Source organism: Chloroflexus sp. (assembly GCF_056331925.1).
On sequence record NZ_JBWGQH010000002.1, the window covers coordinates 106,828 to 154,942 of the forward strand.

General features: G+C 55.3%; 36 protein-coding genes. 17 read left to right on the plus strand and 19 right to left on the minus strand.

All coding sequences use genetic code 11. The annotated features are described in order from the left end of the window. Positions 1-307: 307 nt before the first annotated feature. From AC01ZF_RS01855 to AC01ZF_RS01890, 8 genes are all read right to left on the minus strand, one after another. Positions 308-1,336, minus strand: a complete 1,029-nt coding sequence (locus AC01ZF_RS01855) for a thiamine pyrophosphate-dependent dehydrogenase E1 component subunit alpha (RefSeq protein ID WP_428112780.1) — start codon at positions 1,334-1,336, stop codon at positions 308-310. A 232-nt stretch (positions 1,337-1,568) separates the two neighbouring features. Then, positions 1,569-4,529, minus strand: coding sequence for a malto-oligosyltrehalose synthase (locus AC01ZF_RS01860; RefSeq protein ID WP_424674601.1), 2,961 nt, complete (start codon positions 4,527-4,529; stop codon positions 1,569-1,571). Continuing rightward, entirely contained in the window at positions 4,526-6,964 is a 2,439-nt protein-coding gene (locus AC01ZF_RS01865) for a DUF3536 domain-containing protein (protein ID WP_424674602.1), read from the minus strand. Before AC01ZF_RS01865 ends, AC01ZF_RS01860 begins: the two co-directional genes overlap by 4 nt. A 121-nt stretch (positions 6,965-7,085) precedes the next feature. Further along, complete coding sequence (treZ, locus tag AC01ZF_RS01870; RefSeq protein ID WP_424674606.1) at positions 7,086-8,864, minus strand: malto-oligosyltrehalose trehalohydrolase; 1,779 nt, start codon at positions 8,862-8,864, stop codon at positions 7,086-7,088. A 66-nt stretch (positions 8,865-8,930) separates the two neighbouring features. Then, the gene (gene glgB / locus AC01ZF_RS01875; protein WP_428131070.1) at positions 8,931-10,964 is read right to left on the minus strand and encodes a 1,4-alpha-glucan branching protein GlgB; all 2,034 of its coding nucleotides are present in this window, start codon (positions 10,962-10,964) and stop codon (positions 8,931-8,933) included. A gap of 69 nt (positions 10,965-11,033) precedes the next feature. After that, positions 11,034-14,393, minus strand: a complete 3,360-nt coding sequence (treS, locus tag AC01ZF_RS01880; RefSeq protein WP_424676005.1) for a maltose alpha-D-glucosyltransferase — start codon at positions 14,391-14,393, stop codon at positions 11,034-11,036. Positions 14,394-14,598: 205 nt separating this feature from the next. Next, positions 14,599-16,638 (minus strand): alpha-1,4-glucan--maltose-1-phosphate maltosyltransferase, encoded by a 2,040-nt coding sequence (locus AC01ZF_RS01885; RefSeq protein ID WP_424676006.1) that lies wholly within the window; start codon positions 16,636-16,638, stop codon positions 14,599-14,601. A 236-nt stretch (positions 16,639-16,874) separates the two neighbouring features. Then, positions 16,875-17,648, minus strand: a complete 774-nt coding sequence (locus AC01ZF_RS01890; RefSeq protein ID WP_424676007.1) for a hypothetical protein — start codon at positions 17,646-17,648, stop codon at positions 16,875-16,877. Positions 17,649-17,817: 169 nt separating this feature from the next. Between AC01ZF_RS01890 and AC01ZF_RS01895 the strand changes: the two genes are divergently transcribed. The 4 genes from AC01ZF_RS01895 to AC01ZF_RS01910 all read left to right on the plus strand — a co-directional run bounded on the left by AC01ZF_RS01895 (position 17,818) and on the right by AC01ZF_RS01910 (position 21,929). Then, positions 17,818-18,696 carry a DNA adenine methylase gene (locus AC01ZF_RS01895; protein ID WP_424676008.1) on the plus strand — a complete coding sequence of 293 codons (879 nt, stop codon included), beginning with the start codon at positions 17,818-17,820 and terminating at the stop codon, positions 18,694-18,696. Between the two features lie 247 nt (positions 18,697-18,943). Continuing rightward, positions 18,944-20,092, plus strand: coding sequence for an ADP-forming succinate--CoA ligase subunit beta (gene sucC / locus AC01ZF_RS01900; protein WP_424676009.1), 1,149 nt, complete (start codon positions 18,944-18,946; stop codon positions 20,090-20,092). A gap of 656 nt (positions 20,093-20,748) precedes the next feature. Beyond that, entirely contained in the window at positions 20,749-21,723 is a 975-nt protein-coding gene (gene gmd, locus AC01ZF_RS01905) for a GDP-mannose 4,6-dehydratase (protein ID WP_424676010.1), read from the plus strand. Further along, positions 21,720-21,929 (plus strand): hypothetical protein, encoded by a 210-nt coding sequence (locus AC01ZF_RS01910; RefSeq protein ID WP_424676011.1) that lies wholly within the window; start codon positions 21,720-21,722, stop codon positions 21,927-21,929. Before gmd ends, AC01ZF_RS01910 begins: the two co-directional genes overlap by 4 nt. A gap of 82 nt (positions 21,930-22,011) precedes the next feature. Here the strand turns inward: AC01ZF_RS01910 and AC01ZF_RS01915 are convergent, their stop codons facing one another. Then, entirely contained in the window at positions 22,012-23,994 is a 1,983-nt protein-coding gene (locus tag AC01ZF_RS01915) for an NHL repeat-containing protein (RefSeq protein ID WP_476575068.1), read from the minus strand. A gap of 285 nt (positions 23,995-24,279) precedes the next feature. Here AC01ZF_RS01915 and AC01ZF_RS01920 point away from each other — a divergent pair, with 285 nt between their 5' ends. Genes AC01ZF_RS01920 through AC01ZF_RS01930 form a run of 3 tightly spaced genes read left to right on the plus strand, consistent with a single transcriptional unit; the run spans position 24,280 to position 27,715 of the window. Beyond that, complete coding sequence (locus AC01ZF_RS01920) at positions 24,280-25,404, plus strand: glycosyltransferase family 4 protein (protein WP_424676013.1); 1,125 nt, start codon at positions 24,280-24,282, stop codon at positions 25,402-25,404. After that, on the plus strand, positions 25,401-26,513 hold the full coding sequence (locus AC01ZF_RS01925; protein WP_424676014.1) for a glycosyltransferase family 4 protein: 1,113 nt from the start codon (positions 25,401-25,403) through the stop codon (positions 26,511-26,513). Before AC01ZF_RS01920 ends, AC01ZF_RS01925 begins: the two co-directional genes overlap by 4 nt. After that, positions 26,510-27,715: a glycosyltransferase family 2 protein gene (locus AC01ZF_RS01930; protein ID WP_424676015.1), complete on the plus strand. Its 1,206-nt coding sequence runs from the start codon at positions 26,510-26,512 to the stop codon at positions 27,713-27,715. Before AC01ZF_RS01925 ends, AC01ZF_RS01930 begins: the two co-directional genes overlap by 4 nt. 7 nt (positions 27,716-27,722) lie before the next feature. On the opposite strand, the gene AC01ZF_RS01935 is transcribed toward AC01ZF_RS01930, so the two are convergent. The 5 genes from AC01ZF_RS01935 to AC01ZF_RS01955 form a co-directional block, all read right to left on the minus strand. Then, positions 27,723-28,532 (minus strand): hypothetical protein, encoded by an 810-nt coding sequence (locus AC01ZF_RS01935; RefSeq protein WP_476575069.1) that lies wholly within the window; start codon positions 28,530-28,532, stop codon positions 27,723-27,725. Between the two features lie 62 nt (positions 28,533-28,594). Next, entirely contained in the window at positions 28,595-30,127 is a 1,533-nt protein-coding gene (locus AC01ZF_RS01940; protein WP_424676017.1) for an O-antigen ligase family protein, read from the minus strand. A 28-nt stretch (positions 30,128-30,155) separates the two neighbouring features. Beyond that, entirely contained in the window at positions 30,156-30,299 is a 144-nt protein-coding gene (locus AC01ZF_RS01945; protein WP_015940822.1) for a hypothetical protein, read from the minus strand. 3 nt (positions 30,300-30,302) lie between these two features. Next, positions 30,303-31,085 carry a CpsD/CapB family tyrosine-protein kinase gene (locus AC01ZF_RS01950; RefSeq protein ID WP_476575070.1) on the minus strand — a complete coding sequence of 261 codons (783 nt, stop codon included), beginning with the start codon at positions 31,083-31,085 and terminating at the stop codon, positions 30,303-30,305. Positions 31,086-31,141: 56 nt separating this feature from the next. Continuing rightward, positions 31,142-32,191: a GumC domain-containing protein gene (locus AC01ZF_RS01955; protein WP_424676019.1), complete on the minus strand. Its 1,050-nt coding sequence runs from the start codon at positions 32,189-32,191 to the stop codon at positions 31,142-31,144. Between the two features lie 378 nt (positions 32,192-32,569). On the opposite strand from AC01ZF_RS01955, the gene AC01ZF_RS01960 reads away from it, so the two are divergent. Then, positions 32,570-33,133 carry an acyltransferase gene (locus AC01ZF_RS01960; protein WP_424676020.1) on the plus strand — a complete coding sequence of 188 codons (564 nt, stop codon included), beginning with the start codon at positions 32,570-32,572 and terminating at the stop codon, positions 33,131-33,133. Positions 33,134-33,151: 18 nt separating this feature from the next. Here the strand turns inward: AC01ZF_RS01960 and AC01ZF_RS01965 are convergent, their stop codons facing one another. Next, on the minus strand, positions 33,152-34,393 hold the full coding sequence (locus AC01ZF_RS01965; RefSeq protein WP_424676021.1) for a hypothetical protein: 1,242 nt from the start codon (positions 34,391-34,393) through the stop codon (positions 33,152-33,154). Positions 34,394-34,413: 20 nt separating this feature from the next. Continuing rightward, positions 34,414-36,021 carry an alpha-L-arabinofuranosidase gene (locus AC01ZF_RS01970; protein WP_428112789.1) on the minus strand — a complete coding sequence of 536 codons (1,608 nt, stop codon included), beginning with the start codon at positions 36,019-36,021 and terminating at the stop codon, positions 34,414-34,416. 352 nt (positions 36,022-36,373) lie between these two features. On the opposite strand from AC01ZF_RS01970, the gene AC01ZF_RS01975 reads away from it, so the two are divergent. From AC01ZF_RS01975 to AC01ZF_RS02015, 9 genes are all read left to right on the plus strand, one after another. After that, positions 36,374-37,117: an exopolysaccharide biosynthesis polyprenyl glycosylphosphotransferase gene (locus AC01ZF_RS01975; protein ID WP_424676023.1), complete on the plus strand. Its 744-nt coding sequence runs from the start codon at positions 36,374-36,376 to the stop codon at positions 37,115-37,117. Positions 37,118-37,130: 13 nt separating this feature from the next. Then, positions 37,131-38,648 (plus strand): WecB/TagA/CpsF family glycosyltransferase, encoded by a 1,518-nt coding sequence (locus tag AC01ZF_RS01980; protein WP_424676024.1) that lies wholly within the window; start codon positions 37,131-37,133, stop codon positions 38,646-38,648. 4 nt (positions 38,649-38,652) lie between these two features. Beyond that, a complete protein-coding gene (locus tag AC01ZF_RS01985; protein WP_424676025.1) occupies positions 38,653-40,353 on the plus strand; it encodes a sugar transferase in 1,701 nt (566 codons plus the stop codon). Between the two features lie 52 nt (positions 40,354-40,405). After that, entirely contained in the window at positions 40,406-40,744 is a 339-nt protein-coding gene (locus AC01ZF_RS01990) for an STAS domain-containing protein (protein WP_428112791.1), read from the plus strand. Positions 40,745-40,751: 7 nt separating this feature from the next. After that, entirely contained in the window at positions 40,752-42,275 is a 1,524-nt protein-coding gene (locus AC01ZF_RS01995; protein ID WP_424676027.1) for a PP2C family protein-serine/threonine phosphatase, read from the plus strand. Beyond that, entirely contained in the window at positions 42,272-42,703 is a 432-nt protein-coding gene (locus tag AC01ZF_RS02000; protein ID WP_424676028.1) for an ATP-binding protein, read from the plus strand. Before AC01ZF_RS01995 ends, AC01ZF_RS02000 begins: the two co-directional genes overlap by 4 nt. A gap of 13 nt (positions 42,704-42,716) precedes the next feature. Then, entirely contained in the window at positions 42,717-43,103 is a 387-nt protein-coding gene (locus AC01ZF_RS02005; protein ID WP_424676029.1) for a response regulator, read from the plus strand. Positions 43,104-43,213: 110 nt separating this feature from the next. Then, complete coding sequence (locus tag AC01ZF_RS02010; protein ID WP_424676030.1) at positions 43,214-44,179, plus strand: glycosyltransferase family 2 protein; 966 nt, start codon at positions 43,214-43,216, stop codon at positions 44,177-44,179. Then, positions 44,176-45,711, plus strand: coding sequence for a flippase (locus tag AC01ZF_RS02015; RefSeq protein ID WP_428131078.1), 1,536 nt, complete (start codon positions 44,176-44,178; stop codon positions 45,709-45,711). The genes AC01ZF_RS02010 and AC01ZF_RS02015 overlap by 4 nt, the downstream gene beginning before the upstream one ends. 69 nt (positions 45,712-45,780) lie before the next feature. Here AC01ZF_RS02015 and AC01ZF_RS02020 read toward each other — a convergent pair whose 3' ends face one another. The 3 genes from AC01ZF_RS02020 to AC01ZF_RS02030 form a co-directional block, all read right to left on the minus strand. Then, positions 45,781-46,644, minus strand: a complete 864-nt coding sequence (locus AC01ZF_RS02020) for a fumarylacetoacetate hydrolase family protein (protein ID WP_424676032.1) — start codon at positions 46,642-46,644, stop codon at positions 45,781-45,783. Positions 46,645-46,713: 69 nt separating this feature from the next. Then, the gene (locus AC01ZF_RS02025) at positions 46,714-47,808 is read right to left on the minus strand and encodes a site-2 protease family protein (RefSeq protein ID WP_424676033.1); all 1,095 of its coding nucleotides are present in this window, start codon (positions 47,806-47,808) and stop codon (positions 46,714-46,716) included. A gap of 22 nt (positions 47,809-47,830) precedes the next feature. Next, positions 47,831-48,115, minus strand: a 285-nt coding sequence (locus AC01ZF_RS02030; protein ID WP_476575071.1) for a hypothetical protein, incomplete at its 5' end; no start/stop codon positions are given.

Genomic DNA, 48,115 nt, shown 5'->3' on the forward strand with positions numbered 1-48,115 from the left:
TAAGATTTTTTGGATGGTCGCCCCAAGCGCATTTGCCCCATCCCCCACCATCCCTTTGCGTCTCTGCGCCTTTGTGTGTACCATCCTCTCCGCCGCCTCATCGAGGGCCTGCCGGATCGCTTCGAGCAGGTTCATCTCGGGCATACTATCCTCCGTGAATACGTTTAACGCAAAGCCGCTAAGCACGCAAAGGTCGCTAAGATTTTTTGGATGGTCGCCCCAAGCGCATTTGCCCCATCCCCCACCATCCCTTTGCGTCTCTGCGCCTTTGTGTGTACTCCGCCGTTGCCCCCTCTGCATCTCTGCGTTAACGGCGTGGACGCACCGGCGCATACACATGGTCACACAGCGTCTCCGGTTCGGGCATCGGTGCCTGTTCCGCCTCTGTCGTCGCTTTATCAACGATCTCGGCCACTTCGGTGCGCATCGCTTGCTCGTCGGCTTCACTCAAGATGCCGTGTTCGCGCAGTTGGGCGATAAAACGCACAATGGGATCTTGGTGTCGCACCAATGTTAGTTCGTGTGGCGGGCGATAGGTGCGGTCGTTATCGTCACTCGAGTGCGCGGTCATCCGTACCACCCGGGCCTCGATCAACGTTGGACCATCGCCACGCCGAGCTCGCTCAACGGCGCGGCGGGTAACTTCGTAGACGGCCAACACATCGGTACCATCGACACTAATACCGGGAATACTGTAGGCTGGGCCACGGTCGGCAACGCTAGCTACAGCCATTTGCTGCCGTTGGTGAACACTAATCGCGTATTCGTTGTTTTCGCATTGAAAAATGACCGGCAGCCGGTGTACGGCTGCCAAATTGAGCGCTTCGTGAAAATCGCCTTGGCTGGTGGTCCCTTCACCAAACGATACCCACGCTACCGCATCACCACCTTTGATCTTCTCGGCCAGACCAATCCCCGCAGCATGCGCAATCTGCGTGCCGACCGGCGACGATTGGGTCACGATTTTGAGACGACGACATCCGTAGTGAGCCGGCATTTGGCGACCACCTGAGCTTGGATCGGTGGCGCGTGCAAAGAGACCAAGCATCACTTCCGTCGGCGTCATTCCCATCACCAACACCGTAGCTAAGCCACGATAGTAAGGCAGGATAAAATCTTTGCCCCGCTGTAAGGCAAACGCCGCGCCGACCTGAGCAGCTTCATGCCCCTGACAACTAATCACGAACGGCGCTTTTCCGGCTCGGTTTAGCACCCACATACGCTCATCGAGTGCCCGGGCCAACATCATGTACCGGAGCATATCGCGAAGGGTATGCGGCGGTAGATCGTGTCCAAAGCTCGGACTGGCGCTGATTTCATTGATCGAGACGGTCATTAGAATCCCTCCCTCTAGCTATGCGCCAATAGTAAATACCCGCCACGGTTCGCCGTAGCGGGGCACGACAACGAAGACGCACACTCATACGCTTACGTTCCGTCCCCATCGACGGCGATCAGGCGATCAGGTAACCATAAATAGTATAGCCGAAAATGCTGATGAAGGTAAACAGAAGTTTTAGCCGATATGAGCCATTGTGCAGCGTTATCGCTTCTACCATGCCGTTCGTCTAATCTTCACGCACCAACAGGGCAATCGGCCAGCGCCGCAATATCTCGGCGAGGGCCAGCCCCGGCGTTGCCGAGTGCTCGGTCACGACGAGACGTTCGCCGGTGAAAAGGTTGTGATACCGGCTACCTGGCGTACTCTGCGGCAAGGGCAACCATGTCTCGTCCCACAACTCACCGATCGGCGGTAATTCATGCCCGTTACTCAGGCGTGCCGTAAGCCGCGGTGCAACCGTGATTGCTTCACCGGCACTCGGATGCCGACGCGCAAAGGCGATCACGTGTTCGGCAGCAGGTCCACTTGCCATCAGCGGTAGATACTCACCGGCACTGAAGAGTTCGGGTCGTTGGCGACGGAGATCAAGCGCCGTAGCAATCGTGTAGAGCTTGATCCGTCCATCTGCCGCCGACGCCAACAACTCATCGGCTAGTGCAGCCTTCTCGCAGGCCGCCTGTCGGGCACGCAGATCGGCCAAGAGTGCTACTCGACGCTGAAAATCGACCGGTCGCCGATTATCCGGATCAACCAGACTAAAATCCCACAATTCGCATCCTTGGTAAAGATCGGGCACACCCGGTGTGGTGAGACGGACAATCGTCTGGGTCAAACTATTCCACCGTCCAAAAACGGCGATCCGATGGGCGAAGGCATCGAGGCTATCGAGGAAACGACGCGAGCGACGTGGATCGAGAATACCTCGCACAAAGCGTTGGACGGCAACATCATAATCGGCGTTAGGGTTGATCCAGCTCGTATTCACCTTAGCTTCACGGGTTGCCTTCTCCATGTAGGCAGCGATCCGCTGGGTAAAGGTTTCAAGCTGATCCATCGATTCCCACGTACCGACCAGTGTTTGATAGAGCAAGTATTCATCATTACGACTCGGCGCCATCCCACCCTCGATGGTACTGCGCTTAGCCGCGTTTAGTCGGCTCCAGCGGATCACGTGTCGGTGCCACTCATCGGGCAACTCGCTAAGGACACTGATCCGTGCGCGCACATCTTCGCTACGCTTGGTATCGTGGGTAGAAGTGGTGACCATACTGTGCGGCCAGTGGCGCTGCCGTTCTTGAGCGGCGGCGTGTAGCTCACTCACTTCGCAGCCGAAGAGTTCGGGATGACCACCTACCTCATTCAATGCGACCAGGCGATCGTAGACATAAAATGCTGTATCTTCCACACCCTTCGCCATCACCGGCCCACTGAGTTGCTGGAACTTCATCACGAAGCGCACCACATCATCGCGTACCTCCGGCGCAAAGAGGTCAAGATTGCGCAAGAGCAATGTATCCTCGATAAAGTCGAAGATCTGCGCTGCTGTGCGTGGGTTACGTCGCTTTGCCTCGCGCACCGCCATGCGGATTGCCTGCTCATCACGTTGGCTCACAACACCATCAGAGCTGATGTAGGTACGGTACACCGGCATCCCTGCAATCACCTCGCGGATGGCAAACGTCAGGCTGTTCAGAGTGAAGTCACGGTAACGTCGTGTGCGTTCGGCCAGCCGGTCAAGTAGATGACTGAGCGTATTGACTTCACTGGCGAGCGAGACGAGCATGATCTCTTTCTTTTTGCTATTGACCAGATTGGCGAAAGTGGGCTGCGGCCCGGCAAATTGGCGATACAGTCGGTTGATTGCTCGCTGGCTACTGCGGTCGATCAAGACGCTCCCAATCTGGTTCAGAAAATCGTAGCCGGTTGTTCCGGCGACGGCCCAATCCGAGGGTAACGGTTCGCCATGGCTCAGAATTTTCTCGGCGACGACGTAGAGCGGCCATGGCCGTTCACCACGCTCAGCCTGCGCGAGTCGTCGCCGGATCTGCTCATCGAGATCGGCAGGGGCGCTCCCTCCAAAGCGGAATGCGGCGGCATACCGTAGGTAACTCTCTTGCAATTGACGAAAATAGGTGGCCGGTTGCCAGAGGCCATCGGGGTGGTCGATGCGGGCGCCGGTCGCAATCCCCTCGGCCAACAAGCGCATGATCAGATCATGAGTAGCTTGTAAGACATCGGGAAGTTCGACGCGGATGGCGGCTAGATCGTTGATGTCAAAGAAGCGACGGTAGTTAATCTCTTCGGTTGCTACCCGCCAGAACGCCAACCGGTACGATTGACGGGCAAGTAACGCATCAAGTAAGTCAAAACTTTTTGGATCGGACGGATCACCATTGTAGTCGGCCAGTGCTTGCGCGATCATCTGACGTACCGGTTCACTATTCGCGACCAGCGTCGCAATCCGACGTTTAATCACCTCTTTCTCGCGGTTGCGCTCAATTATCCGTTCAGGTGATACCTCGTGACGTGAAGGCAGGTAACCGATAGCAGTGATGATACTCTGCAACTCAATTGCATCAGGGTGATCGCTACCAAGGTTACTCAGGAGATCATCAAGCTTTTGCGTCAGAATGTCGGCGTAGCTCCGCGGATTCAACGGAAACCGGTGCTCCCAATAGCCCAGACTGAACCCGCCATCGTCGTCGTAGTACAAACGTAGTTCACCTCGTTCGAGGATAACCCCGTACTGATCACCGAGCACCGGTAACAGCACTTTGCCGTGCAATTCGGGCGCCACCGGATCCCAGTCAATGTCAAAGTACGGGGCAAAGATTGAGCTTGGCCCGTTTTCCAGGACATCGCGCCACCACACATTCCGCGGATCGCCAATCCCCATGTGGTTGGGTACGACATCAAGGATCAGACCGAGTTGATGAGCGCGTAAGGTCTCGGCAAGCTGGGTGAATCCGGCCTCGCCACCGAGTTCAGGGTTGAGTTGTGAATGATCGGTAATATCGTAGCCGTGACGACTGCCGGCTCGTGGGGTCAAGATTGGTGAAAAGTAGAGATCACTGATTCCAAGATCAACGAAGTAGGGCACCAGATGGGCGACATCGGTAAACGTGAGATCGGCGTTCAGTTGTAGGCGGTACGTGGCACGGGGAATACGCAATTCTGCATCAATCATGGCTCTCCTGCTGGCAGACGGAAGCGCAATTTAGTTCCCAATGACCGGAAGAGCCTAATCCATGCATAAGCATCGGCAAATCCGGCACGGGTATCGGCTTCCATCTGCGGATACACGGTTTGCAACAACTTGTAATACACGTTTTGCGTATGCCAGACATCAACCTCGAACGGGAGGTTGCGCGCCAGGCCGACCGCAGCATCGAGCTGAGTCAGCAATGCGCGATCTTCCGGATTCTGATAGAAGTTCTCGCTAATATTGCGAATGGTACGGGCCAGTGCATAACTAAGCCCTTCTGCATCGAGCGTCACCCCCGATCGCTGTGCTTCGCGCAAGAGGCTGTTAATGCGGTCAAAATCGAGAGGTTCCGTTTCAAAGAGGCGACGCAATTCGGTATTAATGGCAAATTCGGCTGCAATCTGAAATTCTCGCGGGACCGGCATTCCCATGCTGGCGAGAAAGCGCATCAGCGGCGCGTGATTTTCGTAGATTTGGCGATAGGCAGCTTCGGCTTCAGCAAGGCTCGATGTAAGAATGCGATTGAGGATCTGGCGCTGCTCGTCACCGAAGAGAAGTTTGAGAGAATATTGTTCTTGACCAAAATTGCGGTCGACCATGCGAATGACGCCAGGTATATCGGCGCGCAGAAAGAGTTCGCTCAACTCTTCAATCAGTTGCTGGTATATTTGCTCGTTCTGGTATTCACGGACACCACCGGATATGTTGTGATCGCCGAGATGTAAGACGCCGAAGCTGAGGCGAGTGGATTCCCCGGTGATGTTGGAGATGATGCGAATGCGGCCAAGTGCCAATCGCGACTTTCCTGCTAGCAAGAGATGGTAATCTTCACGCTCAACGGTGTAGGCATAGATCTGTTCGTGTTCACCTACTCCGTTGAAGAGGGCAGTCATTGCATAATGAGCACCGACTTTGCGCAGATCGACCATCGCCGGACGCACGTGCCGTTCGTAGAGATCGCGTCCGTTACCCCGTGACGGCAGGTTGCTGCGCGCTTGTGCCAGTCGATTGAGGAATTCACCCTCGATCTCTTCACCAAACAGTTCGTGAGCCAGTTGGATAGCCCGGCCGGCGTACATCATGACCTGTATCGTCTCGATCCCACTCAGATCATCGAAAAACCAGCCACACGAGGTATACATCAGCATCAGGTGGCGCTGCAGCTCCATCAACTTCAGGACTGCAATCCGCTGGTGATCATCCAGCCGGCCACGGCTATGCCGACCGATAAAAGCGGCGACGTTTTCCGGTGAACGGTCAAGAATAACGCTGATGTAATCATCACGCGCTGCCCATGGATCGTGCAACAGACGGCGGGCATAACCCTCGAATCGTGGCGCAATCGTATCGCGTAACCAGTCTAGGGCAGCACGTAGCGGCGCACGCCATGCCTGATTCCAACCGGGATTACTGCCGGTACTGCAACCGCAATCGGTTGACCAGCGCCCCACACCGTGCGCACAACTCCACGAGGTGCGTTCGATGATCTGTACTTCATACGTTGGCCGGTAGCGTTGTAGGTACGCCGCGTAGTTGGTAAGTTTCGCCAGACCGGTTTCTTCGATGTAGTGTAAGGCATACGCCAATGCCATATCGCCGTGGCGATGGTGATGGCCGTAGGTCTCACCATCGGTTGCAATATGAGCGAGTTGTGGCCATGAGCGTTGGTCGTTAAAAATACTGGCCAGCCGATTGGCAAATCCAACCCCACTGCTAAGAAGTCGCTCGAACGCTACCGCACGCGAGACCGGCCCATCGTAGAAGAAGACCGTGATAGCGCGGCCGCTCGCCAATTTCACCAGATACGGCTGCGTCGGATCGATCCGCCCGCCGCTTACATCATGCCAAATCATTTCGCCGATTTTACGCACATGACTAGCTTGCGTGGGTGCAAGGATCGTGAACTTGATGTCGTGTTCGGCCATGATGTCGAGCGTCTCCAGATCAACTGCCGTTTCGGGGAGCCACATACCTTCGGGTTCCCGTCCAAAGCGATGGACAAAGTCGCGAATACCCCAGATGACTTGCGTTACCTTATCGCGACGCGATGCGAGTGGCATAATGATGTGGTTATAACACTGTGCCATCGCCGAGCCAGCTCCCAAGTAATGGTGACTTTCCTGATCGGCTTGCAGGATCGCTTGATACACCTGCGGTGCATGAGCGGCTAACCATGTTAGCAGGGTGGGGCCAAAGTTAAAACTGATCCGACTATAGTTGTTGACAATGCGAACAATTTGGTTTTGGCTATCAAGAATGCGCGAGGCAGCATTTTGCTCGTAACACTCGGCGGTAATCCGCTCGTTCCAGTCGTGATAGGGGTATGCCGAGTCTTGCTGTTCGACTGCTTCGAGCCACGGATTTTCGCGTGGCGGCTGGTAGAAATGACCGTGAATACAAATCAGCCGCTCGGCCATGGTAGACGCTCCGTTAGGTTGTTTGACTACAGGTATGTGTTGCACGACAGACGGAGTTGCGGTAGTCAGCCAATACACGGTGAGATCGCTCGCTGACCGTATGGGATTGAGGTCGCGAGTGTTACTCATCGTGTGAGGTTAGCAGCACAGCGCTATGCCCGCTGCAAGTGATGCTCGTGCCGTCTAAGATTGCTGCGGGCGGGTCTGCACTATCGAGCCGGATCTGCCAGGATGCTGCCGGCAGTTCGATCCGCACTGAATCCGGGCCGAAATTGAGCAGCAGCCGGATGTGCGGCCATTCTACCACGATTGTCTGACCATGGACGTAGGTACGGGGCCGTTGACGCAACCCCGGTAGCTTACGCCGTAACCCCAACAGTTCGCGGTAAAAAGCCTGATGGGCCGTGTGCCTGCCGACCGTGCGTAGAGCGTGATTGAGTTTCGAGCGGGTAAATGTGGTCGGATCTTGTGGGTCAGGCACTTCTTGGCCGGGGCGCAAGAAGTCGGCAAACTCACGTTTACGGCCCTCGCGTACTCCGGTAATGAGCGCCGGGTCACTGTGGTCGGTAAAATATTGAAAAGGCGCCGGCTCGTTATACTCCTCCCCCATGAAAATCAACGGTGTATACGGGCTGAGCAGCACCGTCGCGGCAGCAACCCGTAATTGCGCTTCACTCAACGTTGCCCCTAGTCGGTCTCCGATAGCACGATTACCGACTTGGTCGTGGTTTTGCAAAAAGACCACAAATTGTTCGGGGGCAAGATCGGAAGGATCGCGACCAAAGCGACGGCGGGCGTGCGGTGAATATTCACCGGCAAAGACAAAGCTACGCTCGATGCCCGTCGCTATCTGTGCCAAACTACCGAAGCCTGCGTAGTACCCGTTTTGTTCACCGGTGAGAAAACTATGCAGGGCGTGATGAAAATCGTCCGACCAAATGCCGCTTAAACCGTAGCCACCGAGGACCTTAGGACGGGCAAAGCGCGGATCGTTGAGCGGGTGCTCGGCGAAGAGATACGCCGGACGACCAAGGCGGATCGCTTGTTCGCGTACCCGGTCGGCTAACTCCTCAAGCAGGTGGTACGGCGATACATCGAAGATCGCATGCGTTGCATCGAGCCGTAAGCCGTCAATATGATACTCGCGCAGCCATTCTAGGGCGTTCTCGATGATCAACCAGCGGACCAGATCACTGTCGGGACCATCGTAATTGATCGCCGATCCCCACGGTGTGCGGTAGCGATCGGTAAACGCCGGCGGTGCGATGTCCCACAAATAGTTGCCTTCAGGACCAAAGTGATTGTAGACCACATCGAGGATAACGGCTATACCGTGGGCATGGGCGGCATCGACCAATTGCTTCAGACCCTTGACGCCCCCATAGACCGTGTGTGGAGCGTAGAGATAGACGCCATCGTAGCCCCAATTACGTTGGCCGGGGAAGTGGGCTACCGGCATAAGTTCGATAGCCGTCACGCCGAGATCACGGAGCATCGGTAAATGGGGGATGATGGCCGTGAAGGTTCCTTCTGGGGTAAAGGTGCCGACGTGTAGCTCGTAGATCACGAGATCGGTGAGGGGTACGCCGCGCCACGCCGCATCACTCCAGTCGAAGTTATGATCGACAACTGCCGATGGGCCATGCACACCTTCGGGTTGACAGCGCGATGCCGGATCAGGTCGCTCCCGTTGACCATCGAGTCGGTAGCGGTAGCGTGTGTCGGGTGGCGCCTCCGTGACCCCATGCCAGCAGCCATATCCGATCGGTTTCATCGTCACTGTCCGGGGTTTCGGATCAAGAACGATCAGTTCAACGGTCGCAGCAGTTGGCGCCCATAAGGTAAAGGCAGTTGTACCATCGCTGCGGTAAACCGCACCGGGTTGTGGCAGATTGAACATAGACTTTGCACCTTTGCACCTTTGCGCCTTTGCGCCTTTGCGCCTTTGCGCCTTTGCGCCTTTGCGTTACGGACAGTGCTTAAAATACAACGCCCCCAACGGTGGCAAGCGCAAGCGCAACGAGAATGGCCGTCCATGCGATGGTAGTTCTTCAGCCATCACACCACCGGCATTTCCTTGCCCACTCCCCCAATAGTATTCCGAATCGCTGTTCAGTAACTCTCGCCACCAACCACCAAACGGTACGCCGACTCGGTAGTCTTCGCGGACTACCGGTGTTGCATTCAGCACCACCAAAATCGTCTCGCCGTGCCGATTCTTGCGCAAAAAGCTATACACACTGGCGTCGGCATCATTGGCGTCAATCCACTCGAACCCCTTCGGATCACAGTCAAGTTCGTGCAAAGCCGATTCACTGCGGTAAAGTCGGTTGAGGTCACTGATGAGCCGAAGCACTCCTTGATGGGAAGGGAACATCAGCAAATGCCAATCGAGGCTCGTATCGTGTGACCATTCCCGCCATTGCCCAAACTCACCGCCCATGAAGAGCAGCTTCTTGCCGGGTTGGGCAAACATGTAGCAATAGAGCAAGCGTAGGTTGGCAAACTTCTGCCAAACATCACCGGCCATTTTATCGAGCAGCGACCCCTTGCCGTGAACGACCTCATCGTGTGAGAGTGGAAGTACGTAGTTCTCGGTAAACATGTAAAGGCCACGGAAGGTCAGCTCGTTGTGGTGGAAGCGGCGGTAAATGGGATCGCGGCGGAAGTATTGCAACGTATCGTGCATCCACCCCATATCCCACTTGAAGCCAAAGCCCAACCCACCCACATAGACTGGACGCGAAACCATTGGCCATGCAGTACTCTCTTCGGCAATGGTTTGCACATCGGGATAATACTTGTAGATTTGGGTGTTCAGTTCACGCAAGAAGCTAATCGCTTCCAGATTTTCATTACCGCCGTATTCATTCGGAATCCACTCACCAGGTCGTCGCGAGTAGTCGAGGTAGAGCATACTGGCAACAGCATCGACGCGCAAACCGTCAATATGGAACTTGTCAAGCCAGCACAGAGCCGAACTGATCAGAAAGCTACGCACCTCGTTGCGACCGTAATTGTAGATATAGCTTCCCCAGTCGGGATGATAACCTTTGCGCGGATCGGCGTGTTCATAGAGATGTGTGCCGTCGAAATACGCCAGCCCGTAACCATCGGTCGGAAAGTGGCTCGGTACCCAATCGAGGATCACACCAATACCGTGCTGGTGCAGATAATCGACAAAGTACATAAAATCTTGCGGAGTGCCATACCGGCTGGTCGGCGCGAACATCCCGGTCGATTGGTAGCCCCACGAGCCGTAGAAGGGGTGTTCGGTTACCGGCAGCAGCTCTACGTGGGTAAAGCCGCATTCTTTCACGTGCTCGACCAGCTCGTGGGCCAGTTCCCGATAGGTGAGGGGGCGGTTATCCTCCTCCGGTTTACGTCGCCATGAACCGAGGTGAACCTCATAGATCGAGATCGGCGCACCGAGACGCTGGCGCTGACCGCGTTCACTCATCCACTGCTGATCCGACCACGTATACTCCCGATCCCAGATAATAGCCGCCGTTTGTGGTGCTACTTCAAAATAACTGCCAAAGGGATCGGTCTTGTCTTCGCGGTAGCCATAATAGCGTGAGGCAATATGGAATTTGTAGCGCATACCTTTGCCGATGTGGGGAATGAACCCTTCCCACACGCCGGAAAAGCCACGCTGGCGCAGCGGATGTGCGCCGGGGTCCCAGTTGTTCCAGTCGCCAATAACGGCGACGTATTCAGCATTCGGCGCCCACACTGCGAAATAGGTACCGGGTACGCCTTCAATCGTCACCGGCTGGGCGCCGAATTTGTTGTAAAGTCGGTAGTGGGTACCCTGATTGAAGAGATAAATATCATCCTCACTCAGAATACTTTTCATCATCGCCGTGGTAGCTGCCGACGGTTCAGATACTTCGGCAGTCGTATGTTCAACCTCTGCTGCGGTCATCGGTGCCGTCGCTTCGGTGACCGGTGTCGCTTGCTTACGTCGGGTACGGCGGGTTTGCTCACCTTCACTCATAGCTATTTCCTTCATATATGGTTGCAGTGGGGTACAACTGATTGTACCAAATCGTGTCCAACGGTCTAGTTACTCCAATTGGCGTAAGATGCCATTGAGCGGGATCGGCAGCCAATCGGGTCGGTTATTCATTTCGTAACTGAGTTCATAGATAGCCTTCTCAATCACGAAGGTTTCGAGCAGTGCTTCAAAGTCTGCACGGTCGGTGGGGATGAACGGCTCATTGCGGGCCGTAGATAGATAGCCCTCGAGGAAGGCAGCGCAGACCCAAAAGCTCCAGAAGTCGGCCCATTGTTGCAGCCGTTCGATCTCTTCGGGATGGTCTGTCGTGCCATTACGGCTGAAGAGCACGGCGTAAGCTGCATACTGATATGAGCGTAACATCCCGGCGACATCGCGGAGTGGTGAGCGCTTGATCCGCCGCTCGCTGATCGGGCGGAGTGGCTCGCCCTCAAAGTCGATGATCATGTAGTCTTTACCGGTAAAGAGCACCTGTTCAAGATGATAATCACCGTGGATGCGAATGCGTACCGTCTCGATCTTGTCGCCAGTGATGCGATGGAGGCGTGCGAGCAGCGCTTCTTCACGCTGTACCACTTGTTCGGCAGCCGGACGCACCGCTGGTGGTAACGATGGTAATAGTTTGCGCAGGTCTTGCAGGGTTCGTCCGATCAGGCTGCGGACACTCTGGTAGATCGAGCGCTGATAGAGGGTTGAGAAGGGTTCCGGCGCCATTGCCGGCCCGCTCCCTTTTGCCAGTGCCTGATGCATCTCGGCGGTACGTTGACCAAGCAACCGTGCCGATTCAAGGTAACCGCCGATAAGTTCTTCGGCGAGCGGGGAAGGTGGGTTGAACGCCGCAGCAACCAACTCGGCGACACTGGCTTTCACCGGCGGTGGTGTCAGATCGGCGCGGGTTAATACCGTATCGTAATACCGGCGCACCACATCGAGGGCGTAATCAAAGGCGTCTCCTTCATTTTGGACATAGCCCTGCACAATCGCAAGTGTCAATGGTTCGTCTTTACCACGCTGATATTCGATAAAGCCGGCTACCGGCGGTGTGTGTGGAAAACCGACTTCTTCGGTCAGGAAACGCCCAAGTTCGAGATCGGGATTACGACCCGGTTCGATCTTGCGGAAGAGCTTCATAATCAGGCGACTACCAAAGTTGATCGATGAATTGCTCTGCTCACCGCGCACTAAACTCGGTTCGAGACCATCACTGCCGGTGAGCAGTTTACGCAGCGCACGGGTTGTCCCGCCGACCAGCTCCCCACCCGCTTCGCCGCGCAGTCGTCGTCGCCCGATCGTCAACTCGAGAAGTGCCGAAGCAAACCGACGCTCACCAAGCGGATCGTACAGGATACCCGCTTCGGGTCGGCGGCCAACTCTCAGGCGGGCGATGACCATATGCCGCTGATCGGCAAGTATCTGATCGGCCCGCTCTCCCTCGGCGTAAGCCATCGGCAGCATGTACAGCTCGGGGGTGCCCTCGACATACTGCACGTTCAGTAAGGTCAGGTAGGCCGGGCCGCTGGCATAATCAAGGCGGGCAAACTCGATGATGTTTACTTGCTTGATCTTGCGCGTCTTGGCGCCAAACCAGCGTCGGTAGCGGAGGTAATCGGGTAAGATCTGCTCGAGACGGACTTGCCGACCATCGTAAAAGATCGCATCCCACTCGATAGCATCAACCGGTATCTCAGTTAGCTCGGTTTCAGGCTGTGGCATCGTGACCCGTACCCCTTCAACCCGCTGCGGGGCCAGGGTAAACCAGTAGAAACTGTGCGGGCCGAGGGTTAAAAAGTACGGCTGATCACCGATAGGCGGAAACTCTACTTGCCCAAACAGCTCAACCGGCATTAGTCCACGATAAGGTGAGAGATCGATCTCGACCCCTTGGACAAAGCGTGACAGATTGAAGACGGCGAGTAAAATCTGATCGGCAGTTTTGCGTAAGAAGCAGAGCACTTTGCGGTTTTCGGGGTAAAGAAACTCGAGCGTACCACGTCCGAATGCCGAATACCGCTTGCGCAGTGCAATTAGCCGTTTTGTCCACCAGAGGAGTGAATGCTGATTTGCACTCTGCGTCTCGACGTTCACCGTCTCGTAGTGATATTCCGGATCGGTAATGACCGGCAAATAGAGCTGCTGCGGATTCGCGCGTGAGAAACCGGCATTACGGTCGCCGCTCCATTGCATCGGTGTGCGTACCCCGTTGCGATCACCGAGGTAAATATTGTCACCCATCCCGATCTCATCACCGTAGTAGATCACCGGTGTGCCGGGTAAGGAGAAGAGAAGACCGTTCATCAATTCGATTTTACGGCGATGGTTGCCGAGCAGCGGCGCGAGTCGGCGGCGAATGCCGAGATTGATCCGGGCTTGTGGATCGCGGGCGTATACCCGGTACATATAGTCGCGTTCTTCGTCGGTAACCATCTCAAGCGTCAGCTCATCGTGGTTGCGCAAGAAGATCGCCCACTGGCAGTTCTCAGGAATGGGTGGTGTCTGCCGCATAATATCAATAATCGGGTAGCGATCCTCGAGATGAACCGACATGAAGAGGCGTGGCATGACCGGGAAGTGAAAGGCCATGTGACACTCATCGCCATCACCGAAATAGGCCACCGCATCTTCCGGCCATTGATTGGCTTCGGCCAGAAACATACGGCCGTGGTATTTTTCATCCATATGCCGGCGTAGGCGCTTGAGAAACGCATGGGTTTCGGGCAGATTCTCGCAATTGGTACCTTCGGCTTCGTAGAGATAGGGGATGGCATCGAGCCGCATACCGTCAACACCGAGATCGAGCCAAAACTCCATCGCTTTAAACACGGCGCGCTGTACCGCCGGGTTCTCAAAGTTCAGGTCGGGCTGATGGCTATAAAAACGGTGCCAATAGTAGGCTTGGGCCACCGGGTCCCACGTCCAGTTGCTTGTCTCGAAATCTTTAAAAATAATCCGTGCGTCTTTATAGCGGTCGGGCGTATCCGACCATACATAAAAATTACGTGCCGACGAACCGGGTTTCGCGCGGCGGGCACGTTGAAACCACGGATGTTGATCTGAGGTGTGGTTACAGACTAACTCGGTAATGACGCGCAAACCGCGCCGATGCGCTTCGCGTATGAAGACCTTGAAATCGGATAAGGAGCCGTAATTGGGGTGAATGTTGGTATAGTCGGCAATATCGTACCCGTCATCACGCAGCGGTGATGGATAAAAGGGGAGCAACCAGATTGCCGTGATGCCGAGATCCTGCAAATAATCGAGTTTGCTCGTCAGACCGGGAAAGTCGCCGATACCGTCACCGTTGCTATCGCAGAACGCGCGGACATGCACTTCATAGATGATGGCATCTTTGTACCAGAGTGGATCATCGGCGATAACCGTCGGTGTCTTGGCAGGCCGTGTGCGAGGCATACAGGTTTCCTCTTTCAAACAGGTCAAGTCCCGGTGGCGAGCGGGGGCTGATCCCCCGGATGCGTGTGCTAAGTATTGTTCTCGGCCGATGCGTAGCTTGCCGGTCGTCGAAAGCGCTCTTGGGTTGTACGACCTTCTAGCAGAGACGCCAGAAGCCGCACCGTGTGCGGCTCACCACTTCCCGTTCACCGAACTGAGAACGTTGTCAGGCAAAGTACTCAAACCCTCGCTCGTCGCGGCGGAGGCGGCGAATGCGGAAAATATGCACCGGAGCTGCTGGACTGAGTTCGACATAGTTAAATTCGCCCGACCACTGATAGCGAGCGTCGGTTAACAGGTCATGGGCCTGATAGATGTTGGTAAGGTTCCAATCGGCGACCGGTACCTGTACCCAACCTCGATGGGTGTGATCCGGGTCGAGATTGACTACTACCAGAATAATATCTTGCCCGTCGGGCGAGGTTTTACTGTAGGCCAGCAACCACTCGTGCTCGTGAAAATCAATATCAACGCGATGAAAGCGTAGGGTGTCGTTGCGGTGGAGGGCCGGGTGGTTGCGACGAATCCGATTGAGTTGCGCGATGAAGCCGCGCAGACTGTGCGGCGCATCAAGGTTCCAGTACCGAATTTCGTACTTCTCGTTGTCGATGTACTCTTCACGGCCAGGTACCGGCGTGTGTTCCATCAACTCATACGCTGGGCCGTACATACCCCAACTGGCCGTGAGCGTAGCTGCCATTGCAGCGCGGGTGATAAATACCGTGCGTTGGCCTCGGTAGAACTGAGGGGTAAGGATATCGGGTGTATTAGGCCAAAAGTTGGGAATGAACAGATCACTGACCGGTGGCGTCGTCAGTTCACGCATGTACTGCGTGATTTCGGCCTTGGTGGTACGCCATGTATAGTACGTATAACTCTGGGTAAAACCAATTTTCGCCAGATGATACATCACCTTCGGGCGGGTAAACGCTTCCGAGAGAAAGATGAGATCAGGATATTCAGCTTTCAGCGAGTTGAGGCACCACTCCCAAAATCGAAAGTTTTTGGTGTGCGGATTATCAACGCGAAAAATGCGTACTCCCTGCCCGATCCAGAAGACAAAAATTTGACGCAGTTCTTGCCACAACTCCCGCCACGCATCCGTCTCAAAATCGAACGGATAAATATCCTGGTATTTCTTGGGTGGATTCTCGGCATACTGAATGGTACCGTCGGGGCGTGCACGGAACCATTCAGGATGTTCACGCACGTATGGGTGGTCGGGTGAGCATTGAAACGCAATGTCGAGGGCGATCTCAATCCCATACTTACGGGCTTCATCCACCAACGCCCGAAAATCGTCGAGCGTACCCAACTGAGGGTGAACGCTCATATGTCCGCCATCGGCGTTGCCAATGGCCCACGGGCTGCCCGGATCGTCGGCGCCGGCGATGAGGCTGTTATTCTTGCCTTTGCGGAAGGTGTACCCAATCGGATGAATCGGTGGCAAATAGAGCACATCAAATCCGAGTTCGGCAACGTAGGGAAGCCGCTTGATCACATCACGGAAGGTACCGTGTCGTCCCGGCTCGGTCGCCGTCGAGCGGGGGAAGAGTTCGTACCACGCCGAAAACCGCGCGCGCTCCCGCTCGACCGTGATCGGGTAGATCTCCGATTCGGTGGCAAAACGGCGTGGGAGATGGATGGCCATCAGCGCATGGATCTCGCCGGCAAAGGCCGTATCGACATCACCGGCAATCAGTGCCGCCTCGGCAACGTGCAAGACGGCCGCGTCAGCTCCATCGGCATTCCGTGCCGCTTCGCCGACAAGTGCGGCCCCAATCTGCAAATCAACCCGCACATCTTGACCGGCTGCTAACCGCTTTTCGAGCTGATGTACCCATGTCGCAAAGCGGTCGATCCATGCCACAATCTGAAACTCGTGACGACCGATGCTCGTGAGCGGAAATTGTCCTTCCCAACGATCATTGACGAAGTGGCGTAGCGGTGCCTCATGCCATGCCTTGGCGCCAAGTGGACGGTAGCGCACGACGGCTGCTAGCTCATCATGACCGTCGGCAAACAGATCACAGCGCACAGTGATGGTGTCGCCGACGATCCGCTTCACCGGATAGCGTCCGCCATCAATGATCGGTTCAACCGCTTCGATGATCACCCGCCGCCGACCCTCGCCAACTGCGGCTAGGTCGGGTACAGACGGGGTCTCCGTGCGGCGCGAGCGAGCGCGTGGCGCCTTAACGGTCATGGCTCCTCCTTAACCATACGTACCATACGTGCGGGTTGCGTTCTTTATGATGTTATTAGATGTCAACAAGAGTCGTGCCTGCACTACGCACTGCGTGAGTCCGGGCTGTCGGTGATTGCTATGACAATGTTCGGTATGATTGCAATTTGATTGTACGGTGCTCGGCGGCATGTGTCAAACTGGTTGCATGCGGTACTGATTGGCCGATGGTGGCAGCTCACTGAGCGGTTTCAGGGCTAGCTGCTCAGCTTGACCAACACATACGCGCCGAAGGTCGTATCAATACGACCAAAATCGACCACCACGTACCCGGCGGCAAAAGCTGCTTCGGCGCAGGCACGGAAATGGTAACGCCAAGCTTGTGCTGCCCCAGGATCGTGTTGTTGTATCGCACTGAAATCAAGTGGAATGCGCAACCGAGCGGTCGGTTCGTGCCCAATAGCCGGTGGCGCATCGAGCGACGGATTGATCAGAGGTGCTGTCACAACGTGTTCGGTCGGTGGTCGGTCAACCGGCGATTGAACGATCCACCATTCGACCTGAAACCGATCACTTGGCAGGATACCATCGATCAATTCCGGCTCCGGCCCATACACATTCCGCATATAGGTGCGGCAAATAGCACCGAGCTTGTGGATGTTCAGATGGGCGTTGCGAGCCAGCAAGGGATCGAATGTCCACGTGATCAATTCGAGGTCTTGGGATCGGACAAACTCACGTTGCGCCTGCTTGAGTCGCTCACCGATCCGCAGATCACGGAGATCGGGCCGGACAGCAGCCATATGTGAGGCGTGTTTTAATCGGCCATCGGCAGTGCGGGCCAAAAAACCAAACACAAAGCCAACGAGTTCATTACCGACGAAGGCCCCCAAAACCAATCCGCCGTTGCGCTGTACGGTGACCAGCATGTTCAACGGCACGGTAAAATCACTGCCCCAAACGAGACGTTGGAGTTGTTCGCAGGCAAGGTATTCGGCATACGTGGCGATGGGCCGGATCGTGATCTGCATAACTTCCTCTAACGATGGGTACATACCAATAGGTAAAGCACAGGCTGTCGGCGGCTTCCATTATATAGCGATTCACGACGTTCCCTGGGTATAGCGATATGGTATAATGCGGCTCTGCGATCATGGCTGGGTGACGGGTGCGTTTGCCGTGCCGGTCAGGGAGTTTCGTGTGCCTGCGCGACCCTTTCTCAAGTGGGCTGGTGGCAAGAGCCAGCTTTTGCCAGAGCTTGCCCGGCGGATTCCAAACCATTTTGGCCGCTACCATGAACCATTCGTGGGTGGTGGTGCGTTCTTCTTCTACCTGTGGAACCATGGTCACTTGCGGCAAGGGGCGATCCTCAGCGATCTGAACGCAGAGCTGATCGATTGCTATATCGCCGTGCGTGATGAGGTGGAGACGCTGATCGAACTATTGCAGTGCTTACGCCCGTATGCTACCGACCGCGATTTCTTCTATGAGATCCGTGCTTGGGATCGCCAACCCAATTTCGCGCGTCGTCCCCGGGTCGAACGCGCAGCTCGTACCATCTTCCTCAACCGTACCTGTTACAACGGCCTGTACCGGCTCAACAACAAAGGCCAGTTCAACGCTCCCTTCGGCTACTACAAGAACCCGCAAATCGTCGATAGCGATAATCTACGTGAAGTGAGTCGTGCGCTGCGCACCGTCGAATTGCGTGTCGCTGATTTCGCGACGGTGCTCGATCATGCGCAGCCGGGAGATTTTATCTACTTCGATCCACCTTACGTCCCGGTTAGCCCGACGGCCTCCTTTACCGGCTATACCCGCCGTGGCTTTGATGAAGCCGAACAGCGTCGCTTGGCGAGGGTTTTTCATCAACTGGCCGCACGTAATTGTTACGTGATGCTGTCGAATTCGTCGACGGACTTGGCCCGCCAACTCTATGCCGATGCGGAAATGGTAGATGTCGTGTTGGCGAGTCGCAAAATCAATTGCGATGGGACGCGCCGTGGCTTCGTCGAAGAGTTGATCGCGTGTAGTTTTTCTCCGGCGGTGGCGGTTCATTATGCGCTGGCAAGTGATTGAACGCATCAACCCAGCTCCGTACACCGATATGCATGCTTGAGATGTCAAACGTTTTGCTGCACTAGTTGACCCTTCAAAGACGCATGTAGTCAAGGAAATATCTATCCTCTGCACAGGTTTTGTACGGGCAAAACGTTTGACATTTCACCTCCTCTCATGCTACTATTCCAGAAGTTATCACGCAAAGATCAGATTGGAACGATTGTTCCAACTCGATATACCTCCTGTTTGGTAGCGGAGAGCTGGCATGAAATTGCATGAATATCAAGCCCGCGATCTGTTGGCGCGCTACGGTATTCCGGTGACGGGTGGTGGCGTTGCCGTAACTCCGGCGGAAGCCCGTGCTCTTGCCGAGCAGATCGGTGGGCCGGTGGTGGTTAAAGCACAGGTACACGTAGGCGGTCGTGGCAAAGCTGGTGGTGTTAAATTAGCCCAAACGCCGGCAGAAGCCGAACAGGTGGCCGGTCAGATTTTGGGGATGAATATCAAGGGGCTAACGGTCGAGAAGGTGTTGGTTGCCGAGGCGATTAGCTACGAGCGTGAGTTGTACCTTTCAGCCATCCTTGACCGTGGAAGCAAGCGAATTACGATGATTGCTTCTGCCGAGGGTGGGGTTGAGATCGAAGAGGTCGCCAAGACGAACCCCGCTGCAATTGTTAAGATTGCTGCCCACCCGACAATGGGTTTACTCGATTTTCAGGCTCGCGAGTTGGCGTTTCGCATCGGTTTACGCGATGGTAAACAGGCACGTCAGTTTGCCCAGATCGCCGGCGCCCTGTACCGCGCCTTCGTTGAGTCGGATGCATCATTGGCCGAGATTAACCCTCTCGTTATTAAGAACGATGGCAACCTGCTTGCCCTCGACTCCAAGGTACTCCTCGATGAGAGTGGCTTGTTCCGCCATCCCGATCTCGCTGCCCTCCGCGATCCCTCTGCCGAACCTGAAGCCGAACGGCGTGCGCGTGAGGCCGATATTACCTTTATCAAGCTCGACGGTAACATCGGCTGCATGGTTAATGGCGCCGGGCTGGCGATGGCAACGATGGACGTAATTAAGTTGTCGGGTGGTGAGCCGGCCAATTTTCTTGACATCGGGGGTGGCGCCGGCAAAGAGAAGGTGAAGGCAGCCTTGCAGATTATTCTCTCCGACCCGAACGTCAAGGCTGTATTGTTCAATATCTTCGGCGGTATTACCCGAGTCGATGAAGTGGCCCGTGGTATCCTTGCTGCCCTCGCAGAAGTACCGACGGATGTGCCGATGGTGGCGCGGCTTGTCGGTACCAATGAAGAGGCCGGTCGCGCCCTGCTGGCCGGTTCAAAGCTGATCCCGGCGGCAACGCTGGCCGAAGGCGCTCAGAAGGCGGTAGCAGCCGCCCGTGGCGAATTGGTGAGCTAATAACCATCCCGCCACGCAGCGGCGCGCAATGCTTACGCCGGTAGCCCGGCTGTTTTCTGTGCGAGCTGTTCAAGCCGCCGACACCACTCTTCCCGCAGAACGGTGGCCCGCTCGGCGGCGAAAGCTAATGTAGCAATCCATTCTCGATCACGGTGGAGGCGCGCGAGTTGTCACTCGACTTCGGCGGAGCGGCAAGCCCCAAACGGGAGTCGCTCGACGCAACCGCAAGATGATCTGTTCCGCCGACGAGCTGCAACGGTTCACATGGAAATAAACCGGCAAGGAGATCGATCGTGTGCGCGCCGGTTATTATCATCCCAACTCGATGTATGAGATCGCTATTCGTGAGCTGGCAAGACGCTCGGCTGACACGTGCTGCGTCCGGCTATGGTCATTTTAAGGTCGCAGCGTTGTGCCGTCCTACGATAGAGGGATGCACACGAAGCGAACGGATGGGCACAACATCCGTGTACCGTCCTAAGACGGTGCGGCGTCAGCGGTCAATCCGTTGACCAAGCGGTTCTTTCATGGGTATAATAGTAACTCACTTAGCAGACGCAAACGCCGATTCGTTGTATAGTAGCACCGTTTATGGACGTTGCGGCAAGGTGGTCTTGCTGACGTTTTGCGTTGCATACGTGAGAGGAAGATAATCTATGGCTTCTAGACGTGCCCTGATCACCGGCATTACCGGGCAAGATGGTAGCTATCTCGCCGAATTTTTGCTCGCCAAAGGGTATGAGGTGATCGGCATGGTGCGACGCTCGAGCACCGTTAATTTCGAGCGGATCAAACATATTCAAGATAAATTGACCCTTGTGACCGGCGATCTGCTCGATGAGGTGTCGCTGATCCACGTCTTGCGCGAGCATCGCCCACACGAGGTCTACAATCTTGCTGCGCAATCCTTCGTGCAGACCTCGTGGCCCCAGCCGGTGTTTACCGGTGAAACGACAGCCTTGGGGGTGACCCGCCTGCTTGATGCAGTGCGGATTGTTGATCCCGAAATCCGGTTTTATCAGGCGTCGAGCAGTGAAATGTTCGGCAAAGTGGTGGAGGTGCCGCAGAAGGAGACAACACCGTTTTACCCGCGCAGCCCCTATGGGGTGGCAAAGGTGTATGGTCACTGGATTACCGTCAACTATCGTGAAAGTTATGGGATGCACGCAACCTCCGGCATCCTGTTTAACCACGAGAGCCCGCGACGTGGGCTTGAGTTTGTCACGCGCAAGATATCGCACGGTGTGGCGCGGATTAAACTTGGGCTTGATAAAGAACTGCGCTTGGGAAATCTGGAGGCCCGGCGTGATTGGGGTTTTGCCGGTGATTACGTTGAAGCGATGTGGCTGATGCTCCAACAAGATCAGCCCGAAGACTATGTGATCGCGACCGGCGAGACCCATTCGGTTCGTGAGTTTTGCGAGTTGGCGTTTGGGTGTGTCGGTCTTGACTATCGCGATTATGTCGTCATCGACCAGCGCTTTATGCGCCCAGCCGAGGTCGATCTGTTGATCGGTGACGCGAGTAAGGCGCGCCAAAAACTCGGTTGGAAACCGCGCACGTCGTTTCCTGAACTCGTGCAAATGATGGTCGAGGCTGACCTTCAATTAGTTAAGGAGCAGATACGATGAATCAAACCGAGACTCGGCTGATCGAGGAAGGATGGGCTGCGTTGGTTGAGCGTCTGGGCTTGGTTAATGCGAGTCGCTTTGTGATGCTGTTGGATCGGCGAACAGGCGACGCGCGCCAACATCTCCAGTCATTGTGGGGAACACGACCGTCGCTTGTACGTCGTTCTCAATCTCAATCATCGGTCGTCAACCAATCTGATTCCTAGCGCCTCGCATCCGGTCTCTGCCTCTTACCGCCCTGCCTTGTATCGGGCAGGGCGGCTTGTTTTGCCGAACAGAGCGTTTTGGTTAGGGTATGCCGATTAAGGCCACCGCATCGATCTCGCTCCAACTGCCATCCCGCTGATCAAGCGTGATTTGCGCCTTAACAATGCGTGTGAGTGTTTGCTCGAAGGTGATCGTGGTGGCAAATGGACACTCTGGCGCAGGGGTTGGATCGGCGCGGTAGACCGTTCGTGCAGTGCCCTGCTCATCGATAAGCTCGACATGCGCGATGTATCCGGGTTGATGGTTTTGATAGATAGTCAGAGCACTGGCAAACGTTGGCTCGGCAAAGGTGACGGTGAGGGTTTCACGGCTGCCGGGGGTGGCCGGCGCCCAAGCGTCGGGACTGTCTTGGCAGCCAGGTACGTCGGGTGGGCCGATGACGCCGTCAGGATCGTAGTCGGGGGCGTAGAAGCTGCTGGTGGCAGCCGCGACCACCCACTGCTGCGTCGTTTCGACCACTGCGAGGGCGGTAGGCGTGAGTGCCATTGCCGTGGCTAGGGCCGTAGCGTCGGTTTGAAGCCGAAATGCCGAGATTGCGCTGTACTCACCACTGTTGTCGCTCACCCACACCACACCACCGGGTGCGGCCACAATTCCGTTGGGTAGACTGATCTCGCCGGGGTTTGGTAGGCTGCCGGGAGTGGCCGGACCACCCCCGCGTGCGACAATCGTTCCGTCGGGCGCCAGCCGTAAGATGACGCCGGTATAGGTGGCAAGATAGAGATAACCGGCCCGATCAAGATCGAGTACCGGTCCGGCGAATTGCGTAGGATCGGCCGGATCACCCAAGCGGGCGATAACTGTACCGTCGGGGGCAAGCTTAACGATCACGCCGGCAAAATTCTCGGCCAGGTAGATGACACCACCGGGGGCGACGACTAAATCGGCCGGAGCTACATCGGGTGGTAGTTCGATCCGTTCAAGGAAGCGCCCTTCACCACTGAAACGCACGATACTACTTGCGGCTAGCCCATCCGCACCGGGACGAGTATCGAGCGCGTAGACGCTGCCGTCACTCCCCACTGCGATCCGTTGGGGTGCTGAAAGCCCAAATTGGTCAGGTGCGTCGCCATGGCCGCCCCATCGGCTGAGGAAGGTGCCATCGCTGCTAAAACGAACGATGGCGTTACGACCATAATCGGCGACGTAGATGTCGCCGCTAGGGCTGAGGGCTACGTCGTAGGCGTCGAGTAGCTCATCGGCGCCGAACATCTGGCGTAATGTCCCGTCGGGGGTAAAGACCCAGACCCCACGTCCGCTTTCGGCCAAGAAGATCGTCCCATCGGGTGCGGCAGCTAAGCCGCGGGCAGCAATGAAGCGGCTGTTGGCCGGGCCACTCCGCCCACCAAGTCGCATCACAAAGCCCGGTGGTCCAGAGCGCACAATTTGTGGTTGGGCGGCGAGATTGGTTGGGGTAGGTGTAGGGGATGGTACGGGGAGCAGCTCGATGGTTGCCAGTATGCCGTCGATCAGCGCTTGTGATCGTGCCCACTCGTCGTTTGCCGCCTGCACCAGAATGCGTACTGCGCGGGTCTCGTCAACGAGGACGAGTAATCGACCAGTACCGGTCGGTCCGGTAATATCGGCAACTAACCCGTGTGCGTTGCCAAGGCTTACCGGTTTGGTAGGCGCTATGGTGTAACCGGCCGATTGGATCGCACCACTCGCCAGCTCGAAAATGGTTTCCGGGTTCGCAGCCGATGAACCGTATTGCGTGGTTAGGGTAGCGAGTGATGTGGTATCGAGGAGGATCGTCGGCTCATTGATGACAGCGGCTTCAAGGGCTGTCCTGTTTGGAGCAAGTCGCAACATTCCACCCTCGATGCGACTCTGCCAGCCGGGAGGTAAGCGTAGCCGCACATTCAATTCGCTAAACGTGGTCGCTTCGTTCAATATCACTGCCGTTGGACTAGGCGTTACCGGCTCCGGTGTTGGGAGCGGTGACGTTCCACAAGCGTTGATCAGTGTCGTAAGGAGTAAGGCGATCAGCAAACGTAGACGCATGCCGGTTCCTTCTCTGTCAAGCCGAGCTTCGCACAGAATATTTTAGCAGCACCAGGTTATGACGGTTTGGTGCCAGTTGTCTGATGTGATCGATCTGACAGTACTGTTCATAATCGTATCATCATACTCTATTTCTTACCCACTGTGCTGTGAATTGGTACATAACAACATTGCAAGCCAAGCTATTTTTGCGTTAACAGAAAGGTTATACCGTTTTGTTATACTCAACGTAACGAACCGACAAGTTTGGGGAGCGGTGAGGATCGCGTAGCTGAGGCAATCGCTATGAATGGGACAGCATTGTACAACATCGGTTTTGTGCTTGAACAAGCGCTCGGTCATGTGACGCACGCCAAAAACTTACAGACAAACGTCATTCGTGATCCTGATGTGCGTGCCTATTGGGCGCTTATTCCGTTCGAGACGCATGGGCTTGCTGCACGTATCCCGCTCTACAAGAGTAATTGGACGGTACGGGCTGGATTGCGCGCACGGCGATCACTGAGCCGACTGACCAAGCATGCGACGATTGATGCCCTTTTCTTTCACACCCAGGTCCCTGCCGTCTTGGCTGCCGATTGGATGCGCCGCTACCCAAGTGTTGTTTCGCTCGACGCCACGCCGTTGCAGTACGATCAACTCGGCTCCTTCTACCAACACGACCCCGGCCCGCCGTGGCTGGAACGGATCAAGTGGCAGCTTAACCGGCGCTGTTTTTGCTTGGCTCGTCATCTGGTTACGTGGAGTCAGTGGGCGAAAGAGGGCTTGATCGAGGGGTATGGGGTGCCGGCAGATAAGATAACCGTCATTCCCCCCGGTGTGAATGTGCATGAGTGGCAACGGCCCACACCGCGTACTCCGCATGAGGGGCCGGTGAAGCTTCTCTTTGTCGGTGCCAATCTCGAACGCAAGGGTGGTTTGTTGCTGTTGGACGCGTTTCGCAGGCTGCGTCCGTTAGGGGTCGAGCTTCATCTTGTGACGAAAGATCAGGCGCCGGACGAGCCGGGGGTCTTTGTGTACCATGGTATGCAACCCAACAGTGCGCCACTTAAAGCACTCTACCATCAAGCTGATATCTTTGTTCTCCCAACTTTCGGTGATTGTTTACCAATGGTGCTGTCAGAAGCGGCGGCAGCCGGCTTACCGGCGATCAGCACGCGCGTTGCTGCCATCCCGGAGATCGTGCGTGATAATGAGACCGGCCTGCTTGTCCCACCCGGTGATGTGTCTGCACTCACCGAGGCGTTACGCCGATTAGTGTTGCGGCCCGATGAGCGGTTACGGTTCGGCGAACAAGCGCGCTCCCATGTAGCACGGATGTACGATGCGCGTCATAATGCCGGTCGGTTATTAGATGTGATCAAAGGCGAAATTGAGCTGTCTCGTAGCAAAGAGAGGATTCCGGCGTGAATCAAGTATTGCTCACCGTTTCAGGAGTTATCCCAGACAATATTGAACAACAGATTGCTGCCGGTCGTCGCCCACGCGCCGATTATCTTGAACTAGCCCATCATTTCGGCGCCGATCTCCTCGATTACCGAACGGCACGGGCAACGAGTGGTGTCGTCGGTCGGCTGTTCGAGCGGTTAGGTGGGCCAAATCTGCTGTTGGCGTGGGCGTGTTTTACCCGTCGCCATCGCTATCAAGCGATTTTCACCGACGGTGAGCAGGTGGGGTTGCCGCTCGCGGCATTGCTCAAGTTTTTCAGCCCCAATCGCCGTCCCCGTCACTTGATGATCGTGCATATTCTGTCGGTTCCCAAGAAAATGGTCTTTCTTGATCGATTTGGCGTACATAGTCATATCGACCGCTTCATCGTCTATTCGACGTGGCAGCAGCGTTTTATCACCGAGCGCTGGCAGGTGCCGCAGCAGCGGGTGCCGTTCACTCCGTTCATGGTTGATGATCAATTTTTTCATCCGCGTTATGCGCCGCCCCGTCCCACCAACCGTCCACAGATTTGTGCTGTTGGTCTCGAACGGCGCGACTACCCGACCCTGTTGCGCGCCGTGACCGGTCTCACCGCCGATGTGGTGGTGGCCGCCGCCAGCCCGTGGTCGAAGCAACGTGATAGTACGCAAGGCCAACCGATCCCGCCCAACGTGCAGGTGCAGAAGTTTAGCCAGTACGATCTACGTCAACTCTACAGTGATAGCCGGTTTTTGGTCATGCCGCTCGAACCGGTTGAGTTCCAAGCCGGCGTCACGGCTATTCTTGAGGCAATGGCAATGGAGCGGGCGGTCATCTGTACACGCACGCCCGGCCAAACCGATGTGGTGGTTGAGGGTGAAACCGGGTTGTACGTACCACCACGCGATCCAGAGGCATTGCGAGCTGCCATCGAACGACTCTTGGCCAATCCAGACACAGCAGCGCGGATGGGCCGAGCTGGGAGACGTCTGATAGAGACCACAATGAATCTTGATCATTACGCTGTGAGGTTGACCAACATCCTCTACGAGACGATAAGTGAGACCGGGGTTGATCTGCCACCGTTGCAGCCGAAGGAGCGATTATGATGGCGCTCGTCTGGTTGGTGCTGACAGTCGTGTACTGGGTTGCCGGCGTGGTGCTGGCGTTAATCGTGGGCTATCTGCTGTTACTGACGGGAGCTGCGTTGTTTGCCCGCCGCACAACACCGCTGCGCGCGCAACCGACTACGCGCTTCGTGATCATGATTCCGGCGCATAATGAAGAGCGCCTGTTGCCCGATCTGCTGACCAATCTCAACCAACTCAATTATCCACGTGATCTGTACAGCATTCACGTTGTTGCCGACAACTGCACCGATCGCACGGCTGCTGTGGCGACGGCCCACGGTGCGATTGCCTATGAGCGATTTGATCAGGTGCTGCGCGGGAAGGGGTATGCACTCGAATGGCTATTACATCAGATTTGGGCACGCAACGAACCGCACGACGCCGTTGTTATTCTTGACGCCGACTCGGTTGTCTCACCGAACTTTCTGCGCGTGATGGATGCTCGCCTTGCGCGGGGTGAGCGGGTGATACAGGCCTATTACGCGGTACGGCAGCCAGAAGGGGCGTGGAGTGCGGGGATACGGGCGGTGGCATTGATCGTCCTTCACTACCTGCGTCCGCTCGGGCGCATGGTTTTGGGAGGTTCGACCGGTTTGAAGGGCAATGGCATGGTCTTTGCCGCCGATATTTTGCGGCGCTACCGCTGGACGGCATCGCTCACCGAGGATATTGAATATCACATGACCCTGATTCTTGCCGGTGAGCGTGCAATGTTTGCGCCTGATGCAGTGGTATGGGCCGAGATGCCCGATAGTCTCCGGGCGGCCCAGAGCCAAAATGAGCGATGGGAAAGGGGCCGGCTGGAAATGGTGCGTCGGTATGTACCGCAATTGCTGCGCGAGGGGTTGCGCCGACACAGCTTTTTGCTGATCGATGCGGCGATTGAGCAACTGATCCCACCGTTTTCGGTGGTCACCGGTATGAGTGTCCTGGTGGCGTTGATCGCAATCGTACTGCGCGAACCGGCAGCGCTGGCACTGACCGGTTTTATCATTGGTGGGCAAGTGGTATATGTCCTCAGTGGATTGCTGCTAGTACGCGCGCCGTGGTCGATCTACCGGTCGTTGTTGTTTACCCCCTTCTTTTTAGGGTGGAAGCTCTGGCTCTACATTCGCTTGTTACTCGGCGTGAAGCCGCGCGATTGGATTCGAACGGCTCGTAATCGGGCGCAACGTCCGTAGTGATGCTCTATGGGTTCGAGGATGACTCTGCACGCACCAACCATTCTATCTGATCAACGTAATACTGCGGTACCAAATCGTTACTCGTCTTAAGATAAAAACCGGTAACGTAGGTATACTCTGGTTCATAGATCAAATCGTCAAGCCAGACGTAAATCTCGGCCCATTCTCCCGGTGCAATGGCACGATTAAGCCCTAGAAAATAGAGACGGGTTTCCGGGAAGAGGGGTTCGGTGCTGTTAGTAACACGACCGCTCAGCGTGACCGAATCGTCATTTGGCGTCCAGTATGAGAAACGATTACTTCCCACCACTGCAATCGTCATCGCATCGTTGGCGATTGGTAGATTACCGCCACTTAACCGGAGTCGCAACGCGGCCACGCGATCACGGCGGAGTTCAATCCCACTCTCAGGGGTAATGGTGAAGAACAAGATACCGGTGCTTTCGCTTGGTGTGACGGCGATGGCATAGCGGCCCAATGCGACGACCTGCGTCTCGGTAAGGGTCACGCTGGTCAGTAACGCACTATTGGCGATGCTCCAGCCAGTGCTCAGTGCATCACGATAGACCGGATCAACCTGCAACTGACTACGGTCGTCATCGCCGACGGTCGTTGCTGTGACCAGTGGGCGCGTTGGCAATAGAGTGCGGGTAGGTGGTGGTACAAACGGGCTTGCCGTCGGTCGTTCCTGAAACACCGGCGCAACCGTTGGGGTTGCAGTTACGATCGGCGGTAGATCGGCGCTTGAGCGGCGACTACAGCCGGTGAGGTTAATCACAACACAGAGGAAACACAACGCTAAACGTCGTAGCATACTCTCACCACATGGTACCTCGGTGCTGTCTAGAAGCTCACAGGCAGTATACCGCAACCATGCTACGTGCGTGGTTTGTTGGGTAGCGAGCTAAACACTCGCCATGGCCAGATCGGGACCGGTTTGCCGGCGGCAATTTGTGGTAAGGCATTAATCACACCCATCATCGTACCGACAAACACCATACTACCGTTTTCCCACGACATATCCACATAGGCGTAGACGAAGTGGGTAAAGATGTACAGCGTGGCAGTAAGGGCAAATGCCCGCATCTGACCGTGCGGCATCAGTCGTACCATCCGTGCGCCGTAGAGCATCGTGATCGCGAGTAACAGGATCAGCGCGTAAAATCCGATCATGCCGATCTTCATCCACACCCACATGATCGAGTTGTGTGTAATGTACTCCCACCATTCAAACACACTAATATCAGGCATTGGTACCACGATATAAAATTTGTTACCAAACCCGATACCGGTGAGAGGGGCTTGGCGGATGGTGAACATAATATTGATATTCTCCAAATCGCGATAGATGTTGGACGCGGCATCACGGGCACTCGGCTGGCCGATCACCGACCGGACAGCGCGGGCTAAAATGCCAAGCGGTCCCTGATTATTCCAGAAGACCACGAGATAAGCAGCCATTGCGATGGTACTGGTCGGGGCAATAATATAGAAGAGGCGACGATGTTCGATATAGAGCAAGAGAACGATCAAGCCAACCGCGATGCCGAGGGTGAGAAAACCGGCCCGACGAAAGTTGGCGACCAGGCTGAAGAGGACGAACGGCGCCATCAGCATCATCGAGAAACGACGTGCCGCACTATCGCGATAGAGCCAAGCAGCGATCAGCAAGACGAAGAAGAAGTTGAAATGGATCGACATTGCGTGCTCTGCGATCCGTTCAACACCTTCCAAATCCCACTTCAGCACATCGTGAACGTACCAAACCCCGGCTACACCTTTGGCAAACAGGGCAATCGTAGCAATCCAGAACAGGGTATTTAGTTGGGCGCGGTTCTCGATCAAGTTGCCGGCTAACAACAACATTAACGGGAGATAGAAGATGGAGCGCACTTCCCAAAGGGCAATAACCCGATTGCCGCCGTTAGCCAGCCCATACACAAGCCCAATCGCGTTGAAGACCAGAAAGATCGCCGCCGGCCAGAACAGTGGACCAAAATGAATCCGTAAGCGCCGCTCGGTCGCCGACCGTACCAGCCAGACCACTAACGTCCAAACAATCGTGATCTCTTGCGGGCTGAGCGAAAACGAGTCGGACACAAACATGATCGATTCGCGGCTCGATAAGTTTTTGGTAAACGGGTACCACGGATGCAATGAACGGTCGCCAAAAAGGGTAAGACCGAGAATAGCGTACACGCCAAACCGTGGTTGAACGGCAGTAGCGAACAGGACACCACCAAAGATCAAAAACGACAACACCGACTCGGGACTCATCCGTCGGCGCAGCAAGAATATCACCACGCCGACGAGCAGGCACACCGCAAGAAAGAGGAGCCACCAGCGCCGTTCGTTGCGCCGGGCGACCGTCATCACATCAGGATAACGCGGAACCAGGAGATCAAGCATAGGGTTATTCACCGACCATTAGTGCCGGTCAGATGACGTTCAAGAAGTAATAGGCTGCCACAACGAGCGCACTCAGCCCGATCATAATGACCACCAGATCGCGCAGCCGCCAGTGCGGTGTAAGCGCGCCGATAAGCAGGCATAGCACGAGAAAGCCGACGAAGAACTTCATAGTCTACTCCTGCGGAATCAGGCGGTGAATCCAGCGAGGAGTGGCAATTCGCGCCTGATTGAGGATCACGCCAAGCACCGGTACGTGCTCGATGTCGCTCAACGCTTGTCGGATTTCGGTGATCGGGGTAACCCCATGGCGAACTACCAGTGCATACGCATCGGCGAGTGCCGCCAACGCCAGTGTATCACTCGTCTGGAGAATCGCCGGCAGATCGAGCAAAATATGGTCAAACCGTTCACCGAGCCGATCGAGGAGAGTACGCAGTTCAGAACTACGGGCCAGCAATGGTCGCTGTTCGAGGGTAACGACACCGGCGGGTAAGAGCCATAGACCGGTATGGTTCGTCGCCAGGAGTGCCTCGTCAATGGTTGCCTGACCGCGCAGGATCTCGGCAATGCCGGGTAGGTTGGGTACCGGTGGTGGTGGTGGGGCCGGTTCGCGGCGACGCCTTTTGCCACTAACCGGTGGTGGTGGATTGAGGTTATGTAGCATGCCCGGTGCTAACCAGTTCAACTCAACGGCGCAAATGTGCTTACCGGTGTCGTGGGCCAGCGTCACTGCACTTGCTAACGTAATAAAACTGACCCCCTCACCGCGCAGTGCTGCCGTAAAGCCGATCCGCGTTGGTAAGCGTTGATCGACCAGCAAATCGGTTATCATGCGACGAAGTTGACCGATCTGTTCGCCACTAAACGAGCGACGCAGCGCGCCGTTGGCAGTCTCGATGGTGAGTGGGAGGTCGGTCGGCATAGTGGCCGTCGCTTTTTTCTGTTGCTTAAACATAGCATTCCTCTATGCAGACGAAGGAACAACGTCGTGGTAGCACTCTGACCCTTACGTCATTTCACCTGTACTTGGGCTTGAAGCATCGATTGGTCAGTCTCTGCGGTCGTTGCAATCGGTGTCGGTGTAATCGGTTCCTGGCTCAGCGGTACCACTGCGAGTAGCGGCAGATTCAGACTATTACGCACGTCAATCGGAAAACGCAGACTGCGATCGATGAGAGCACCGCCACCGATCAAACTCACTGAAAGGAATAGACCAATCACGACAAAAATGATCATATTCTTGACGAACGTCGTGATCGAGAATTCGGCTCTGAGCGGGATTTCGGGCTGGTCAACGATCTGGTATGTCTGCCGGATCAAGCTCTCGTTCTTGACCAACGCCAAGCGTGCGCTCTCTTCGTTCTCTTGGGCCGTGCTCAGACGTTCTTCGGCGCGGGCCAGTGCTGCCCGTAATTGGTCGAGTTGAAACTGCTCACCGGGCGGGCGATCGCCGCGTACCGGTTCGGGATTAGCACTGAGAAAGTCGATTAATGCCTGACGAGCCTGATCAACTTCGGCTTGATACGGAGCGATCAGATCTTCAAAAAACTTTTGGGCTGCGACACTCTCTTGAAAATCGGTGTTCAACTTCCATTTCAAGTAGGTATCCATCGTCGCTACGACCATCTGATATGATAGTTCAGGATCGTCGGTCGTGGCACGAATTTCAACCAGTTTATCGCCTAACGGGTTAATGCTAATTGTGTCACGGAAGAAGGTAAACGTTTCCCAGACGACATCTGGTCCACCGGACATGTACGGTTCGAGTTTGGTTTGCTGAATCGCTGCCCGTACAAAAGCGTTGGTAGCGAGTAACTCATACAGTTCGTTCGTCGTTGCTTGGGCCGGTGTCACCCACCATGAAGCGTCGCTTTTGGATGAGGTGAGCGAAGCAAGGAGACTATCTTTTTCAATATAAATCTTGCCGCTCGACAAAAATTCTGGTGGGGAGAGTAAGATGTAGCCGGCGCCTAAGAGCACCCCGATCACAAAAGGTGCAACACTCAGCAAAGGCCGGCGAAAGAAGCTTTCTAGTAAGCGCAGAATGATCAAGCGCACCATACTGCAAACCTCTCTATGCTCATGGATAGCACAACATTGCTCGATGGCACCAATAGCATCATACCAGTTTTAGCGATGATTTTGGGTGAATGGTAGTTTGTTAATTCGTCATTTATGTCGTCTCTAACTGTTCGGTGATGAGTTGAAAAACGGCGCATTGGAATGGCTTGGTATTGTAGCGGGGGCTATTCATTGCTTCCCTCTCGTGTGCGACAGTGCTTGACAGTTTCGTCAGACTATTCCCATCCTAATCGCATTAGGCGAACCGATCTGGCACAATAGAGCTATCAGGGGCAAAAGATAGGGCTAACGATGCCGGTCGCGCTCGCTGCGAACGTGCAGAGGCTAGCGTGCTCAGAATAGTCAACAGGAAGTACCATGCAAAACACTACTTCATCGAAAATCCACCGCATTATCACCGAAGAGCTGGGTGCGTTGCAACCGCGACTCTTGTTCATTGGCGGATTGTTACGGCTGTTACCCCGTTACACCGCTTCTCGGTTGCGCCCGCGTTTGTTGCGTTTAGCCGGTTGTCAGATCGGACATGGCACGGTGATAATGGGGCCGATGCGCCTGCATGGCTACGGCAAGGTGCAACATCGGTTACAGATTGGGGCAAATTGTGTCATAAACACCGATTGTTTCTTTGATTTGAACGATCATATCACTATTGCCGATCACGTTAGTCTTGGTCATGAAGTCATGATCCTCACGACCTCGCATCAGATTAGTGGGGCTGAGCACCGGGCCGGACCCTTGACCACGGCGCCGGTGCGGATCGAGGAAGGGGCGTGGATTGGGGCACGGGCTTTGCTCCTGCCCGGGATTGTGGTTGGTACCGGCAGCATTGTTGCTGCCGGTAGCGTAGTGACGCGATCGGTACCGACCAATACACTAGTCGGCGGTGTGCCGGCGAAATCGATCCGTTCTTTGGCCGGATAAAGCCACACCGCCTATCATCTAGCGGGTCACTATCGGTACCCACGTTTGGTACGGTGAGAAGATTGAGATGGTAGCTCCGATCTCGCCGTCTTCTTTGGGGTTACCATTACCGTTGGGATCGGGATTGAGACCGGGCATTGATAGATCAGTGACTACTACGTTCCCTGACAGCGCCGATAGTTGGACGCTGTTGGTAAATACGGTTGGGCCTTCCGGGGGGTTGACCCAAACAACCAACCGTATACGTGCGCTTTGACCAGGACCAAGACTCTGATTGGCAGCGAGAAGATTGCGATCACTACTCCCATCGAACGCGGGATTCACCGTCAACACGGTAAACGCACTCTCATTCATGGCACTGAGTTCAAGTACATCCCAATCGTCAGCAGCCGCAAAAACGGTAGCCAGATCATCGATAGCGACCAGATTGGTCACCGGATCAGCACCTAAGTTCCGGATGGTGATCCAATACTCAAGCCGAAACCCTTCTACACTATTGTGGGTAGCAGCTTCGGGCGGGAAGGCAAATTTGGCGACGCCCACCCCACTGACGCATTGTTTGAGGTTGATCTGTGTCATTGCAAAATCGTCACCAAATGTGTTATTGGTGAGGCTATCGATTGTCAAAGTGATACCCGTAACATTATCGCCGGTCGTAAAAGCGTACTGCACCGGTACCCAACGATCTGGCGTTTTGGGGATCACGGTCGTGCCAACTGAGGTATTGTTGACCCGCAATTCGATGATCGGATCGGCAGCACCGTTCGCACTCTTCACCGGGTCGAGGAGATTGTCGAAATAGGCAAAGAAGTTGTACGTCGTGTTGGGGGCAACTGCTACCGTTTGCGTCCACAGATTGACCCGACCATTACCTGCCTGATAATTGGCTGCACTTGGGTTTGAATAAAAATAGGTGTCGGTAGGCGGTACATCACGTTGTGGATCACCGGGAAATGACCGTCCGTAGATATAGGGGTTGGTTTCAAATGGCGGGTACACTATCGTGCCACTCTGAATCGAAAAACCGCCACCGTTGTTGTCATCAGGATAGACACCGTTACCGCGATTGATCAGTTGTGAGGTGAAGCCGACCGCACCCTGGGCAAAATCGCCGTTCTGGACCACATTATCGCCGCCCACGATAGTATTCACCGGGCAGCCACCGGCCCCGATATTGGTAATTGCTGCTTGTACAGGTTGTGTGATGGCTACACTATTGAGCAGACCAACGATAATTAGGATAACGATTTCCCATCGCATCGGACACCTCCTGGTTGAGGCTATGGTTTTGTGAATGTTAAGAGAGTGAGCGTATATGGTGCAAAGGTGTATTCATAGTTGGCACTTTCCTCGATTGTCATACCGTTATCACGGACATCGAGGGTGACAGATTCGGCCAGTAGATCAGAGGCTTGTACGACTGTGGTGGTAACGCGCCATTGACCTGCCGGTATGACGACAATTGCCGTCTGCGGTTGGGCAGTTTTGTTAATTGCCAGCAGCGTCAGTGTGCCATCGGTACGGCGACCCGCATAGACACTCAGGGTCTGCGCCGGATCGAACGGTGTTTGGGTCGTCAGCAATTCATCTCCAAACCGACTCCAGAGTTGGAGAGCGTAGTAAGCCGGGTTTGGTTCAAACGTATCGGCATCGAGCAACCCATAATCGGTACCGTTATACGCTCGGCCATTCGCCAGATCCCACTGATTAGCGATGGTAACACCGTTGGTTGCCATCTGGCCAATGGTATCGGCGATGAAGAGCATGTTTACCGCCCGACGCATCAATTGGCCGTTGTCGGCATCTTGAAAGGCCACAAGGTTATATTCGGTGACGGCCACCGGTATTTGCCGCCCGCTGTAGCGGTTAAACGCGGCCTGGAGGTCGGCCATGGTCGTTGACCAACTGCGCTGAGGTTGCTGCAATGCGCCGGCTGGGTTTTCTGGGGGTTGGAAGTAGGGGTAATAGTGAACAACATAAAAATCGATTTTCTCGCCGGCACCGGCAATTACCCGGTTCCCCCAATTCCTCCATTCATCGGGTTTTTCTACCCCCACGGCCCCGATCTGGATCGAAGGATCAACGGCTTTCATCGCATCGTAGAAAGCCAAATAGCCATCGTAGGTAATTCCATTGACAGTTGCCCCGTGGAGGTACTCATCCGGATCGCATGTCCAAACATCTTCCCAGCCCCATTCTGCACAATTAGACCCCACATCTCGTTTCGCACCGTACACCTCGTTGCCGATTTCCCAGTAACGTACCGGGAAAGGTGTGGGATTGCCGGTTTCGGCCCGCAGACGCGCCCAATGACCAACCGTCAGCCAATCGCGCCCGCGTGCGTCAACTCCGAGTGGTCGTTCATCATCGACGGAGCCGTTGAAGAAGGCGACCAGTGCTGCTGCCTCTTGGGCCGAACCGTTGATCGAGACCGTCCAGATCATCTCAGCATTCACCGCACGGGCGAAGCGCAGAAAATCTGAAGGTTTTGCGGCCCAAGGCCAGTAGCAACCTTCGCCTCCCGTTTCGCAATCGGCCCACGCATACGCATTGCTCCAGCTACCACCGGGCATGCGGAGGAGGCTCAGGCCCAGATCGGCAGTGCGGCTGATAAATGTTTCATCACCGAGTCGCATAGGGTTAAGCCACGCCGGAACATTTGTCCCGAGGAGTTGGCGTGGAAAAGGCCGGGCCTGTGTCGAATCGATCACAATCACCGGGCCGGAGGGAAGTACCGTTGAGGTAGACAGCGCTGATGGTTCAGCAGTAACCGATGTTGGCGTCGAAGCGGCGGGGATGGTCGCAGCAGTGGGTGTGGTGACCGGTGCGTTACAAGCGGTGAGCCACAAGACGAACCAGATTACAAGGAAGCGATGACGGAATATCATTGAATAACCTCGAAGGTAGCGATACTGCGGACAATGTTCCTGAGCTGATTGTCCTATAGTTTGTTGACAAATTGATTTGTAAGGGGCAGATGATTCATTGCATTCAGTACATCATCACAAGGCTCTGTAGATGAAAGTAAGTTTGTGAATGCTTCTACAAAACAATAATTTAATATTTAAGGTAGACTTTAGAGTAAACATCTGATACTGTTGGAGATGTTCGTAACGCACACTGCCTCAAACGATTCGGTAGCCAGTGACATATTCGTCACTGTTCGGTCAATCAATGTAAGATTTTTGTTCGCTTGTTGATGTATAGTACAGGTGAGCAAGGCATGAGGGGAACTTAGCTATGAGCGCGATTAAACCTTCGCAAGAACCGCTTGATCGGAAAAGTCAGCGTATGCTGATCATCTTTGCCGAACGGCGATTTCAGCGCACACGCGCTAACCAGCGCTTACGTTTCACATTATCGCTCTGGGTTATTCGTACTAAGCTATTGGCTCGGCTTAAGCGTGTGTTAGATATTTCGGTCGCTATAGTGGCACTCGTCCTTTCGGCGCCGATTATGGTGATAACCGCGATAGCCATCAAACTTGAATCACCGGGTCCGGTCATCTTCAAACAGGTGCGGGTCGGGAAAGACGGTGAACATTTCTATTGTTATAAGTTTCGTTCGATGTATGTCGATGCCGAACAACGCCTGAAAGAATTGCAAGCGAAGAACGAAGCCGATGGGCCGGTGTTCAAAATGAAGTGCGATCCACGGGTCACGCGGGTTGGGCGTGTGATCCGCAAGTTGAGTATCGATGAGCTACCCCAGCTCTTTAACGTCTTGAAAGGCGAAATGAGCCTCGTAGGACCGCGACCGGCACTGCCGAGCGAAGTCGCAAAATACACCTACGAGCAGATTGGCCGTCTCCACGCTATTCCCGGCATTACCGGCTTGCAGCAGGTATCGGGGCGCAGTGATCTTGACTTCAAGCGGTGGGTTGAACTTGATCTGCAATACATCGCCGAGCAAAGTATCTGGAAAGACATCGAGATCTTGCTCCGCACCATTCCGGCGGTTTTACTGGGCCGCGGTGCATACTGACGAGGGATACACCATGCGCAAACTTCTCGTCATTCTCGGTGTGCCAATCGATAACCTTACTATGGCCGAGGCGCTCGACCGCTGTGATGAATTTATCGCTGTCGGTCGCTCAACCGGTCGTCTTCACCAGATTGCAACGGTTAATGCCGATTTTGTCGTAAATGCCCTACACGATCCCGAATTACGGCGCATCCTGCAAGAGGCCGATATGGCCACAGCCGATGGGATGCCGTTGGTATGGGCCTCGCGGTTGCTCGGTGGGCCGTTGCCGGGGCGGGTAACCGGTGCCGATATGGTACCGGCATTGGCCGAGCGGGCGGCGCAGCGTGGGTATTCCATCTTCTTCCTGGGTGCTCGTGAGGGAGTGGCAGCCAAGGCCGCGGCAATTTTACAAGAACGTTATCCCGGTTTGCGCGTGGCCGGTGTGCTCTCACCACCGCCGAGTTCGGTATTGGAGATGGATCGTTCGGTGGTGGAAGCAGTCAAAGCGGCTCAGCCCGATATCCTGTTGGTCGCGTTTGGTAATCCCAAGCAAGAGAAATGGATCCGCATGTATGCACACGAGCTGCGGGTGCCGATTGCTATCGGGGTTGGCGGGACGTTTGACATGATCGTTGGCGTGACCAAACGGGCGCCGCTTTGGATGCAGCGTAGTGGTCTCGAATGGGTCTACCGGCTGATCCAAGAGCCGCGCCGACTGTGGAAACGGTACGTGCATGATTTTGTCTATTTCGGATACTTTTTTGCTCGTCAGTGGTGGGCGATGCAGCGTGGACGGGCGTTGAGCATGGTCCCGGTGGCGTTACCATCTGCACCAGAGCAGCCGCCCGCACCACCGACACCTACCGTACCGTGGCCGGTATTGGCCGTGGGTGTACGGCTTGAGGCCGGTAATCTTGAGCCGTTTAACCAAGCCGCATATCAGTTACTCGAGACCAGTCCATACCTGATCCTCGATCTCAGTGCCACGCAGTTTCTCGACAGCTCGGCGCTCGGTGCGTTGGTTGCGCTCGCCAAACGCGCGCGCACCCAAGGTGGAGATCTGTTTTTCCTCAATGTGCAGGAGCCAATTTTGCGCATTCTCGACCTACTCCACCTGAACCGTTTTTTCGAGCAATTTCCTGATTTACCGTCGGTCGCGGCGTGGATTATTCAACAACAACAGCCGGTACCCACCGTACTGGCTTCCGATCACGGTTGGACGATCATTCCGGCGCCACGATTGTTCGACGCCACAACCGCACCGACCGTGCTTGAACAGGTCAGTGCAGCTTTGAACAAAGCTGCACGGGTAGTGATCGATTGCAGCGGGACGACGTTTATGGCCAGCGCCGGTATGGCTACGCTCGTGAAGCTTGACCGTCTCGCCCGTGAGCAAGGGAGTGCCTTACGGATTGCCGGTTGTTCTCCAGATGTTCTTCGCACGCTGCAATTGGTGAAACTCGATCTGGTACTCGCCATTTTCCCTGATGTTCGCGCGGCTACCACTGCACCGGTAGTAACTTCGCATGTAGCTGCCGAAGGAGCTTAAAGCGATGACAATGGCCCTCTTGATAGCGACAGCAGAGGATCGGCGGTTAGCCCCACTGACCGATGTCTTGCCGAATGTGTTACTCCCGATTGTTGATCGTCCGGTGATGGCGACAACGGTTGAGATACTGGCGCGTGCCGGTGTCAGGCGCATCCTGATAGCCTTATACGAACAGAGCGCGCCGATCACGGCTGCGTTTGGCAGTGGTAAACGATGGGGGGTGGAGATTGAATACGTGACGCTCAACGAAGCGTGGGCCGATGGGGGTGCGTTACGTTGGGTAGGGTCGTTGATTAACGAGACGTGTCTTGTGCTACCGGGTCACGCAATTATCGATTTGCCCATTGAGGAGGCACTGACCTATCATCGACAGAGTGGGGCAATGATCACTGCCATTACCCATGCTCCGCATAAGCAATGGAAAACGCCGGGAGCGATTGTAACCGGCAATGGCTTGATTGAGGCCATCCTACCCGATACGTCTGCACCACATGCCGTAGCTTTGACCGAGGCGTATATTATTGAACCGCCCCTCTTGAGCCAGATTCCATTGCGTACTCGCTATCGGATTGCCACCGATCTCCTGCCACGTCTGCTTGAGCAAGACATTCCGATACAGAGTTTTCTGTTGCAGGGCTATTGGAATCCCTTGCATACCCTAACCGATTACCACGCAGCGCAACAGGTTTTTCTCTACAGTGCCTATCGTGCCCTTGATCCGACGATCACCGATGGACCGGTCGAGACGGTCCGATACCCTTCGATCGGTGGGCGTAAGATTGCACCTGGGATTTGGGTGGGGCGGAATGACTCGATCCATCCTAGTGTCCGCATCGCACCACCGCTTTACATTGGTGACAACTGTTGGGTCGGGCGTGAAGCAGAACTCGGTCCCGGTACGGTCATTGGTGCAGGGTGCATGATCGACGATGAAGCTACGGTCACCGCGAGCACGATTTGGGCCGATACTTATGTTGGTCAGTTGGTCAATATCAATCAGCGGATCGTCTATCCCGGTATGATTATTGATCCGGAGACCGGTGAGCAGACAGCCATCGTCGATCCATTCTTGATCGGGCGGGTATCGGCGGCTACCGCCGGGATAGGACGGCTGGCCGGCACGCTCAATCGGATCGGCGCTCTGATTGCCCTGATCGTGCTCAGCCCGTTATGGTTACTGACGGGGTTATTGGCGACTATTGGTAGTGGTGGCCGGCCACTGGTAGGCATACCGCGGGTTGGTGAACGGGTAATGTTGCCAAACGGCCAAACGACCTTGCGTTCCTTCACTCTCTGGCGATGGCGCACTCGTCACCCCGATGGACGGTATCTCTGGTTTGGGGCTTGGTTAGAAGCCTATGAGTTCCACCGCTTGCCTGAATTGTTGAACGTGGTACGGGGTGATTTACAACTGGTTGGGGTCAAACCACTGACCCTGCAAGAAGCTGAACGGTTGCGCGAAGAGTGGCAGCAGCGGCGGCACGAGATTGTTCCCGGGGTGACCGGTTTGTGGTATCTCCAAGCTGCCGATGATGATCTGGATGCAGTGATTATAGCCGATGTATACTACAGCGCAACGCATACCTGGCAAGGTGATTTGAATCTGTTGATCCGCACTCCAATTGCATGGTACCGTCGGGTAAAGGCGAAGCGAACAAGCGGTCGGATTTTCACCGCCGATCTCGCGCCACCACAAAGCCGGTGATAAACTGTTGGTGAGCGTTTTTTTAGTTTGCGCTAAAGGAGGATTGGCAACCATGGAAATGAAGCCGCGAACCGTCGGCAATGTATCGGTACTGGCGATTGAAGGTCGGTTTGACGCCAATACTGCGCCGCCGGTGCAACATTGGCTCGAACAGGCGACTACTGCCCCCCGAGCACGGGTACTGGTCGATCTTTCGGAAACGACCTTCGTTGACTCAACCGCGCTGGCGACCTTAGTCTCGGCGATGAAGCGGTGTCAACAGGCGCAAGGTGAGTTTGCTCTGTGTGGTTTGCGTCGTCCGGTGCTCATGATTTTTGAACTGACACGGCTCGATAAAGCGTTTAACATCTTTGTTGATGCAGAACACGCGCTCAACGTTTTGAATGCATGAGGCGCCCATGTTGATCCCTCTACTCAGCCTGCAATACGACCGCATTCAAGCACTTGCCGAGGCGTGGTTAGCACATGGTGCGCAGGCGTTTGGCGTTTATGCGAATGGCAGGGCATTAGCGTATTGGCCGGCAGGGCAACGGCTCTTGGCACCCGACATCACGGCCCCCATTTACCAATACGGCGAGGTCGCCGGTGAGTTGCGGTTGACCGGTTTGCGCGATGAAGCTGCGCGTCGCCGGTTGCAAGCTGAAGCGAATCTGATCGGCTATATCTTGCAGCTTGAGTACGAATTGCAATGTATGACAGCCGATCTCGTTGCCACTCAAGATCAACAGTTGGCGCTCTACCGGCTCACCCAAGCCATGCGTGATTTGGTGACAATCCGGGAGACACTCGATACGGTCATTGTTGAAGCGAAGCGGATGGTAAAAGCACAGGCCGGGTTTGCAACGTATGTTCCGACCAATGGCGGTGAACCGTTGCTCGTGCAATCATCGCCACAACGCTTGAGTCCGGAGAGTATTTGGCGGTTACATTGGCAACTGCAAACCGAAGATCGCCCCATCGTATTGAATGAAAGTGATGGCGATCTGCGACGGCCACCCGGTGTGCGCAATCTCTTACTCCTTCCGATCCGGGTACGCGGTATGATCATGGCGAGCATCGGCCTGATCGATCGGAGTGGTGATTTTGGCGCACCAGAATTGAAGTTGGGACGGGCGATTGCCGAGCAAGCTAGTGCTCAAATTGAGCGGATCTTGCTCTATCAGGAAATGATCGAGCAAGCGCGGCTGCGGAGCGAGATGGATCTGGCCCGTCGGGTGCAGACCGATCTCTTGCCACGGACGTTGCCCGAAGTACCCGGTCTTGACCTGTACGCCTATTCACGACCGGCGCTTCAGGTCGGTGGTGATTTCTTCGACTTCATAACCGTTCCCAATCACCCGTTCATTTTCACGATTGGTGATGTGAGTGGGAAAGGGGTATCGGCGGCGCTGTTGATGTCAATGACGCGCACTGCATTACATAGTAAAGCGCAGTTTATGCCTTCGCCGACACCGGCGTCGGTGATGCGACAATCGAACGAGGACCTCTACAACGATTTTACCCGGATTGGGGTTTTTGCTACCGTTTTTGTTGGACAATACGAAGCCGAACACCGAGAGATTGCATACGCTAATGCTGGTCACGCTCCGGTTATTTACCGTCCGCGCAGTGGCAACGCCGAACTATTGTTGGCCGACAACACTGCGATAGGCATTTTGCCGGTAAATCATTTTCAAAATCGTTATCTGCCGCTCAGGCCGGGTGATCTGCTTGTGGTTGCGACCGACGGCTTTAGTGATGCACGCAATGCAGACGATGAAATGTTCGGGATTGAGCGTTTATTAATTGCAATTGATGAATTGGCCGAACGATCGGCGCGTGAGATTGCCGACGGCCTGTTCAGCGCTATCGATCGGTTTAGTGCCGGTCATCCGCAAGATGACGATCAGACCCTTATTGTGCTTAAAGGAGCGGAGCCGTGAGCCTGCAACACAGTGAAGTAATCCGGCTCGACTTGCCGGCTCGCTATGCCTACCTGCGCTTGCTGAGCGAAACAATTGCCGAAATGCTCCGGCAGATCGGTGTGCACAACGAGACGCTAGTCTATAATGTGCAATTAGCAGCTCACGAAGTTTGTACCAATATTGTCAGTCATGCCTATCGGCATTGGCGTGACGGTGAGGGGCGGATCCGCATCACGCTCACCCTCCATTCCCAGCCGCCGCGACTAGAAATTGATTTGTACGATACCGGCGAAACGTTTGAACCCGAATCGGTGCCACAGCCTGATCTGAACGAGGCACAAATTCACGGTTATGGCCTGTTTCTTATTCGTCATTTGATGGATCGGGTGAGTTATACATCACGCACTGATGGAAATCACTGGCATCTGATGAAACATCTTGCATAAGGAGCAAACTCTCATGACGACGATTATGATCGTGGATGACTACATGCCAAGCCATCGGCTTATGAGTTTTGTCCTTGAACAGCATGGCTATACGGTGGTCACTGCTGCTGATGGTGAACAAGCGCTGCGCCGGCTTGAGCAGTTTGCAGTCGATCTCGTTGTAACCGATTTGACGATGCCGCGCATGGACGGGATCGAACTGGTACGTGCGATCCGTGCCGATGAGCGCTACGCTACATTGCCGATTATTATGATTACCGCAAGCCCGAAAGAGCAGGATGAAGTGAAGGCAGCCGGTGTTGGGGTCAACGCTTTCTTAACCAAACCGTTCGATTCTGACGACTTGATCGGCGAGATTGAGCGACTGATGTGTCAACCTTCGATCAAACGATCCGCTTAGGAACGTGACGATCCCGTTAACTATGAGTAATACCCATTTCAGCGAAGTTTAAGCTTTTGGGCGTACACTGCTGTCGTCAACGACCATGGCAGTAGGCAGGTAGCAAGGCTATGAGTACGCCGTCAGTGGATGTCGTCATTTCGACCTATGGGCGAGGCGCCGCAATCGACGCTACTATCGCCAGCATTCGCCAGAGTACGTATCCCCTATTTACCCTGTGGGTTCTTGACCAGAGCGAAGACAACCGCACGGAAGAGTGTGTTCGCCGCCACGCCGATCTCGACCCGCGCATCCGCTATCTACGACGGCCAGTATGTGGTATTTCGGCGACGCGCAATGCCGGAGCGGCAATGGGTAGCGCACCGTATATCCTGTTCACCAACGACGATTGTGTGCTCGATCCGGATTGGATCGGTGGTCTGGTAGCCGAGTTACGTGATGAACAGGTTTGGCTAGCATTTGGTGCAGTGCTGCCGGGGCCACACCTGACCGATACTGATGAGTTAGTACTTGGTACGTGCAACGGGATGCGCCGCGTGTTTCGGAACAATCGGTTTAATTTGGGCTTCGGTCACGGCCACAACATGGGGATGCGGCGCGATGCATTTGAGCGGCTCGGCGGTTTTGATGAGCTGATTGGGGCAGGTGCGCCGCTGGGGGCGTGGGAAGAGCGTGATCTAGGCTACCGCGCTCTCAAGGCTGGTGGCTGGATTGTCTTTACACCGCAAGCGGTTGCATATCATCACCATTGGCAAAGTTGGCATGGGGTGCGGCGGAGTTTTCGTTCCTACGGGATTGGTGCCGGCGCTATTGCCGGCAAATATGTGCGCTGTGGTGATCTTGGTGGGCTGGTGTTGTTGGGTGAGTGGCTTTTGAGCCAAGGGTTACGTCAGATTGTGTCGGGCATTATCAAATGGCATTGTCGCGATAAAGTACTACTCGGTCTTGACCAACTCTATTACCCCTTCGTCGGCCTCAGTAAGAGCTGGCACTATCCGGTGAATCGGACTACGTGCTGTTATGTACCACTCGATCAGTTATCCAGTGATCGGTCACAGAGAGGAGTTTTGCCGTGAGTACTGAGGCCTCGACTAACTCGGTTCCACCACCGATCAGTGGAATGCGCCTGGCCCGCAATGCGAGTGCAATGATGGCTGCCCAGTTACTGACATGGGCGATGGCGTTCCTGGTGGCTATTTTTCAGCCCCGTATTCTGGGACCACTTGCGATTGGACAGCTTTCGATTGCGCTCTCGATCTGGATGATTGCCGGTGTGCTAATCACGTTTGGGATGGATACGTTCCTGATGAAAGCCGTCGCCCGTGAGCCGCAGCGTACCGGTGTTTTGATCGGGACGAGTATGCTGGTGCGGGTTGGGTTGTGGACTGTTAGTTGTTTGGTGGTCTTTGGGTATGATCTAACCGTGATTTCGGCAGATCCCACCCAAACGGCGCTGATCTGGATTATCGGTTTGATGACCCTCTTTTCCGTGCTCAGCGGCGGCTTGATCGCAGCACTCAATGGTCTCGAGCAAACCCATTATGCTTCTTTAGTGACGGTGATTAGTAAGGTGGTGTTGACTGCCGTTAGCCTCGCGCTGCTCTTTGCCGGGTTTGACGTGATCTGGATCGGCTGGGCCAACGTGTTAGCAGCCTTTGTTGCGTTTCTCGGCGATGCCTTCTTTCTCTTTCGCCAGCACCAACCACGCTGGAGTATTGATCTGGTAGCTGCTCGTCAGATGCTCCTTGAATCGAAACAATATCTGGTGACGGCCTTGACCTTGATGGTTTACCAACAGGTTGACCGGCTATTTATTGCCCTTTTTGCCTCAACAGAGGCGGTAGGATGGTATGGTACGGCGGTCAATCTCTTCGGTACGCTGATGTTTTTTCCGGTTGCTATCGGTACCGTGATCTTCCCTACACTGACCCGACGTTTTGCCGCCGGTCAAGACTATTTGCGCCAAGCGGTTCGCCCGATCTTCAACATTATGCTGGCGCTGAGTATGCCGATCGGCTTGGGATTGTTGGCACTGGCCGAACCGATTGCGCTGCTCCTCTACGGCGAAGCGTTCCGGCCTACCGGCGCGGTGCTGGCCGTGATGGGTCTGGTGCTGATCTGTACGTATCTCAATACGGTGTTGAGCCAGTTACTGATCGCTGCCGAGCGCACGGCTGTACTGAACATCATCATGATTGCCGCAACGGTGGCTACCCTTCCGCTCGATTTTGTGTTGGTGCCGTGGACAGATCAAGCATTTGATAATGGTGCGTTAGGAGGGGCGTTGGCTTACACCATCACCGAGCTGGGTATTCTGGTTGCTGCCATCATGACCTTGCCGAAAGGAACGCTCGGCGCGCAGAATTGGCGGGTAGCAGTATTGACCGGTGTAGCCGGGATTGGGATGGTTGCGGCGATTTGGTGGCTGCGTGCAACTACATTTTTCTTGCTCGGTGTGCCGCTTGGTGCAGTTGTTTATATTGGGTTGGTACTGGCCTTCCGTGCGCTACCGAACGAAGAGATGACGCTGATCAAAGATGCGCTGGTCAAAGTTCTCGAACGGCTTCCGTTTGTGCGTCGTCGGTTAGGGCGTGTTGGTGTAGGGTAGTTGGCTCATTAGGGGCGAGAGACCAAAACCGCCCCTAATGCTGTGCGACAACATGGGGTATGACGAAGTCTATTCCACAACGACGTTCCGCAATACGCCGATGCCATCGATTTCGGCCTCCATCACATCGCCAGCCTTCAGCCAACGCTGCGGCGTCATCCCCATACCGACACCGGCGGGAGTACCGGTAGCGATAATATCACCGGGTTCGAGCGTAATACCGTGGCTAAAGGTGGCAATACAGGTCGGAATATCGAAGATCATATCGCGGGTCACTGAGTTCTGCACCAACGCTCCGTTGAGGCGGAGGCGAATGCCAAGGACGTGTGGATCGGGAATCTCATCGGTAGTAACGATCCACGGGCCCATTGGAGCGCTGCCGTCGAGGCTCTTACTGTAGAAGAACTGTTGGTGCCGTGACTGCAAATCACGTGCGCTCACGTCATTGAGAATGGTATAGCCGAACACATACTCGTAAGCCTCGCTCGCCGGAATATCGCGTCCCTGTCGTCCGATGACCACTGCCAGTTCTACCTCCCAGTCGCGCTGCGTTGACACGTGCGCCAACAGCGGTACCGGCGCATTCGGATGATTCACAGCCGTGGGCATCTTGCTGAAAAAAACCGGATGTTGCGGCAATTTTTCGGGCAATCCCTTCGCGCGCAAAGATTCGATTGCGTGGGCAGCGTAGTTCATCCCCAGACAGATGATGTTCTTACGTGGTCGAGGGATCGGTGCGCGCAGCTCAACGGCGGCCAATGCCGGACCACCGGCGGCTTCCTCTACTACCTTACGCGCTTCGGCCAACAGCAACGGTCCACCCTCAATGAGCGCCAACATTGATGCTGCCACCGACGATAGATCGATCACCTCATCACCGCGCAGCGCGCCTACACGTTCAACTCCGTCGTATCGGTACGTCAACAATTTCATACAGCCTCCCCAACAAACTCTCATACTGCGGTCTTCCGGTGTAGTTTCACAGAGATACGATCCTATGCGTTACGGCATTGTGACAGTAATCGGAATGGGTGTAAAGACCAGAAGAAACGTCAAGAGGCCAAGATACGCCAACCAGCGCCATGGTCCCTCTAGTGGTGAAATCTCGTTGCGCAGCGGGCTGCGTTGTTGTCCGATCAGGGCAATCATCACTGCCCAAATAAACCATCCCGACCACAAAAAGCCCAAACCGAGCAAGGCAACGGCAACGATCATACTCATGATCCGGGCCGCACGCGGGCCAAACAACGCAAAAAAGATATGACCACCGTCGAGTTGGCCGGCCGGTAGCAGATTCAGACCGGTCACCAGTAACCCGGCCCAGCCGGCCAGTGCCACCGGATGCAGATAGACATCTTCACCACCGCTCGGCAAAAAGCGGCCAAAGATCAGAATTTTCATAGCTGCGTAGAGCAATGAGTTGCCTTCGGAAAAGCTGCCCGGTAACGGAACAACTTGCTTCACTTCGGAGATGCTCAGGCCGATGGCAAGCACAGGAATGGCTACGATCAAGCCGGCTAATGGCCCGGCGATCCCGATTGCCAACAGTGAGCGTCGATTGGGAACGAGATCTTTGATGGCGATAAAGGCCCCCATCGTACCGAGAAGGAATAGCGGCATCGGGATAAAGAAGGGATAACTCACCGCTACCTTCTCGCGGCGGGCAACGATAAAGTGCCCCATCTCGTGAGCGAGCAGAATGGCCAATAACGAACCGCTAAAGCTAAGTGCATAGCCCCAGTTAAAGACGACTTGCCCTGTGCTCTCGATGTACTCTTGCCCGCCGACGAACATTGTCGAAGCGACGGTTAAGACAAACAGAAGCACAGCTAACCAGAGCCGCGACGGTGGCGCTTTGGGAGGTGTGGGAATAAACAGAATAGCGGCGCCGGCCGGATCGGCTTGGAACAATGGTGTATAACCGAGTGCTTGGGCACGGGTCACAATCGCATCGTGGGCTACTTGCGCTTCGCGTAACAACTGACCACGGTAGCGAAAAGCGCGTTGTTCGCCGTGAACTAGCTCCTCGCCGGTCGTAACTATCATCACCTCAGTGACCAGCATGCGGAGGGCAACGGTAGGATCGAGGTCGAACATAGTAGCGAATCCTTCTCGTTATTTAAGGTTGCAGTTCATCATACCACAATCGCATCACCCGGATGGCATTGCGCTGGGCGAAGGCAAAGTGCGGTAACGCTAAGGCGCCGCGAACGTGGAGGGTGCGGCGAAGGGGTAACGCCAAGGCGCCGCGAACGCGGAGGGTGCGGCGAAGAGGTAACGCTAAGGCGCCGCGAACGCGGAGGGTGCGGCGAAGGGGTAACGCCAAGGCGCCGCGAACGCGGAGGGTGCGGCGAAGGGGTAACGCCAAGGCGCCGCGAACGCGGAGGGTGCGGCGAAGGGGTAA

Coding starts and splice junctions, on each gene's coding strand:
- AC01ZF_RS01855 (WP_428112780.1), bottom strand. CDS start 1,336: ATGACCGTCTCGATCAATGAAATCAGCGCCAGTCCGAGCTTTGGACAC.
- AC01ZF_RS01860 (WP_424674601.1), bottom strand. CDS start 4,529: ATGATTGATGCAGAATTGCGTATTCCCCGTGCCACGTACCGCCTACAA.
- AC01ZF_RS01865 (WP_424674602.1), bottom strand. CDS start 6,964: ATGGCCGAGCGGCTGATTTGTATTCACGGTCATTTCTACCAGCCGCCA.
- treZ (WP_424674606.1), bottom strand. CDS start 8,864: ATGTTCAATCTGCCACAACCCGGTGCGGTTTACCGCAGCGATGGTACA.
- glgB (WP_428131070.1), bottom strand. CDS start 10,964: ATGAGTGAAGGTGAGCAAACCCGCCGTACCCGACGTAAGCAAGCGACA.
- treS (WP_424676005.1), bottom strand. CDS start 14,393: ATGCCTCGCACACGGCCTGCCAAGACACCGACGGTTATCGCCGATGAT.
- AC01ZF_RS01885 (WP_424676006.1), bottom strand. CDS start 16,638: ATGACCGTTAAGGCGCCACGCGCTCGCTCGCGCCGCACGGAGACCCCG.
- AC01ZF_RS01890 (WP_424676007.1), bottom strand. CDS start 17,648: ATGCAGATCACGATCCGGCCCATCGCCACGTATGCCGAATACCTTGCC.
- sucC (WP_424676009.1), top strand. CDS start 18,944: ATGAAATTGCATGAATATCAAGCCCGCGATCTGTTGGCGCGCTACGGT.
- gmd (WP_424676010.1), top strand. CDS start 20,749: ATGGCTTCTAGACGTGCCCTGATCACCGGCATTACCGGGCAAGATGGT.
- AC01ZF_RS01910 (WP_424676011.1), top strand. CDS start 21,720: ATGAATCAAACCGAGACTCGGCTGATCGAGGAAGGATGGGCTGCGTTG.
- AC01ZF_RS01915 (WP_476575068.1), bottom strand. CDS start 23,994: ATGCGTCTACGTTTGCTGATCGCCTTACTCCTTACGACACTGATCAAC.
- AC01ZF_RS01920 (WP_424676013.1), top strand. CDS start 24,280: ATGAATGGGACAGCATTGTACAACATCGGTTTTGTGCTTGAACAAGCG.
- AC01ZF_RS01930 (WP_424676015.1), top strand. CDS start 26,510: ATGATGGCGCTCGTCTGGTTGGTGCTGACAGTCGTGTACTGGGTTGCC.
- AC01ZF_RS01935 (WP_476575069.1), bottom strand. CDS start 28,532: ATGCTACGACGTTTAGCGTTGTGTTTCCTCTGTGTTGTGATTAACCTC.
- AC01ZF_RS01940 (WP_424676017.1), bottom strand. CDS start 30,127: ATGCTTGATCTCCTGGTTCCGCGTTATCCTGATGTGATGACGGTCGCC.
- AC01ZF_RS01945 (WP_015940822.1), bottom strand. CDS start 30,299: ATGAAGTTCTTCGTCGGCTTTCTCGTGCTATGCCTGCTTATCGGCGCG.
- AC01ZF_RS01950 (WP_476575070.1), bottom strand. CDS start 31,085: ATGTTTAAGCAACAGAAAAAAGCGACGGCCACTATGCCGACCGACCTC.
- AC01ZF_RS01955 (WP_424676019.1), bottom strand. CDS start 32,191: ATGGTGCGCTTGATCATTCTGCGCTTACTAGAAAGCTTCTTTCGCCGG.
- AC01ZF_RS01960 (WP_424676020.1), top strand. CDS start 32,570: ATGCAAAACACTACTTCATCGAAAATCCACCGCATTATCACCGAAGAG.
- AC01ZF_RS01965 (WP_424676021.1), bottom strand. CDS start 34,393: ATGCGATGGGAAATCGTTATCCTAATTATCGTTGGTCTGCTCAATAGT.
- AC01ZF_RS01970 (WP_428112789.1), bottom strand. CDS start 36,021: ATGATATTCCGTCATCGCTTCCTTGTAATCTGGTTCGTCTTGTGGCTC.
- AC01ZF_RS01975 (WP_424676023.1), top strand. CDS start 36,374: ATGAGCGCGATTAAACCTTCGCAAGAACCGCTTGATCGGAAAAGTCAG.
- AC01ZF_RS01980 (WP_424676024.1), top strand. CDS start 37,131: ATGCGCAAACTTCTCGTCATTCTCGGTGTGCCAATCGATAACCTTACT.
- AC01ZF_RS01985 (WP_424676025.1), top strand. CDS start 38,653: ATGACAATGGCCCTCTTGATAGCGACAGCAGAGGATCGGCGGTTAGCC.
- AC01ZF_RS01990 (WP_428112791.1), top strand. CDS start 40,406: ATGGAAATGAAGCCGCGAACCGTCGGCAATGTATCGGTACTGGCGATT.
- AC01ZF_RS01995 (WP_424676027.1), top strand. CDS start 40,752: ATGTTGATCCCTCTACTCAGCCTGCAATACGACCGCATTCAAGCACTT.
- AC01ZF_RS02005 (WP_424676029.1), top strand. CDS start 42,717: ATGACGACGATTATGATCGTGGATGACTACATGCCAAGCCATCGGCTT.
- AC01ZF_RS02010 (WP_424676030.1), top strand. CDS start 43,214: ATGAGTACGCCGTCAGTGGATGTCGTCATTTCGACCTATGGGCGAGGC.
- AC01ZF_RS02020 (WP_424676032.1), bottom strand. CDS start 46,644: ATGAAATTGTTGACGTACCGATACGACGGAGTTGAACGTGTAGGCGCG.
- AC01ZF_RS02025 (WP_424676033.1), bottom strand. CDS start 47,808: ATGTTCGACCTCGATCCTACCGTTGCCCTCCGCATGCTGGTCACTGAG.